This window comes from Novosphingobium sp. Chol11 (assembly GCF_900218065.1).
In the GTDB taxonomy this organism is placed as follows: Bacteria; Pseudomonadota; Alphaproteobacteria; order Sphingomonadales; family Sphingomonadaceae; genus Sphingobium; species Sphingobium agri.
In genome coordinates, this window is record NZ_OBMU01000001.1 from 1837797 (window position 1) to 1879272 (window position 41476).

The window sequence follows — 41476 nt, forward strand, 5'->3', positions numbered from 1 at the left end:
CGGCCAAGGGGCATAGCATGATCGCTGGGGATTCGTGGCGGCCCATGTAACCATTAACCAGCGGAACGACCAGACCTTAGGCGCATTTTCTTGCTGGGCGTCTCACCGTACAGAGAAACTGCACGTTCAGGATTTGTCGGCTGCAGGCACGAGACGATCGAGCCATGCCTGCGCCTGCTTCGGTTCTCCCACGGCCTGCGAACTAACAGGGCCGCGTGATGCCAGAAACTCCTGTTGCAACGCGAACGGCGGCATCAACAGCTGCTCTCGCGCCTTGTCTATGGCTTCCCCAATTTCAGCCAGTCCTTCGATCACGGGCGCTATCGCCGCGCGACTGGCCCGATCATCCTTATAGCCGAACAAACCCCATTTCCCTGAAGCCGTGACACGTAAGGCGTCCACCAGCTTCTCCGTATATTCCGCCTCCAGTTCCAGGCGGCGGGCATCCAGACGTTCCAATCGATCAGCTTTTGCCATGCGCGCCCTATCTCACCGTGATTGGGGAGCGGCAAAGGAAAAGGGGCGCCGCCCAATGGCAGCGCCCCTTTTAAACCCTTGACCGCCGCTCAAATCCCCGCAGGCGAAGGCTCCCCAAAGGGGCCCTTGCGCTTGCGCGTCTTGGGGATGGACGATCCTGCCGCAGGCACCGTCGAAGGCTTGATCGTCGTGCCATCGTCGCGGGTAATCTCACCCTTGTCGAGCAGCGTCTTGATCTCTTCGCCGGTCAGCGTCTCATATTCGAGCAAGGCGTTGGCCAGCAGGTGCAGCTGATCTTCATGTCCCGTCAGCACATCCTTGGCCCGATCATAACCACCCTCGACGATCGTGCGGATTTCAAGATCGATCGCCTTCGCGGTCTCGTTCGACATATGGACGCGCTGGCTCTGCGAATAGCCGAGGAAGGTCTCTCCCTGCTGCTCTTCATATTGCAGCGGACCCAGCTTGTCCGACATGCCCCACTGGGTGACCATGTCGCGCGCCAGCTTGGTTGCGTACTGAATGTCGCCCGAAGCACCCGAGGACACCTTGTCATGGCCGAAGATGATCTCTTCCGCCACGCGCCCGCCCATGGCGACTGCCAGGTTCGCATGCATTTTGTCGCGATGATAGCTGTAGCTGTCCCGCTCCGGCAGACGCATCACCATGCCCAGCGCACGGCCCCGCGGGATGATCGTTGCCTTGTGGATCGGGTCGGACGCCGGTTCATGGACGGCGACGATGGCATGGCCCGCCTCATGATAGGCGGTCATCTTCTTCTCATCGTCGGTCATGACCATGGAGCGGCGCTCGCTACCCATCATGACCTTGTCCTTGGCCGCCTCGAACTCGTCCATAGCGACCAGGCGCTTACCCCGCCGCGCTGCCATCAGCGCGGCTTCGTTGACGAGGTTGGCGAGATCAGCACCCGAGAACCCCGGCGTGCCGCGCGCGATTGTGCGCGGGTTGACGTCCGGCGCCAGCGGCACCTTCTTCATGTGCACAGCCAGGATCTTCTCGCGGCCCTCAATATCCGGGCGCGGGACCACGACCTGACGGTCGAAACGGCCCGGACGCAGCAGAGCGGGGTCGAGAACGTCGGGGCGGTTGGTCGCCGCGACGATGATGATGCCCTCGTTCGCCTCGAAACCGTCCATCTCGACCAGCAGCTGGTTCAGCGTCTGCTCGCGCTCGTCATTGCCGTTGCCGAGGCCTGCGCCACGATGACGGCCGACCGCGTCGATTTCGTCGATGAAGACGATGCAGGGCGCGTTCTTCTTGGCCTGCTCGAACATGTCGCGCACGCGGCTCGCGCCGACGCCGACGAACATCTCCACGAAGTCGGAACCCGAAATCGTGAAGAAAGGCACGCCCGCCTCGCCCGCGATCGCGCGAGCCAGCAGCGTCTTGCCGGTGCCGGGCGAACCGACCAGCAGAGCGCCCTTGGGGATCTTGCCGCCCAGCCGCGCAAACTTGCTCGGGTCCTTCAGGAACTCGACGATCTCCTGCAATTCCTCGCGAGCCTCATCAATGCCCGCCACATCGTCAAAGGTCACCTTGCCGTGCTTTTCGGTCAGCAGCTTGGCCTTGGACTTGCCAAAACCCATCGCGCCGCCCGCGCCGCCGCCCTTCTGCATCTGGCGCAGCACGAAGAAGGCAATGCCCAGGATCAGCAGGAACGGCAGCGACTGGTAGAGCATGATCTGCCAGAAGCTCGGCTGCTCTTCGCTTTGGCCGGAATATTTGACGTTATAATCGTCAAGCAGACCGGTCAGAGCCGGATCATTGACGGGAACGGTGTTGAACCGCTGCCCACTGGTCAGCGTGCCGGTAATCTTGTCCGTGGCGATCGCGACGTCCTTGACCTGACCTTCCTGAACCTTCGAACGGAATTCGGAATAGGCGATGCCGCTGCCTGCTTGGCTAGCGGAGCGGCTGTCGAACATCGAAACGAAAAGCAGCAGGGCGATAATCACCCCCGCCCAAATCATCGCGCTTTTGATCCAGGGATTGCCCTGCGGGTCCTTCTCGTCGTTCATCATCACTCTCTTTCACCGGGCAAGATAGGGTGCTCCGGCAAAATCGCAAGTTGGGCGATTTGCCCGCCGGACGTTCAGCCCCCAGCGAATTGCGACAGGGCGATATAGGCCAGGATCACCGCCACGCCCGCCGACAGCCCGCACAGCAGATAGCCGACATATAGCAGCATCGGCGGATGCGGGCGCGCCAGTTTCCGGTTACGTTGCGCTGCCGAAAGGATGATGCTGGCGAGCACGCCATAGGTCAGCGCCGCAAATTCGAACATAATCAGCTTTCCATGCTTTGAGGGGCAGGCTCATTAAGCATGGAGGCTATTAAGGAAAGGTCATTGCGCTGCAACATTTCGACGGGCCGAGCCACAGATAAGTTAGATCGTGGAACCTTTCCGTAACGACCAACCCGCGCGATCCTGTTTATCATCTTCGGGCTGGCGCAACGCTGATTTTCCAGAAAGCCCCGCCTTTGATCAAGAGCGCCCCCAGACTCGTCTGCCCGCCTTTAGCAGCGACAAGAATCGCGCGATCAATCCCGTCTCCACGCGGCAGCGCACCCGGCTGCGCCTCCGCGACAATGCGCATTAGGAGCCGCCGCAGCAGTTCGCGGGGCAGATCGGTCCTGGTCAGCAGCCAGGCGCCGCCCTCCCGCCGAACATGTGCCGCTGCAAGATCGTCGACCATCCAATCCAGCGCTTCGGCACATTCCGCCAGCGCAGCGGCGCTGCGTGCAGCCGCCCGCGCATCGAGCCAGCTGACATTTTCCAGATGTTGGCGGATCGCCGCGCGATCGAAACGCGGATCGGCATTGGAAGGATCATTGACGAACGGCAGGCCTGCCGAGCGGACATGGCCCAGAAGATCCGCGCGTCTCGCATTCAGCAAAGGCCGAAGCACATGTCCTTGCCGAGCACGGATGCCCGAAAGCCCATTCACCCCCGAACCACGGTTGAGCCGCATCAGCACCGTCTCAAGCTGGTCATCGGCATGGTGCGCGGTACACAGCCAGTCGATCCGCCGTTCGACCCTCCAGTCCTCAAGCGCGGCATAGCGTTGGGCGCGGGCCCATTGCTGAACGTTACCGGTCAAAGGAGCCGCAGGGTGAAGCACCGCATGGGGGATGCCGCGCCCGCTGCACCACTGCGCCACCATCGCCGCCTCGTCCGCGGATCCGGGTCTTAGACCATGATCAACAGTCGCAGCCTCGACCCGGCCAGCGAAACAGCGGTGGGCAAGGTCAAGCAGCGTCATGCTGTCGGGGCCGCCCGACACTGCCACGCCAAAGCGCAGGCCTACTGCCTCGCCCACCAGATTGCCGACCGCTTGGATCAGCAAGGCTTCCAGGTCAGATTGTGCCGAAGAGGGTTCGGCCATGGTTTTGCCTTAGCTGCACTTCGCCCGGGTGCGACCCTTCTCCATCATGCCGCGCAAGCTGGCCGACATGCTGGAGCCATAGACCTGCTCCAGCTCTGCATAAACCTTGCACGCATCGGCCGGCTTTTTAAGCTGGATCAATGCCTCGCCCAGATAGGCAAGACTATCGGCGGCCCGGTCGCCCTTGGGCCGCTTCTGATAATTGTCGTAGAATGTCACCGACGCAAGAGCGGGCTTGCCATCGTCCAGATAGGCCCGGCCCAACAGGTTGGCGGAGCGGCTCGCGACCGGCGACGCACCATATTTTTCGACGGTCGCTTTCAGCTGAGCCTGCGCTTCGGGATAGAATTTTGCGTCCCACAGCCGAAAACCATAGCTATAGGCATCCGCCGCAGCATCTCCCGTCGATGGCCGCTCGATGGCAGCCACCGCAAGTTTGCGTGCTTCCGTCGCGCCACCATTGGTCCCTGGCTGAGGCTTCGCCTCGGCCGGAGCCGCATCGGTGGACGGCACCGCCGGACGTACCGGCGGCGGCGTGACGACTTCGGCGCGGCTCTGTGCTTCGGCCTTATATTTGTTGAACGCCTCCTCCAGTTGGCGAATCTTGAAGCTGTTCTCTTCGACCTGCCCCGTCATCGACGCAAGCTGGGACTCCAGCGCAGCCACCCGCGCGGTCAGATCGGCAACGGGCGACGAGGACGGTGTGCCGGGCGGCACTGCGGGTGTAGATGGGCGGGTGATCTCCGCCTCCAGCGGAGTGCCTGCGGGAAAAACCTTCCGCTGAACCGCCCGCATTTCCTTTTCCAGCCGGTCGATGCGCACATCGATCGCCACATTCTGGGCAGCCGCCGCTGGCACAAGCGCAACCATGGCGGGCGCTCCCAACAACAGGGCGGTTGTCGCAAATAAGGCGTAACGCATGATGATCCCCGACTAAACTATCTAACCGACGACACGGCTAAAAAGCCGCATTCCCCGCTTTTAACCATAAGGCCATATTCGCCGCCGTAAAGCGCGACGTGCGGCTGCTCAAGCGAGGATGCGCGCGATCTTAGTTCGCTGCCGGCGGGGCAGCCGGTGCTGGCGCAGGTGCCGCCGGTATCGCAGGCGCGACACTTCCGGTGACGGGCCGAACCGGCGGCAGCTGCGCTGCCGAGGGGGCGGAGGGTGGAGCCGCACCCGCTGAAGCAGGCGCCGCCCGCGCCAGCAAGGCGGCCGCCGATACAGGCACGTCGGAAATGGTCCGATCCGGCGCGCCCAGCGGCGCAATCGGCTTGCCGCCAACCGTCACCGACAAGGCTTGCGGGCGGCCGGTGAGGATCATGGGATTGCGAGCGTTGGCAGGCAGAGTGAAACTCTCACCCTTCTTCATCAGCCCGTCCTTCAACCGCTCGCCAGCCTCGTCATAGATGCGCAACCACACATCATCATTGGCGGTGAACACCACCGTCTGTACGACCGGCGCTGCGGGACGAGCGCCAGCGGCTGGCTTCGCAGCAGTGACGGGCTTGGCCTGCTCGGCAGCAATCTCTTGCCCTGTAGGGGGCGTTAACATCTGCGTGCGCCAGATCGTGAAACCGGCGACGAGCAGGATCACGATAGCCGCAGCTGTCCATGCAAGGACGCGCGACGGCACCCGCGCCGGGTCGGCCGGTTCGAACGCTTCGTACCGGTTCGTCCCAAGTTCCGAATTATGAACGGCATGGCGTACATCAGCGGCAATCGCCACTTCGTCCAGATCCACCGCGCGGGCATAAGCACGAGCGAAACCCACGGCATAGGGAATGCCTGGCAGTGCGGAATAGTCGTCGCGCTCGATCGCTTCCAACTGGCGCTGGGCGATGCGGGTGCGTGTCGCCACGTCCTGCATCGACAGGCCTTGCGCCTCGCGCGCGGCGCGCAGCTTTGCGCCGGGAGTGCTGGATTGCACGTCCGGCGATGTTGCGCCGTTTTCCAGTTCGGGTTGTTCTGCCATGCTGCTCCGCGATCTTAGAGGCTGGTCTTGTCTCATTCCGGTACAGGGATTGTCAACGCCGGGGCGGGCATGACCGACCCATTTTCCCTGTTCAATTCAGTTCGATGCCGCGCTCGGTCGCCCACTCGGTCAACGCCCCGCGAACGTCCACGACGCCATCATTCAGCAGGTCGCGCATCATAGCCTGCAATTCGGCGGCGTCGATCGCGCGGATCATCGCCTTGACCGGCCCCACCGATGCAGGCGTGATCGACAGACGCCGCACGCCCAGGCCCACCAGCGCCATTGCCTCCAGCGTCCGCCCGCCCATCTCTCCGCAAACGCCGACGGGCACCTGATATTCACCGCAGGTACGCACTACCCGGTCCAGGAAGCGCAGGATAGCGATGCTCAGCCAATCGTAGCGCTCGGCGAGCTTGGGATGCGCCCGGTCGGCCGCGAATAGGAACTGCGTCAGGTCATTGGTGCCGATCGACAGGAAATCGAGCTTGGGCAACAGCAGGTCCAGCACTTCGGCCAGCGCAGGCACCTCCAGCATCGCGCCATAGCGTACCGCCGTCGGCACCTTCTTGCGCTGGGACAGCAGCCATTCGCGCTGATGCTCGACAAGAGCGCGTGCCTTCTCATATTCCCACGGCTCCGACACCATCGGGAACATGATGTTCAGCACCTTGCCCGCGGACGCTTCCAGCAGCGCCCGCGCCTGCGCCTTCATCAGCCCGTCTCGGTCGAGCGCCAGCCGCAGCGCGCGCCAGCCCATCGCCGGATTGTCCTCCAGCTCCTCGTCCTCGTCGCGCTGCATGTACGGCAGCGCCTTGTCACCGCCGATATCGACCGTGCGGAAGATAACCGGGCGGTCCCCGGCCGCGTCCAGCACGTCCTTGTAAAGGCGTTGCTGCTTCTCCCGTTGCGGCAGCGTAGCGGATACGAGAAACTGGAACTCCGTGCGGAACAAGCCGATGCCGTCCGCGCCGACCAGATCCAGAGCCTGCGCATCCTCCCGCAGGCCCGCATTCACCATCAGCTCGATCCGCTGCCCGTCCGCCGTCACCGACGGCAGATCACGCATCGCGGCGAACTCCGCCCGCCGCTTCTGCGTAACGTGCAGCCTGTTCTCGAACGCTTCGTCCATGTCCGGCGTCGGACGGACCAGCAGGCTGTTCGACACGACATCCATGAGGATCAGGTCGCCCTCATTCACCTTTTGCCGGATCTCGCGGACGCGCCCCAGCACCGGCACACCCATGGCGCGCGCGACGATGGTAACGTGCGCCGTGAGCGAACCTTCTTCCAGGATCACGCCCTTCAGTCGCCGCCGGTCATATTCCAGCAATTCCGCCGGGCCCAGGTTACGCGCGATCAGGATGGCATCCTGCCTCAGCCCCAATTGCGCCGCCGTGCCCAACTGCCCCGACACGATCCGCAACAGCCGATTGGCCATGTCCTCCAGATCATGCATCCGGTCCTGCAACAGGGCATCGTCGATTTGCCGCATACGCATCCGCGTGCGCTGCTGTACGCGCTCGATCGCCGCTTCGGCGGTCAGGCCGCTATCAATCGCCTCATTGATCCGCCGAATCCAGCCTTCGTCATAGGCGAACATCTTGTAGGTTTCGAGCACCTCCTGATGCTCGCCCTCCATCCCGAACTCGACCGCGCCGGTCATCCGGTCGATCTGCTCGCGCATCTTGGTAAAAGCGGAAATGACGCGCTGCCGCTCGGCCTCGGTATCCTCGGCCACCGTATGTTCGACATGGACGCGCGGCTGGTGAAACACCGCATGCCCCCGCGCCATGCCCATCACCAGCTGCAATCCCTGCAGCATGATCGTGCCCGTATCCTGCACCCGCAGATCTGCCGGGCCATCATCCGCCAGCTCGGCGTTGGCGATCAGCTCCGACAGCACCATCGCCACGGTCTGCAGCGCCTCGATCTCGACCTCTTCATAGCGGCGCGGCTCGACATGCTGGACGCACAGCACCCCGATCGCCCGTTCCCGCCGCACGATCGGCACGCCCGCAAAACTGTGGAACAGCTCTTCGCCCGTTTCCGGCCGATAACTATAGTCGGGATGCGCCGCCGCCTCGTCCAGGTTCAGCGTCTCGACATTGGTCGCGATCAGGCCGACCAGACCTTCGCCCATCGCCATCCGCGTGACATGGACGGCCTCCTGCTTGAGGCCCCGCGTCGCGAACAGTTCCAGCAGCCCTTCGCGCACCAGATATATGGAGCAAACCTCGCTCGACAGCGCCTGCCCGATAATATCCACGACCTTGTTGAGCTTAGCCTGCGCACTCGTTCGCGCGGCCATCACCTCCTGCAAGCTGGTGAGGATTTGGCGGGCGGCGGCGGCGGGCGTCGTGGGCATGTCAATGCGCTAACAGATCGCGGGGGGCCTTTCCAAGGGGAAGTCAATTCAATCGGCAGGGAAACCGATCAAAATCGTCAAAAAACTTGGGCGACATATTGCGGAAACAAGCGACCGCTTCGTCTCCTCGATCGGAACACCATGCGGTTGGTTCGAACAAGGGGACAGATGACATGACCTTGATACTGGAAAAGGATGCCCGCGAAGACCTGCTGGATCGCGGCTATTCCCGTCGCAACATCGGCAAGATTGCCGCCCTGCTCGGTGCAGGCGCTGCGGCACATTCCCTGCTGATCCAACCCGCCCATGCGCAGCAGCAGGCCGCGCGCGGGATCAAGGGCGCGGTGCGCATCGGGTCGAACGAATGCTGGGCAGGCCCCTTCCCCTCCGGCGTGGAAGCGGCGGCAAGGGCGTCGTCCTTCGGCAACTGGTATGATCCCGACAACTACCGGGGCGACCTTATCTCCACCGTGGCGAAGGTGGAGGGGCTGACGGAGTCGCAAGTCATGCTGTGGCCGGGCTCCGGCGGGCCGCTGGTCAGCATCGTCGCTGCCTATTGTTCACCTACCAAAGGGCTTGTGAGCGCCGATCCAACATTCGAATCCGCCTGGCGCACCGCCGATTATATGAAGGCGCCGATCGCTAAGGCGGCCCAGGCGCCCGGCAAGGGCCATGACGTCAAAGCGATGCTCGCCGCCAATCCCAATGCCGGCCTTTATTATATCTGCACGCCCAACAATCCCACGGGCACCATCACGCCGCTTTCAGACATCAAATGGCTGCTGGACAACAAGCCCGCCGACGCGATGCTGCTGGTAGACGAAGCCTATATCCACTTCTCCGAAGCGCCGAGCGCCGTCAGCCTGATCGCGGGCCGCAAGGACATCATCGTCATGCGGACCTTCTCGAAGCTGTTCGGCATGGCAGGCATGCGCCTCGGCCTCACCTTCGCCGATCCTGAGGTGCAGAAGCGCATCATGCTGTTCGGCCCCAGCGCGGGTGGCCTGTCAATCACCGCCATGGCGTGCGGCAATGCCGTCTACACCGAAAGCGGCCTCATCAAGGCCCGGCGCGAGGAATGCGCCGCTAACCGGGCCGAAACCATCGCCTGGCTCACGAAGAAGGGCGTCGCCGTGCATCCCGGCAGCCAGGCGAACATGTTCATGATGGACTGGAAGAAACCAGCCAAGGACATGCAGGCAGCCCTGCTTGCAACACCCGAAAAAGTTCAGATCGGCCGCAACTGGCCCATCTGGCCCACAGTCTCCCGCGTCACTGTCGGTTCGGCCGAGGATATGGCGAAGTTCCGCTCGGCTGTGGAACGAGTGCTGAAAGCCTGACCCCAAATTCCTCCCCATCACCTGATGGGGAGGAATTATCTCATGCGATCGCCGCCGAAGTCTCGCACAAATCCTTGAACTGCTGCGCCATCTGGTCCCATCCGGGATGGAACCCCATCGCCTCATGCCGCTTCAGCGCCTCATCGCTCCAATGCCGGGCCGTCGCGGTAAAGCGCGTTCCCTCGCCTTCTTCGACGAAACTCCAGATCGAGGTCAGGAACGGCTCCTGCGGTATCCACCCTGAGGCGTAGGCATCGGTCGATACCACCCGCTCGCCGGGGACCACCTCAAGGAAGATGCCCTCCATCGGCCCGGTATCTTCGCCATCGGGGCCGAACATGCGCACGGCGCTACGGCCACCGGGGCGCAAATCTTCCTCGATCACCTCGGCGCGCCACGGCTTGGGGCAGAACCATTGGTCCTTCAGGTCAGTCCAAACCTTCCACACGATCTCGCGTGGAGCCGCGATGTGGCAGCTGACCGACAGCTCATGTTGCCCGCTGCTCATACCGTCGCTCCCTCATAGGCCGCCTTCATGCGGGCAAGGTCCAGTTTCTGCATCGTCATCATCTCGGCCATCATCGGCTGAATGCCGGGGCCGCCCTTGCGGTGCATCTCCATGACCTCTTCCGGCACGATCTGCCAGGACAGGCCGAATTTGTCCTTCACCCAGCCACATGGGCCGGGCGCGCCGCCGTCGGCCGTCAGCGCATCGAAATAGCGGTCGACTTCAGCCTGGTCCTTGCATGAGATCGACAAGGACACCGCTTCGGTAAAGCCGAATTCCGGCCCCCCGTTCAGTCCCTGATAGCTCTGGCCGAACAGCGTGAATTCCACCAGCAGCACGTCGCCTTCCTTGAATGGCGCGGGGCCGGGAACATCATGCGGATAACGGCTGATCGAATCGACCGACCCGCCAAAGACAGAGACATAGAAGCGCGCAGCTTCCTCCGCCTGTCCGTTGAACCACAGACAGGGTGAAATCTTCGACATCCTTTCTCTCCTCTTATGCTGCGGCCGAACGCATGCCGACCAGCGCGAACATCGCGCCTTGCGGGTCCGTCGCCTGGATGATCCACGCGCCGCCCGGCACTTCGGCGGGGCCATTCAGCACGGTGCCGCCGCCTGCCTTCACCTTCTCCACGCCCTCATCGATGTCCGGCACCACGAAGTAGAACAGCCATTGCGGCTCCGCCATCTGCTCGGGCCTGGGCATCATGCCGCCTTCCATGCTGTTGAAGTCGGTCCCGCCGGACATGGAGAAAAGCTGGTAGCTGCCCATTGGCCCCATATCCATCGCCTCGCCCTTCCCCCAGCCGAACTGGGACGTGTAGAAAGCGAGGTCCGCGTCGAAACTGCCGCTGTAAAGCTCGTGCCAGCCGACATGGCCTCTCGCCATCGGCGGCGCGGCGTCCATGCCGTCCGGGCTCGATCCCTTGAGCAGCATGAAGATCGCGCCACCCGGATCGCTCATCACGGCAAAGCGCCCGACGCCCGGAATATCTTCCGGCGGCCGCTTCACGCTCGCTCCCGCGCCGCTCAGTCGCTGGGCATCGGCATCGACATCGGCCGATCCGACATAGCCGCCCCACCAGGGCGACATGCCGCAATCCTTCGCTTCCGCCGGAATGCGCATGATGCCGCCCAGCGGCCCCGCGCTTCCAGACACGACATGATAGGGATCGTCCGTCCGCTCGCCGCCAAAGGGCTGCGCCGTCCATCCCACCACATCGCCATAGAAGGCGATCGCGCCCTCCGGATCGCTGGTCATCAGTTCATACCAGAAGAATTTGCCGGTCAGGTCGCTCATCATCCGCCTCCTTGTCGCATGCTGTTGGTCAGGCCTTCTGGTCGATCATTACGTCGAACCCGCCATAAATCATTCGCTTGCCTGAAAAGGGTATCTCGCCATCTTCCTGCATGCGGGGATCGTTCATCACCTTCTCTTGCCCCGCGTCGCGCGTTGCCTTGTCGGGCCATTCGATCCAGGAAAAGACGACGTCCTCGCCTTCTTCGGCGATTACGGACGTGCGGAAGTCATTGACCTTCCCAACAGGAACATCAGTGCCCCAGCATTCCACCATGCGCAGCGCGCCATGCTCCAGGAAGATCGGAGCGGCCCGGGTCGCGAACTCCTTGTACCGCTCCTTGTTGCCCTTCGGCACGGGAACCACGAAACCGTCGATATAGCTCATCATCTCTCTCCTTGTTCGGATTGATCAGGCGGGAACTTCCCGCTGATGGGTCGCCAGCGCCGCTTCAACGTCCATCCAGGTGACTTCCCAGATATGACCGTCCAGATCAGCAAAGCTGCGACCATACATGAAGCCATGATCCTGGCTCGGATTGGGCTCCGTCCCGCCCGCGGCGAGTGCCTTTTCGGTAGTCACATCCACCGCAGCCCGGCTTTCCTCGCTGATTGCCAGCAGCACCTGCGCCGTTTCATGCGCATTGGGTATGCGGCGCGGCGTGAAGCTCGCGAAGCGCTCGTGCGTCAGCAGCATCACATGAATGGCGTCGGACAGGCTCATCATCTGGCTGTCCTCGCTGCAAAAATCCTTGTTCCGCACCGCACCTACCGCCTCGTAAAAGGCGATGGAGGCGGACAGGTCCTTTACCGGCAGGTTGATGAAAATCATCTTGGGAGTGGGGGCATCGGGCATCACGCATCTCCTTGAACATCGCGGCAAGGAGCTATGGCACTCGACTCACCGCCTTGAACTTTTTGGACCCAATGATTATGTTATGCAACATCAAAGTTAGAAAAGATAACCAATGACTCGCAATTCCAAAAAGCGCGCCTATCAGGATGGCTGTGCAACTGCCCATGCGCTTGACCTCATCGGCGACCGCTGGGCCATGCCGATCATGCGGGAATTGATGCTGGGTCCCAAGCGTTTCACCGATCTGCGCGCCAGCCTGCCCGGAATCAGCGCCAATGTGCTGACGCAGCGTCTGGAGGAACTGGAAGCCGCGAGCGTCCTCATCCGCCGCCGCCTCCCCCCGCCCGCCGCCAGCCAGATCTACGAACTGACCGAATGGGGCCGCGAGTCGGAAATCCTGTTCCAGGTGCTCGGCCGCTGGGCCTGCCGCTCGCCCACGATGCAGCCCGGCCAGCCGATGAGCAATGTCTCGGTCGTCCTGTCCATGCGCACCATGATCGACCGCAGCCGCATCGCTGACTTAGACGCGGTGATAGGCTTCCGTTTCGGCGAAGAAGAATTTCGCGCGCAGTTCAAGGACGGCGCCTTCACCATGGATCGCGGGCCTGTCGAGGGCGCGGACGCGGTGATCAGCGGTGATCAGAATGCGCTCGCCGCCGTGGTATATGGCGGGGCAAGCTTCGAAGATGTCGGCGGCGCGCTGAAGATCGAGGGGAACCGCGATTTGGCAGAACGCTTCGTCCGCCTCTTCCCGCTGCCCTCAAAAGCTCCGGTCACTTTCATGCCAGCAGGCGACTGAAATCCTCTTACCGCCTGATCGGGAAAGTCGGCACGTTGACGCGCGGCGCCGATGTCGCGCCAGGCACCAGCGCCTGTCCGCTCTCCTCCCGCAGCGGCGGCAGCGCAGGCGGCGGCACGAAGCCAGGGCTGATCTCGGCCGGTGGCTTGGGCGGCGGCGGCAGGGGCGTGGGCGACACGATCACCGTCACCGTGCCGCCAAAGCGGGACTGCCACTCCGCCAGCCGCCGCAGATAGTCGGCATAGGCTTCGTAAAATTCCTGAAACGGCTTCTCCAGCGCCGTCAGTGCTTCGGGCGCATAGGCCAGCAACTGGTTCGACGGCATGGCAAGTATCTTCGCGCCTACATCCACCGCCACGGGACAGAAGCTCTTGGTCACAGGCGGCAGCGAAAAGAAGTTATAGACGACCGTGTTCAGCAACTCGCGCGACTGAAGCCCCGCGCTGCCATAAGCGGCGGTATAGTTGCGATCGACCGCCGCGTTGGCTTCCCGCAATATGTCCTTATGGACATGCAGCATCTTGTTGTACTGAATCCGCGCAGGCTCGCCCGCACCATGGCAGGAGAGCGCCGCGACGTTCAGCGCCATGCGGACATGCCACAGCGCCGTATTGGCCGTGACCCCGCGATTGGGCGTCAGATATTTCCCTTCGGCATCAACCTCCGGAATGCTCATATCCTCGACCGCACCCATCGGCGGCAGCGGCTTGATCGTGCGGACGACCGGCGGCGGAGGGGTCGGCGCCTGTTTGGGTGTGGAACAGCCTGCGACCAGCGCCAATGCGGCCACCGAAGCGATTGTCCAGACGCGACATGAAGCAGCACGCAACGGCAACCCATTATCCCCTATGATTAATTGTCAGCGCCAAAGCTCATGGCCCAAACTCATGGCAAAGCTGCGCGTTCCTGGCGATGATCGCCCGGATCACTTCGTCCCTTCAGGGATTCGGTTCGTCCCGATAATCAGGACGCCTCAGGCGCTACGCCGCTCCAGCGCGACAACCGCCTCGTCCATCAACTGCGTGATGATGTCGGTGACCGGCTCTTCCTTCGTCACCATGCCGACCGACTGCCCCGCCATCACCGATCCGCCCTCGACATCGCCGTCGATCACGGCCCGGCGGAGCGCTCCCGCCCAATAATGCTCGATCTGCAACTGCGCTTCCATCATGTCGACAGAGCCGCCATCGAGCAGATTGGCGACTTCCCGTTGCTTGGCGGTAAAGGCTTCGGTCCCCGCATTTTTCAGCGCCCGCACCGGAATCACCGGCAAACGCGGGTCGATCTGCACGCTGGCGATCGCGTCGCGCGCCGAAGCACGGAAGAAAGCCTTCTTGAAGTTCGGATGCGCGATGCTCTCGCTCGCACAGGCAAAGCGGGTGCCCAGTTGCACGCCCGCCGCGCCCATTTCCAGATAGCCCGCAATCAACTCGCCGCGCCCGATCCCGCCAGCGACGAACACCGGCAGCTGCGACGCCATTTCCGGCAGGATTTCCTGCGCCAGCACGCTGGTCGACACCGGTCCGATATGGCCGCCAGCTTCCATCCCCTCGATCACCAGCGCATCGACGCCCGAGCGCGCCAGCTTCTTGGCCAGGCTCAGCGCCGGAGCGAAGCAGATGAGCTTGGCGCCCTTCTCCTTGATCGCCTCGATGCTGCCCTTGGGCGGCAAGCCGCCTGCCAGCACCACATGGCCCACCTCATGACGCGCACAAACCTCGATCAGGTCGAACAGTTGCGGATGCATGGTGATCAGGTTGACGCCGAAGGGCTTGGAGGTCAGCGCCTTCGTCGCCGCGATTTCCTTGTCGAGCAGTTCCGGCGTCATCGCGCCGCAGGCGATCACGCCAAAGCCGCCCGCGTTGGAAATGGCCGCGACCAGGTTCCGCTCCGACACCCAACTCATCGCCCCGCACATGATCGCGACGTCGCAGCCCAGAAATTCGGTGCCGCGAGCCATCAAGGAAGTGAGTTTGGCGTTGGTCATCAGTCTAATCCTAGAAGCACAAAGCCCCTCCCCTTCAGGGGAGGGGTTGGGGTGGGGGCCCTCCCCACGCGCTGTTCAGTGGGGCCAGGCCCCACCCCCGGCCCCTCCCCTCAAGGGGAGGGGTAATCATTTGAATTATGCGACCGGCGCGTCCAGCCCATAGGCCGTGTGCAGCACGCGCACCGCCAGTTCCGTCTCATCCTCATCGATCAGCACCGAAACCTTGATCTCGCTGGTCGAGATGGCGAGGATATTGATCCCGCGATCGGCCAGGCTCTTGAACATGGTCGAAGCAACCCCGGCATGGCTCTTCATGCCGACGCCAACGACCGACACCTTCGCGACCTTCGTGTCCGGGATCACGCGGTTGAAGCCGATCTCTTCCTTCTGGCTTTCCAGCACGTCCAGCGCGCGGGCAAGGTCGGCGCCCGGCACGGTGAAGGTCACGTCCGTCTCGCCCTTGTCGCGGCCGACATTCTGGATGATCATGTCGACGTTGATCGCGGCATCGGCCAGCGGGCCAAAGATGTGCGCCACGGCGCCCGGACGATCGGGCACGCGGGTGACGGTGATCTTCGCCTCATTCTTGTCATGGGCGATGCCGGTGATGAGCTGACGTTCCATCTTGTCTTCCTTGAGCTTGGCTTCCAGTTCCTCCTCGCTGACGATCAGGGTGCCGGGGAGGTCGGTCTGGGTGGGATCATCGAAGGAGGAAAGCACCTGCACGACCACGCCTTCCTTCATGGCAAGGCCGACGGAGCGGGTCTGGAGCACCTTGGCCCCGACCGAGGCCAGTTCCAGCATTTCCTCATAGGTGACGAGGTCGAGCTTGCGCGCGCGCGCCACGATGCGCGGGTCGGTCGTGTAGACGCCATCGACGTCCGTATAGATGTCGCAGCGGTCTGCCTTCACCGCCGCCGCGACGGCGACCGCCGAAGTGTCCGAGCCGCCACGACCCAGGGTCGAAATGCGGCCGTCTTCCATCATGCCCTGGAATCCGGGGATCACCGCGACGGTGCCGGACCGCATCGATGCAAGCAGATCGATCGTATCGATGTCGCCGATGCGCGCCTTCGCATGGGCTTCGTTGGTGCGGATCGGCAGCTGCCAGCCAAGCCAGCTGCGCGCGTCCACGCCCATGGCTTTGAGCGTCATGGCGAGCAGGCCGCTCGTCACCTGTTCGCCGCTGGCGACCACCACGTCATACTCCGCCGGATCGTAAAGCGCGGACGCTTCCTTGCAGAAGCCGACCAGCCGGTCCGTCTCCCCTGCCATGGCGGATACGACGACGGCGACCTCATGACCCTGCTCGACGACATGTTTGACACGCGCGGCCACGTTGCGAATTCGCTCCATCCCCGCCATCGAGGTGCCGCCGAATTTCATCACGATGCGCGCCATTTTCTTGTCGAACCTGTCTGCTGATCTGGAAAGATGATCCCCCTCCGGGGAAAAACGGCGCCGCTATAGCAGCAGCGGCAGATATGGCAAGCAAGGCCATATGGAACCCCATGGCGTCATCGCTCATTCCTTGAGTGGAAGATTTAGAAGGAGGAAGCCATGGACGGAGTCCTTTACGGGCTTTTCACGATCGGAGGGCCGATCCTGCTCGCGGCGGTGCTCATTTATGTGATCATGAGCAACCGGCGGCACAGGAGTCCCGAAGAATTGGCGCGGACGGAAGCGGCCACGCGCGAACTGCATCGGCAGTTGGATGCGGAGGACAAATATCTAGACGGCGATGGGCCGCCCCCGCGCAAGAAATAAATGCCCGTGGCGCACCATCGCGGAGCTTGATAGGCAGGGTGCATGGCCAACTCAGTTTCCAGCACCATAGACCCCCGCGAAGCCGCGCATTTCGGCGCGATGGCAGCCGACTGGTGGGATCCTTCCGGCAGCAGCGCCATGCTGCACAAGCTCAATCCTGTAAGACTGCGCTATATTCGCAGCGCGATCGATAGGCACTGGCTGGATGAGGAAAGCAGCTTCCGTCCCTTGACGGGCAAGCGCGCCTTGGACGTTGGCTGCGGCGCTGGCCTTCTATCAGAACCCTTGGCACGCCTCGGCGCCACGGTGACAGCCCTCGACGCCGCGCAGGAAAATATCGCCATCGCCCGCGCCCATGCCGAACGCCAGGGCCTGTTGATCGACTATCGCGCCACACCGGTCGAGCAACTGGACAGCGAAGGGTTCGACCTCGTCACGTCGATGGAAGTCATCGAGCATGTCAGCGATCCTGCCGCCTTCATAGGCGCGCTGGCGGCGAAACTGGCCCTCGGCGGCTTGCTCATCCTGTCCACTCCCAACCGCACGCCTCTGTCACGCCTCGCAATGATCAGCATCGGCGAAAGCATCGGCGGCATTCCCAAAGGCACGCATGATTGGGACAAGTTCCTGACACCAGAGGAACTGACCGACATGCTGGTGAAGGCCGGACTGGAGGTCACCGATGTCACCGGCCTTTCCTTCGACCCGCGCAAGGGCTTCACGCTCTCTTCGAACAAGGCAATCAACTATCTGCTGACCGCTCGCCATCCTCATCGCTGAATAACTGAGAGGCAAGTCCCATGCGCCGGTTTGGAACCCGCCGCCAACAAGCTTGATCAGTGCGCGCTTGCTCCTCATCATGCCAGGAATGAGGAGGAACATGAGCAATGGATGATCCAACAGGCGTGAGAATAAGCGGCAGAACCGTGCCCTTCCCTCAATCGGTAAGTTTGCAGGCTCGCGCCTTCCTCGCAACCATGACTGGGCCCGACGGCCTGCCACTGAACGCCATGCCGCAGCCAGCGCCTGACGACCTGGAAGGCTGGACCCGGTCCAAGAATGCAGTCGGCAAGTTCATGGCCGATTTCTCCTCCGCCCTGTCGCCTAGCCTGAAATCGACCGTCGAAACCATCGAGATGGCAGGCGTCCGCGTGCACCTCGCGACGCCGGCAGATCACGTTCCAGACGGCCGCGCCTATCTCGACTTCCACGGCGGCGGGCTGGTCCATGGTGAAGGCGAATTTTGCCGAACAGGCGCGCGCCGCATCGCCGACCAGCACGGCGCGTCATGCTATTCGGTGGACTATCGCATGCCACCCGAACATCCCTATCCGGCTGCGCTCGATGATTGCGTCGCTGTCTATCGCGCTCTTTTGGACAGCCATGCGCCTGAAAAGATCATCATCGGCGGCGCTTCTGCGGGCGGTAATCTGGCGGCCGCGACGGTGCTGCGCGGCCGTGACGAGGGCTTGCCCTTGCCCGCTGCCTTGATCCTTTTGACGCCAGAGCTAGACCTCACCGAATCCGGCGACAGCTTCGAAACAAACCAGCTGGTGGACGTGATGCTCCCGCGACCGCTGATGAACGCTAATCTGCTTTACGCTGGGGGGCACGACCTCGCGCACCCTTATCTTTCACCTTTGTTCGGTGACTTTTCAGCAGGCTTTCCGCCTGCCTTCATTCAGGCAGGAACGCGAGACTTGTTCCTTTCCAATGCGGTGAGGATGCATCGGGCACTGCGCCGGGCAGCCTTGCCTGTCGAACTCCACATATTTGAAGGCATGCCGCATGGCGGGTTTGGCGGCAACGCGCCTGAAGATATCGAACTGCTGATCGAGCTTCAGCGGTTTGCACGGCAGCATTGGGGGCTCCCGCAACACGGTGGCTAAATCAAGAAGCGGCCGCCACCGGGCCTGGGGGCGACCGCTTCCCAACCCCCCGCTCGGGGTTGTCTCTTCAGGCTGCTTCGGCTGTTTCCGCGGAAGCGGGCAGACGAATGAGATAGTCGAAGGCAGAAAGCGCCGCTGTCGATCCTGCCCCCATGGCGATCACGATCTGCTTGTAAGGCACGGTCGTGCAGTCGCCCGCAGCGAATATACCTGGCTGACTCGTTTCGCCCCTGGCGTCAATCTCGATTTCGCCGCGTGGCGAGAGCGCGATCGCGTCCTTCAGCCATTCTGTGTTCGGGACCAACCCGATCTGGACGAAGATGCCTTCCAGTTCGACATCATGCTCGGTGCCATGGTTGCGGTCCTTGTAGCTAAGGCCCGTGACCCTGTTCCCGTCACCCTCGACCTTGGTCGTAAGCGCGGAAGTGATGATCCGCACATTGGGCAGGCTGGCAAGCTTGCGCTGCAACACCGCGTCGGCGCGCAGCTGGCTGTCGAACTCGATCAGCGTCACATGAGCAACGATGCCGGCCAGATCGATAGCCGCTTCAACGCCGCTATTGCCGCCGCCGATCACCGCCACGCGCTTGCCCTTGAACAGGGGGCCATCGCAGTGCGGGCAATAAGCCACGCCCTTGTTCCGATATTCCTCTTCGCCCGGCACGCCCATCTGCCGCCACCTGGCGCCCGTGGACAGGATGACGGTGCGGCCTTTCAGCGATGCACCATTTTCCAGCACGACTTCATGATATCCGCCCTCGGTCTTCGCCGGGATCAGCTTGGCCGCCTTTTGCAGGTTCATGATCTCGACATCATAATCTTTCACATGCGCTTCCAGCTGCGCGGCGAGCTTGGGGCCCTCCGTCCGGCTGACCGAAATGAAGTTCTCGATGTCCATCGTGTCGAGCACTTGCCCACCGAAGCGTTCCGCCGCGACACCCGTGCGGATGCCCTTGCGCGCTGCATAGATCGCCGCCGCCGCGCCAGCAGGACCGCCGCCGACCACAAGCACTTCGAACGGGTCCTGCTTCTTGATCTTCTCCGCCGCGCGGGTTTCCGCGCCGCTGTCGATCTTTGCGACGATCTGTTCCAGCTCCATGCGGCCGGAAGCGAATGGCTCTCCATTCAGGAACACGGTCGGCACAGCCATCACCTGGCGCGCGTCCACCTCTTCCTTGAACAGCGCGCCATCGATGGCGACATGCTTGATCCGGGGATTGAGCACGCTCATCAGGTTCAGCGCCTGCACCACATCGGGGCAGTTTTGGCACGACAGCGAGAAATAGGTTTCGAAGCTGAAGTCGCCGTCCAGTTCCTTGATCTGCTCGATCAACTCTTGCGCTGCCTTTGACGGATGGCCGCCCACCTGCAGCAGGGCAAGCACCAGCGAGGTGAACTCATGCCCCATCGGAATGCCCGCGAAGGTCACGCCGATATCGGTGCCCGCCCGCCGGATCATGAAGCTCGGCTTGCGCTTGTCATTGCCGGCGGTGACCGTCACCTTGTCCGACAGCTCGGCGATCTCGCTCAGCAGCCCTTCCAGTTCGCGCGACTTCGCGCCTTCGTCCAGCGACGCCACCAGCTCGATCGGCTGCGTGATGTTCGCCATATAGGCCTTCAGCTGGCCTTTCAGATTTGCGTCTAACATCTTCGTAGCTCCATTGAATTGGCGCACCGCCCGTGGGCGCGCAGGTCCGCTTGCCGGGAGGTGCGACCCAAAGGCCGGCATGACAGCGTTCAAAATGTCTTGGTAAACCCCCGCCGGGCCGGGGAGTTGCTCGACCCGACCCGGCGAAAGGGCAGGTGTTGCTTAGATCTTGCCCACGAGGTCGAGCGAGGGAGCCAGGGTTTCTTCACCCTCTTCCCACTTGGCCGGGCACACTTCGCCGGGGTGAGCGGCGACGTATTGCGCAGCCTTGACCTTGCGGAGCAGTTCGGTCGCGTTGCGGCCGACGCCTTCCGAAGTGATCTCCATGAACTGGATCACGCCTTCGGGATCGACGAGGAAGGTCGCGCGGTCGGCCAGGCCCACGCCCGGACGCATCACGTCGAAATTGTTGGTGATCTGGCCCGACTGGTCGCCTAGCATATAATAGTTGATCTTGCCGATCGCGGGCGAGGTGTCGTGCCAGGCCTTGTGGCTGAAGTGCGTGTCGGTCGAAACCGAGTAGACTTCGACGTTCAGCGACTGTAGCGTCGGGTAGATACCGGCCAGGTCTTCCAGTTCGGTCGGACACACGAAGGTGAAGTCGGCGGGATAGAAAAAGAAGATCGCCCACTTGCCCTTCACGTCCTCGTCGGTGACGTCGACGAACTTGCCTTCCTTGAAAGCGGTTGCCTTGAACGGCTTGATGCTGGTGTTGATGAGAGCCATGGGCTTTCCAGTTCCTTCTTAGGGTTGCTGTTGCCTGGCCTATGTAGGGAGGGAGCAGGGTGAGGGGAAATTGCTTTTATTCACACCTGTCATTGAGAAAAGCGATCAACGGAGCGATTATTGATCGACCAGCTCATCCCTTGGTTTCTGGAGCACATAGGTCATGGCTTCCTTGGCCATCTCCAGCGCCTCTTCGATCGTGAAGGTCGAGGAGTCGAGGCACAGCTCCAACCACAAGCCGTCCAGCATGGCGGTCAAGCCGATCGCAGCGATCCGCGCCGCCGGACGCGGAATCTGCGGCGCGGCTTCCCTCAGCAGCACCTCCAGCCGTTCGCGCGATCCGCCATAGGTCTCCGCATGCGTGGCGGCGATTTCCGGACTGGTCTTCACCAGGCTCCAAAAGGAAATCCAGGTCGCCAGCAAATTGGGGTCCAGCACAGGCGGCTGCAAATTCGCCCTGATATAAGCCCATAGCCGGTCAAGCGGATCAGGCCCCGCTTCGGCAACGGCCTGCTCCAGCGCCGCCGCCACCTTCTCCCCAACATCGCGATAGGTGGCGAGGATCAGCGCGTCGACCCCATCGAAATAATGGGTAAGCAATCCCGCAGACACACCAGCCCGTGCACAGATCGCCCGCACGGATGTCGCCGCGACACCCTTTTCGGCAAGACATTGCGCCGTCGCTTCGATCAGAGCCTGGCGCCTGACATCGGGCGACTCTCTGACAAAGCGCGCCCGCCCCTGTCTCCCGTCAAGGCGGCCTGCAATCTTCTGCTCCACGTCTTTTTTCCCGTCACCATGCCGCACCCCTTCAGGGCGGCCCACCCCGCCCCCTTCCCGCAACATGGATCACCGCGCTTTCGATCATCATTTAGGCCCGCAATGCAAGGGGAAAAGATCGGCGAAAACCGCGTCAGGCCGGTTCGTTCAATTCTTCCAACGCGGTAAAGCGCTGCGACCAGAGCGCGCCGTAAATCGCCATCCACTGCACCACCGGCGCCAGCCCCTTCACGCGGGCTGCATAATAGGTCTCCCGGCCTGCCCGGCGAGCCGTGACGAGTCGAGCGCGCTTCAACTTCCCCAGATGCCGCGACACCATCGGCTGCGACACGTCCGACACTGCCGTCAGGGCGTGCACGCTCTGCTCCCCTTCCTTCACAAGATATTCGAGCAGGGCGCGCCGCGTCCCGTCGGACAGCGCCTTGAAAAGTTCGTCACATGCCGCCGAGCGGTCGCCGCCTGAAAGAGGATCATTCATTGCGAAGTCATAACCAAATGATTATGAGAAGATCAAGCGAAGACCGTTTTTGAAGGGTCGAAGCGACGTTAACCAAAAAAAGTTGGCGGGGTCCAGCAGCTGAGTCTTTTGAGTCACACCACCTGATATTGAGTCCCCTGGCGACATCCGGACTCAACATGTCGTGTCTACCTCTTTCGTTCTCCTGCTGTTAACTTTTGTCTGAGGCTCAGCGGCTAAGCCGTTGATCTTGACGCCGGACTCCCGACGACTCAACGCTGGTCCTCGAAACGAATGGGGGTCACATAATGGGTGTCATGGAACGCGTCGCGCCGCGGCGTAAAAGGGCGGTTGCGCCGGTTGAAAGAGAGGCCGTCGCCATCCCGGCGAACAGCCTCCTGCGCGGCGACTGCATCGCCGAAATGGCGAAGCTTCCCGACGCCTGCATCGACATGATCTTCGCCGATCCGCCCTATAATCTCCAGCTCGGCGGCGACCTGTTCCGTCCCGAAGGCGGCCGGGTCGATGCCGTCGACAATGACTGGGACAAATTCGATACGCTCAGCAGCTATGACCGCTTTACCAAGGCATGGCTGGCGCAGGCCCGTCGCATCCTGAAGCCCAACGGCACCATCTGGGTCATCGGCAGCTATCACAATATCTTCCGCGTCGGCACGGCACTCCAGGACGAAGGCTTCTGGATCCTCAACGACATCATCTGGCGCAAGTCCAACCCCATGCCCAATTTCAAGGGCACCCGCTTCACCAACGCGCATGAAACGCTGATCTGGGCCAGCCAGGGCGAGGACGCCAAATATACCTTCAACTACAAGGCGATGAAGACGCTCAATGACGAGCTTCAGATGCGCTCCGACTGGGTGCTGCCGATCTGCGGCGGACAGGAACGGCTGAAGCGCAACGGGACGAAGGCGCACCCGACGCAAAAGCCCGAATCCCTGCTCTACCGCGTGCTGCTGGCGTGCACGAAGCCCGGCGATGTCGTGCTCGATCCCTTTTTCGGCACCGGCACCACCGGTGCAGTCGCCAAGCGGCTTGGCCGCCAGTGGATCGGCATCGAACGCGAAGACAGCTATATCGAAGTCGCGATGGAGCGCATCGAAGCCGCCCTGCCGCTGGACGAATCCGCACTCACCATCATGCAAAGCGCGAAGAGCCAGCCCAAGGTCGCCTTCGGCACGCTTGTCGAAACCGGCTATCTCCAGCCCGGCTCGATCCTGACCGACGCCAAGCGCCGCTGGCAGGCCACCGTGCGCGCCGATGGCTCGCTTTGCATCGGCGCGGATACCGGATCGATCCACAAGATCGGCGCAACCCTGCAAAATGCGCCCAGCTGCAATGGCTGGACCTTCTGGCACCATGAAGTCGACGGCACCCTCAAGCCCATCGATACGCTGCGCCAGACTTATCTGCTCGCAAACGAGCCCTGACGCCCTCACCTGCATTTCCGTTCGGGCTGAGCCTGTCGAAGCCCCTTCTTTTTCTTTAACAAGGAAAAGCTTTCGACAGGCGCAGCGTGAACGAGACCAGCAATGATCCTATCCACCCTCCCCCACGACGCTCGGCTTTACCTGAAGCCCACATGGTTCGTCCCCTCCCCCATCGGCCTGCCCGATGGGTCAGCGGCACGCATGGCCAATGGCCTGATCTGGTTCCAGGCCTATGAGCTGACCGCACTACAGGGCGCGCACCGCCTGACGCGGATCACGATCCCGGTGGCGCAGTTCGACGAAACCATCGCCTCGCTTCCCGCCCCGCTCGCGGAACGCGCCACGCGTCTCGCAGCCAATATCTCGGCGCAGCGCCATCCGCTGGCGCTGGGCGATCGCACCATCCGCTTCGATGCGCCGCAAGTCATGGCGATCCTCAACGTCACGCCCGACAGCTTCTCCGACGGCGGGAAGCATATGGGCGACCCCCAGGCGGCGGCGGACGCTGGCTTCGCCATGGCGGCGGCCGGCGCGGCCCTTATCGACATCGGCGGCGAATCCACGCGCCCCAAAGCTCCCAAAGTGTGGGAAGGCGACGAAATCGCCCGCGTCGTGCCGGTCATCGAAAGTCTCGCCGCCGCAGGCGTCCCGGTATCGATCGACACGCGCAAGGCGGCCGTCATGGAAGCGGCGCTCGCGGCAGGAGCAAAGGTCATCAACGATGTCAGCGCCCTTGCCCATGATCCCCGCGCGCTGGAAGTCGCGGCGCGCGCGTCCTGCCCCGTCATCCTGATGCATGCGCCGTCCTCCGGCGATGACCCGCATGACAATCCGGGCGGCTATGGCGATGTCGTCGCCGATGTGTTCGACATGCTCGAAAGCCGCATCGAAAGCTGCGTCAGTGCAGGCATTGCGCGCGACCGGATCATGGTCGATCCAGGCCTTGGCTTCGGCAAGTCGCTCGCCGACAATCTGGCGCTGGTCAATGGCCTTGCCACTTTCCAGGGCCTCGGCGTGCCATTGCTCTTTGCCGGAAGCCGCAAGCGCTTGATCGGCGCCCTCTCCAACGAAGCCCCCGCCGCCGACCGCCTCGGCGGCTCCATCGCCCTCGCCTTTCGCGCTGCCCAATCGGGCGCGCAAATGGTCCGCGTCCATGATGTGAAGGAAAGCGTCCAGGCCCTGCACCTGTGGCGCGGCCTGGCCGACGCAGGGCTCAGCGCGGTTTAGAGCATGTTCATGTTTGAGTGATCGTCACCCCGGACTTGATCCGGGGTCCCGCTTCTTATCTGACGCTACCGAGGCAGCGGGACCCCGGGTCGAGCCCAGGGTGACGGAAAATCAGCCTTAATGCCGATGCTTCCGTGTAAGACGATCACCTTCTAAGGATCGCAAGCACTCTTAACCCGGTCGCCCTGAGCCTCAGGCCAACAACCCACACCCGTTCGGGCTGAGCTTGTCGAATCCCTCATCTGTTCAAAACGAAGACGTCAGACCTCTGGAAAAACAGGCACCAACCCTACCACCGCCGCAACCTCGGCCGGAACACACTGGGATCAACCGCCAGCACAGGCACATCCCGCGATGCCAACTCAACCTTGGCCTGCTCCACCACCGGCGGCGTGGCATCGGGCGTGAATGTCACCACCGCCGTCCCCGGATCATTCATGACCAGTTGATCCAGCATCAAGGCCGGTCCCAAGGCATCCGCATTGACCCGAACCAAAGTGCCAAGCTGCGTCATCCCGAACAATGTCCGCGCAAAGGCGGTCGGCAGCCTGATGCAGCCATGGCTCGCCGGATAACCGGGATTATGCCCCGCATGCAGCGCCACGCCATCCCAGGTAAGCCTTTGCATGAACGGCATGGGTGCGTTGCTGTAGAGGTTGGACCGATGCCATTCCCGCTTCTGCAGGATCGTGAACTCGCCGGTCGGCGTCCGGTGCCCCGGCGTGCCCGTGGATACGCTCGCCATCCCCACCAGCCGGTCGCCATTATAGACATGCACCATCTGCCGCTGAAGGCTGATGATCAGGTAGAGCGGCCCGTCGAACGGCCCCTCCTCCAGCCAACGATAACCGCCCGGCTGCATGACCTGTCCTTCCGAGCCTGCGACCTCAGCGGCCGCTTGGCTCATCGATGACACAGGCGTTATGGCGGCAAGCGCCAGCAGGAACGGCATCACGCGCATAAAGTCTTTCTTAACTATTGTGCACGGATTCGCCAGCCGGAAGCGGCTTGTGGCTCACTATTCTTAATCCCGCCATGGCACAGAGTAAGAAGCCTTTGTCGCATCCAGAGGCACGCGGCGAACTCCGCTCGGCGTGCTGATCCGCTGAGAATTGACGGAGGGCTAGAGCTTGCCCCTTTCTCGATACGTAGTCGACAAGCTGGAACGCGTCTCGAAACTAGCCCGGTGGCTCCATCATCTCACCCCTCCCGCAGGCGGGAGGGGCCGGGGGTGGGCAGGGAGCGACGTCCGACGAACGTGCAACCCCGCTGAACAAGCCGCCCGCCTCACCAAAGACTGCTGCATGGCGTGCTGCTGCAAAGGCACGCGAACACCCTCAGACCTGTGGGCTGTTCAAACCTAAAAACTGATCTCGCATGGATTGAGCCCCATCAGTCGGGAAATCAGTTACCGAAGTCTCTCACCCTGCTCGAATATGATGCGGATCAAGCAAGAGCGGCTCAGCTCAACTCAATTGGCCTTGGGACATGGTCCAATCACACTGGATCGGGTTACGCTACATTTATGTCGAGTTTTTCCGCCTGCCAGCAGATGACGCCATCTGCTGCTGCGAAAGCGCTCCAGTTTCTACAACAGCACCAACTGCGCGACCGGGGCAAAGCTGCGCCGGTGCAGCGGCGTTGGGCCATGTTCCCTGAGCGCCGCCAGATGCATCGGGCTGCCATAGCCCTTGTTGCTTTCCCAGCCATAATGGGGGTGCACCGCCGCCGCCTCTATCATCATGCGGTCGCGCGCCTCCTTGGCCAATATCGACGCGGCGGCGATCGACAGGCATTTGGCGTCGCCCTCGACCACGGCGGTCGAGGCCCACCGCCATTTGGGGCAGCGATTGCCGTCCACCAGCACATGTGCGCAATCTTTGCTGAGCGCCTCGACCGCTCGCGTCATCGCCAGCATCGTCGCCCAAAGGATGTTGATCTCGTCAATCTCCTCGACTGACGCCACCCCGATCCCCCAACACAGCGCCCGCGCCTTGATCTCGCCCTCCAGCACCGCGCGGCGGGCGGCGGTCAGTTGCTTGCTGTCATTCAGGCCATCCGGGCAATCCTCCTGCCGCAGGATGACGGCAGCAGCCACCACCGGCCCCGCCAGCGGCCCCCTGCCCGCTTCGTCCACTCCAGCGACCAGCCCGGGATGATGCAATCGCTCATGCGCGAAATCAGGCATGTTGATGAAACCCGAACGGCGCGCCCATCGGCCCGTGCCCCTGCCCCAGACCCGGCGCCAACACCAGCGCTTCCCGAACATATTTCCTAGCAAATTCAATAGCTTCTACTAATCCCTCACCCTGACCCAACCGCGTAGCCACAGCACTGGCCAGGGTACACCCCGTCCCATGCGTGTGAATCGTTTCAATTCGCGCATTGCTCCATGACTTCACCAACCCTCCCGGCCCGATCAGCCGATCGGTCAGCATCGCCCCTTCACCATGCCCACCCTTCGCCAGCACATGCGTATCGAAGCGGATCGCAATCTGTTCACCGCCCAGCGCCTCCAACTCCGGTATATTCGGGGTCACCAAAGTCGCCAACGCCATCAGCCGCTCAAATGCCGCGACCGTCGCATGATCCGCCAGCACCGATCCGCTCGTCGCGACCATCACCGGATCGAATATGATCGGCACATCGGTCAACTGCGCGAGCCGGTCAGCGACCGCCTCGGCAGTCATAGCGGACCCAATCATCCCGATCTTGACAGCATCAACACCGATATCGCTGATGACGCTGTCCATCTGCTTGACCACCATATCCGCTGGCACCGCATGCACGGCCTGCACACCGATCGTATTCTGGGCCGTAATGGCAGTGATCGCGGTCATTGCATGACCGCCCAGCAGCGTAACAGTGCGGATGTCGGCCTGAATGCCAGCCCCTCCGCCGCTGTCCGAACCCGCGACGATCAAAATGCGCGCGGGTTTCATCCCTTGTAGTGACGCCGGATAGAGGCTGGATGGCGGACGAGCGCATCGCCTGTCCGCGTTGGGCGATCCATCAACTCCCCACCGCAATTGGGGCAACGGTCGTCCAGCGCCTCTGCGCAGCCAGCGCAAAAGGTGCATTCGAAAGAACAGATGAACGCCCCAGGGTCTGCCGCTGGCAAGTCCATGCCACACCGTTCGCAATCTGGACGCATGTCAAGCATCAGGCCGCGACCCTGGCGACAGCGTCGCAGATCCGCTCGACGACATCCTTGACCTGATCCTCCCGATCCCCTTCCGCCATGACGCGGATCACCGGCTCAGTCCCGGACGGGCGAATGACCAATCTGCCACAGCCATTGAGTTCGCCCTCTACCTGCGCGATCACCCGCTTGACCTCTTCATGCTCCAGCGGCTTGCCCCCGGAAAAGCGGACATTCTTGAGGAGTTGTGGCACGGGATCAAACCGATGCAAGACCTCGCTGGCAGGCTTGCCCGAGCGAACGAGCGCCGCGAGCACCTGCAGCGCCGCTACGGTGCCGTCGCCAGTGGTCGCGTAATCGGACAGGATCATGTGCCCGGACTGTTCTCCGCCAACATTGAAGCCGCCCTCTCGCATGCGCTCCAGAACATAGCGATCGCCGACCTTGGTACGCTCCAGGCTGATCCCGTGTCCGGCAAGATGCCGTTCCAGGCCAAGGTTGGACATCACCGTCGCTACCAGGCCGCCCCCGCGCAGCGATCCGTCACGTGCGAAATTGGTAGCGATCAGCGCCATGATCTGGTCACCATCGACAATCTGGCCTTTCTCATCCACGACGATCAGCCGATCCGCGTCTCCGTCGAGGGCAATGCCGATGTCCGCCCCGGAAGACACGACAGTCTCCTGACACAAAAGTGGAGAGGTCGATCCACAGCCATCGTTGATATTGATGCCGTTCGGCGTCACGCCGATCGCGATCACCTCGGCTCCCAGTTCCCAGAAGGCCGATGGCGCGACCTGGTAAGCTGCACCGTTCGCGCAATCGACGACGATCTTGAGGCCGTCCAAGCGAAGATCAGCAGGAAAGCTGGACTTCACCGCGTGGATATAGCGGCCTCTTGCGTCCTCAACCCGGCGCGCACGGCCGATTTCGGAGGGCGCTGCTAGCGGGATATCCTGCTCCAGCATCGCCTCTATCTTCAGCTCATCTTCGTCGGACAGCTTGTAGCCGTCAGGCCCGAACAGCTTGATGCCGTTGTCAGCATAGGGATTGTGACTGGCCGAAATCATGACGCCCAGATCAGCACGCATCGAATGGGCAAGCAGCGCAACTGCAGGCGTAGGGATTGGGCCGAACTGGACAACATCCATGCCCACCGCCGTGAAACCAGCCACCAGAGCATTTTCAACCATATAGCCGGATAGGCGCGTGTCCTTGCCGATCACGACCCGATGCCGGTGGCTGCCGCGCTGGAAATGCTTCCCTGCGGCCATGCCGACTTTCATCGCGAGTTCGGCGGTCATCGGCCATTGGTTCGTCCGCCCCCTGATCCCGTCCGTGCCGAAATAACGCCTGCTCATAATTCCCGTCCTGCCACGAGGCTAACCTATGACCCCCATAGCAATCTTTGTTCGACTTTCCACCGCCGACCCTTCATTCCCTAGCAGGTGGACGGCTTCAATGCAGCAGTAGACGCGCTCTCCAGCGCGGTCTTCTTCAAGGTTCCCTTGCTGGGCACCGAGATCGAATTGATCGTCCTCTACCTTGCCGCGCCGATGTTGTTCTTCACCATCTGGCTCGGGTTTCCCAATGTTCGGGCGGTTGGACGTGCAGTGCGCATCTTGCGGACACAGCCAGACGCGGATCAAGCCAAAGGTGATGTCAGCCAGTGGGGAGCCCTGACCACCGCCCTTGCCGGTACGATCGGCCTTGGCAACATCGCGGGTGTTGCAGTTGCGCTCACAATGGGCGGACCGGGCGCGATTTTCTGGATGTTCGTGATCGGCTGGTTCGCCATGACCGTGAAGTTGGCCGAGGTGACGCTTGGCCTGAAATACCGGACCTTCGATCAGCGTGGTCATGTCCATGGTGGACCCATGTATGTGCTGAGAGCCATCGGCGCTGCGCGTGGCTGGCCGCGGCTGGGGCTGGTACTGGGTGGGCTTTACGCCTTCTTCGCGCTGTTCGGGGCGATCCCGATGGTGCAAGTGAACCAGAGCTTTGCGCAGGTCAAGGTGGTGACCGGTCTGTCGAACGGCTGGGCCTATGGCGTGCTGTTGGCAGCCGCCGTCGCTTTGGTCACCCTAGGGGGTGCCGCATGGCTGGGTGAGGTTGCGAAGCGTCTTACCCCGCTCAAGGTCGCCGTCTACCTGGCAGGCGTCGCCGCCGTCCTTATCATCCATGCTACAGCAATCCCGGCTGCCCTGGCACAAATATGGCATGGCGCCTGGACCGGCAGTGCAGCTACCGGGGGCGCCGTTGGCGCCTTCGTCTCGGGCATGAGGCGTGCCGTTTTCGCCAGCGAGGCAGGCGTCGGCTCGGCTGTGATGGCGCATAGCCTGGCGCGGGTACGCCATCCTGTATCGGAGGGGCTGGTCGCGCTGCTTGAGCCGCTGCTCGGCACGATGATCGTCTGTTCCGTTGGCGGGTTGGCGCTCGTCGTTGCAGGTACATGGACATCCGGGCTCGAAGGCGTCGCCATCACTTCGGCCGCGTTCGCGCAGGTGTCGCCCTGGTTTCCGTGGCTGCTGGCAGTGGTCGTCGTTCTGTTCGCCTACTCGACGCTCGTCGCGTGGGGATTTTATGGACTTCAGGCCTGGGGATATCTTTTTGGCCATGGCCCCAAGGCGCAGTGGAGTTACAAAATCCTCTATATTCTGGCGCTACCGCCCGCCGCGGCGATCGACCTGGGACGAGTGGTGGATATTGTCGACAGCAGCTTCTTCCTAATGGCTATTCCTAACGTCATCGCACTCTATCTGTGCGCTGGAGAACTGCGGCGGGACGTACGCGCTTATCTACGCTCGTCCAATGATGCCTCCGCCACTATAGAGCCGACCCATTAAGAAAAAGGCCCCGCGTCGTGCGAGGCCTTTCTCCTGATGCGATGATGGCTATCAGATCTTGTCGCCAAGCGCGCCCTTCACAGAGCCCTTGACGTCCTGAGCAGTGCCCTTTGCCTTCTGCGCTTTTCCTTCTGCGGCGAGATCGGCGTTATTTTGATGTTGGCCTACCGCTTCCTTGACGGCCCCTGCAGCCTTGTTGCCTGCGGCCTTCAGCTTGTCAGTCGCTTCACCCATATTGTCCTCCTGTCGTGATCTACGGCAGGTCAACAACCTGGATTAGCGAAAGGTTGCCACTGATACGCGTCCGCAACGGACTGCCATAGAAAAAGGGGCCGGAAAACCGGCCCCTTCCAAAATGCTTTGTACCTGACGCTTAGCGCTTCGAGAACTGGAAGCTCCGGCGGGCCTTGGCCTTACCATACTTCTTACGCTCAACGGTGCGGCTGTCGCGGGTGAGGAAGCCCTCAGCCTTGACCGCGCTGCGCAGTGCCGGTTCGTACTTCGACAGCGCCTGGGCAATGCCATGCTTCACGGCGCCAGCCTGACCCGACAGACCGCCGCCCTTGACGGTGGCGATCACGTCATACTGACCTTCACGCTCGGTCACGCCGAAGGGCTGGTTGATGACGAGACGCAGGGTCGGACGAGCGAAATAGACTTCCTGATCGCGGCCGTTGACCGTGATCTTGCCGGTGCCGGGCTTCACCCAGACGCGTGCGACGGCATCCTTGCGGCGGCCGGTGGCATAGGCGCGGCCGAGGCTGTCGATTTCCTGCGCACGCAGGGGAGCCGAAGGCTGAACCGGCGCGATAGGCGCGTCGGCAGCGGTGGTCTCACCAGCAGCAGCAGGAGCAGCGGCGGGCGCATTGGCGGTCAGCGACGCGAGGTCGGACAGGGACTGGCGGTTATCGGACATTATGCACCCACCTTGTTCTTGCGGTTGCGCGATGCGAAATCGAGCACTTCGGGGTTCTGCGCTTCGTGCGGATGTTCAGCACCGGCGAAGATGCGCAGGTTGCGCATCTGCTGACGGCCGAGCGGGCCACGGGGGATCATGCGTTCAACGGCCTTTTCGAGGACGCGCTCGGGGAAGCGGCCTTCCAGGATTTTGGCAGGCGTGGTTTCCTTGATGCCGCCGGCGTAACCGGTGTGCTTGTAGTACACCTTGTCGGTCAGCTTGCGGCCGGTGAACTTCACCTTGCCTGCGTTGATGATGATGACATTGTCACCGCAATCGACGTGGGGCGTGAAGCTGGTCTTGTGCTTGCCGCGAAGGATGTTCGCGACGGTCGAGGCGAGGCGGCCGACGACGAGACCTTCCGCGTCGATCAGGATCCACTTCTTTTCGACCGTTGCCGGGGTTGCCGGCTTGGTGGTCTTCATCAGCGCCTTCATGGTGCCAATCTCCAGAATGAAATAGTGAACTGAAAGCGTTCTGGGCTTTCAGAAGATGGGGGCTAATGACGTTGAGGGGTTCAGAAGTCAAGAGATTCGGCGGGTTTCCTGACGGGTAAAATAATACCCGTCACCTCGCGATCTGCTCTGCGACCCATTTTGCATAGGCCAGATCAGCCGATTCCACCGGCAAAGCGAGGATTGCGGGCACCTCATAGTCGTGAAGTGCGGCGATGCGCGCCATAAGGGCGTCGCGGCGGGAGGGCGTGGTCTTGAAGAGGACCGGCACTTCGGCGCTGCTTTCCATGACGCCGTTCCATTCATAAAGCGAAGTCGCGGCGCCGAGCATGTTGGCACAAGCGGCCAGCCTTTCCGCGATCAGCTGGCGCGCCACGCGATCAGCAGCCTCCGCCGAGCCGAAGAGCGTGTAGACAAGCGCGACGCCGCTCATGCCCGGCGTTCCCCAACGGCGTGCGCGCCCCAGGCTGCGGCAGCGACGACGAGGGCGCCGACCGCCTGATGCAGCACAGCGAGCGACAGAGCGATGCCGCTGATAACGGTGGCGATGCCAAGCACGATCTGCGTGCCGACCACAGCGTTGATCGCGATCGAGGCGCCGCGCCACCCTGCCCCCTTCGCCTTGCGGGCAAGGAGGATCAGCATGGCGGCGGCAACCCAGGCCCACCAGCGGTGGATGAAATGGACGAGATAAGGATCGCTGGACAAGGTGGCCCAGAGCGATCCCAGCCAGGAAATCCCCTCCGGCACGAAATGGTCGTTCATGAGCGGCCAGGTGTTGGAGACATAGCCAGCGTCGAGCCCGGCGGTGAAGGCCCCGAACATCAGTTGGACCAGCAGTACCAGCAGGACGACAAGGGCAAAGGGACGCAGCGCGGCTGGACGGGCAGCCGGGTTCCGCGCGAGGGCAAGCAGATCAAGTGCGGTCCAGACGAGGCCGCCGATGATGAAGAGCGCAGTCAGCAAATGGACGGCGAGCCGGTAATGGCTGACATCGGTGCGCACCGACAGGCCGGACGTGACCATCCACCAGCCGATCGCACCCTGAAGCCCGCCAAGCGCCAGCAGCGCGACCAGCCGCCACCCATAGCCGCACGGGATCGCGCGCCGCCAGGCGAACCAGATCAGCGGAACGGCGAAGGCGACGCCGATCAACCGCCCAAGCAGCCGGTGCACCCATTCCCAGAAGAAGATGAACTGGAAGTCGGAGAGGGTCATGCCCTGCCGCAGCTGCTGATATTCGGGAATTTGCTGATAGAGCCGAAACGCGTCCTCCCACTGCGCATGGGTGAGCGGCGGAATCGCGCCGGTGATCGGCTTCCATTCCGTAATCGACAGGCCCGATTCGGTGAGGCGCGTAATGCCGCCGACCACCACCATGCAGAAAACCAGCGCCGCCACGGCAAGCAGCCAGCGAGCGATCGAGAGCGGACGGGATGCAGCCGTAGCCGGGCCAAGGGCAAGTTCGGTCATGGCGCCGATCCATGCGCCGATGCCCCTATTGTTGCAAGAGGGCGACCATGGGACAAAAGGTCGCAACGTTCCGTAACGAGCGGATACAAATCATCGGACAGGCGTATCCCGCCTATGCACTTCTTAACAGAGGATAATCGATGATTGCGCCGGCGGACACTATCGCCGGAATGATCGCCACGCAGGGTCCCCTGGGGGATTTGACGGCGCACATCGGCGACGGGTCGCCGCTGGGCCCGGTTGAGCGATGGTCGCCCGCGCTGATCTCAACGGTTCGGCTGATGCTGTCATCCAAGGCGGAAATCGTGCTGTTCTGGGGGCCGGAACTCTGCGCGCTCTATAATGAAGCCTATGCACCGACGATCGGCGACAAGCATCCAGCCGCGCTTGGCCGCCCGGCGCGGGAGAATTGGGCTGAACTGTGGGACGATTTGGAGCCGCTGCTGCTGTCCGTGGTCCAGAAGGGCGAGACGGTGCATGCCAAGGACCGTCCCTTTTACATCGAACGGGACGGTGGACGGGGCGAGCAAGTCTATTTCGACATCAGCTATTCCCCCGTGTTCGAAGCGGACGGGTCGATCGGCGGAGCATTGTGCATCGTCAACGAGACGACGCAGCGGGTCAAAGCCGAACGGGAGATGGTGGCTGACCGCAACCGCCTGTGGACGCTGGCCCGCGATCCGTTCCTGATTGCCGACATGGACGGAAAATGGCTGTCGGCGAGTCCTGCATGGACGGACATATTGGGATGGAGCCAGGAGGAACTGATCGGCCGCACATCGGAATGGATGGAACATCCCGATGATAGCGCGCGCACCAGGGAGGAAGTTCAAACCCTGCAACAGGGGGTGTTGACGATCCGGTTCGAGAACAGGTTCCGGACCAAGGATGGCGATTATCGCAGTTTCAGCTGGACGGCGGTGCCCGACAATGGGCTGGTCTATTGCGTGGCGCGGGACGTCACGGAACAGCGCGCCCATGCTCGCGCCCTTGCCGAAACGGAAGCCGCGTTGCGACAGGCGCAGAAGATGGAGACGCTGGGCCAGCTGACCGGCGGCGTTGCCCATGATTTCAACAATCTGTTGCAGGTCGTCACCGGCAATCTCGAACTGCTCCAGCGCGGCCTCAACGATAATGAGCGGATGCGCCGCGCGGCGGACAATGCGATGGCAGGTGCCGAGCGTGCGGCGATGCTGACGCAGCGGCTGCTCGCCTTTTCGCGCCGCCAGCCTTTGGCGCCCGAACGCGTCGACCCCAACCGGCTGGTGAGCCGCATGTCGGACCTGCTGAACCGCACCTTGGGCGAGAGGATCGAGGTGGAGACGATCCAGGCCGCGCGCGCATGGCCGATCGAGGTCGACCTCAACCAGATGGAAAATGCGCTGCTGAACCTGGCGGTCAATGCGCGGGACGCGATGCCGGACGGCGGCAAGCTGACCATCGAAGTCGCCAACACGCATATCGATGACCATTATGCGGCGCAGGAAGATGATGTGCAGCCCGGACAATATGTACTGATCTGCCTGTCCGACACGGGCGAAGGCATGGACGCCGAGACGCTGAGCCACGCGATCGAGCCCTTCTTCACCACCAAGGAGGTGGGACGCGGCACCGGGCTGGGGCTGTCCATGGTCTATGGCTTCATCAAGCAGTCAGGTGGGCATATCCGGGTTTATTCGGAGGTAGGTGAAGGGACGAGCGTCAAGATCTACCTGCCCCGCTATCATGGCCTGGTTCCTGCCAACGACCAGTTGGAGGAGGTCCCCCGCCCCGCCGTCAGCGGCGGCGACGAGACGGTGCTGGTGTGCGAGGATGACGAGAAGGTGCGCGCCTACGCCGTCGAGGTGCTGAACGAGCTGGGCTATCATGTGATCGAAGCGGGGAATGGACCGGCGGCGCTGGAAGCGCTGGAGCAGCCGGGCGAGCATATCGACCTGCTGTTCACCGATGTGGTTCTGCCCGGCGGGATGACGGGAGCGGACGTGGCGCGGGAGGCGGCGGCGCGCAGGCCGGACATCAAGATCCTGTTCGCGACCGGCTATGCGCGTAACGCCATTTTCCACCATGGGCGGTTGGACCCGGGAGTGGAATTGCTGACCAAGCCTTTCACCTATGCCGATCTGGCGGGGAAGGTGCGGGAGGTGTTGGACCGGCGGGTCGAGCAGCGGGTGGGATAGTGTTCGGGGTTTGGGGTTGATGCGCTTAGCTTGGCTTAGCTTGAACGGGATGGGAGGCCTTGCCTGTTCAAACTCTCGCCTTTCATACGGATCACTCTGAATCCGTTCGGGCTGAGCTTGTCGAAGCCTCTTCCCTTCTAAAGGAAGTAGAGCCCTTCGACAGGCTCAAGGCGAACGGATGATGGGTAGCGTGGCGCTCTTTAGCGGAGCGCGCGCCACGCTTCGACCAAGGCTTTCGCCCGGTCCGCCACTGTCGCGGCAGTGTCGCCAGCGCGGTATAGGGCTCCACCGACGCCGATGCCTTCGCATCCTGCGCCGAGCCATTGGCCGATCGTGTCCGCGCCGGTGCCGCCCACTGCCCAAAGGCCGACATGGCGGGGCAGCACTTCCTTGATCGCCTTGATATAGGCGGGGCCGAGGCTGGCGGCGGGGAACAGTTTCAGGCGGCGGGCGCCTGCGCGGACGGCGGCGAAGCCTTCGCTGGGGGTCATGAAGCCGGGCAGCATGTCGAAGCCATATTGCGCGCCGCGCGCGATGACGGCGGGGTCGGTATTGGGCGTCACCATGATGCGTCCGCCGGTGCGGCGCAGATCGTCCACCGCTTCGACCGACAGCACGGTGCCACCGCCGATCAGCGCGGTCTCGCCGAATGCCTGTTGGAGCGCGGTGATGCTTTCGAAGGGTTCGGGCGAGTTCAATGGCACCTCAATGATGCGGATGCCCGCGTCGACAAGGGCCGTGCCGATCTCCACCGCTTCTTCGGGACGAAGGCCACGGAGGATGGCGCAGACGGGCGGAGCACCTGCGGCAAGAAGGGAATCGAGGGTCATGCGGCATTCTCCGGAAGAGTGAGGCCAGCGAGGACGCAATCATCGCCGCTCAAGGATCGGGAAGAGAGGCCCTGCGCCTCCAGCGCCTCTGCATAGCGGGCGCACAGGCGCTGATCACCGATGAGGGTGATGCCGCTCACGCCGCCGAGCAGGGCGCGCACTTCGGCGATTTCGCAGCCGATGAGAAGGCCGGAAAGATAGCCAGCGGCCCAATCCGGCGAGCGTCCGGCGCGCAGGCGCTTGGCGCGGGCGGCAAAGAGGCTGGTGAGGAGGCGGCCCTCCCTTGCCCGGCCGAGGCCTTCGGCAAAACCTTCCGCTTCCTGGGCGGCATCTGCGGGGGCGGCTTTGGGGCCGAGCGTGGACTGATCACGCAGCAGGGCGAAAAGCTCGCCAGTGGGTACGGTACGAAAGCTGACGACGCGGCCATCCTCCACCAGCGACCATTTGTTGTGCGTGCCGGGCAGGACGATGAGGTGGCGGCCCTGCGCCAGATCGGGATTCCGGTGCATCGCGCCGAAAATCTGCGTTTCCTCGCCGCGCATGACGTCGGGCACGCCGTCCTTGTCCGTGCAGGCAAGGCCCGCGAGGATCGACAGCGGCGCGCCCTGCCAGTCGAAACGCACGGCAGCGGTGCGCCAATCCTGCGCGGTGGCGGGGCAGTCGGCATAGGGCGCCTCCACCCAGCCGTCCCGCGCGCCCGCCATGCCGCACAGGCGGATGGTGCCGGGCGTGCCGTCTTCCAGCCAGGGGGCGATGGTTTGCGCGAAGGCTTGGGCGGCGTTCGCGCCCGCTTCGGCTATGCCCGGGCCTTCGCGGCGGGCGGCGACTTGCCCCTGCTCCATGCGGAAGAGGCGAAGGCGGCTGGTGCCCCAGTCGCCCACCACGTCATAGCTGCTCATGCGCACGTCATTTCCGTTCTTGTCTGCTTATTTGTATGAGTATATGGATCAGCCGATAGCGTCAATGCGTGGCGCGCCTCAATGCTTTTTAGGATCCCTCATGGCCGTTTCGTCTCAGCCCGACCGGAAATTGCGCAGCCGCGCCTGGTTCGACAATCCGGACAATATCGACATGACGGCGCTCTATGTGGAGCGATATCTGAACTTCGGGTTGAGCCTGGAGGAGTTGCGGAGCGGCAAGCCGATCATCGGCATCGCGCAGACCGGCAGCGACCTGTCGCCCTGCAACCGCCACCATCTGGTGCTGGCCGAACGCATTCGCGAGGGTATCCGCGAGATGGGCGGCATAGCGCTCGAATTTCCCGTCCACCCGATCCAGGAAACGGGCAAGCGGCCGACTGCGGGGCTGGACCGGAACCTTGCCTATCTGGGGCTGGTCGAGGCCTTGTACGGCTATCCGATCGATGGCGTGGTGCTGACGACGGGGTGCGACAAGACGACGCCTGCGCTGCTGATGGCGGCGGCGACGGTGAACATTCCGGCGATTGCGCTCTCAGTCGGGCCGATGCTCAATGGCTGGTACAAGGGGCAGCGGACGGGGTCGGGCACGATCGTCTGGCATGCACGGCAGCTGCTGGCGGCCGGGAAGATCGATGATGAGGGCTTCATCAAGCTGGTGGCCTCGTCAGCGCCCTCGACCGGCTATTGCAACACGATGGGCACGGCGACGACGATGAACAGCCTGGCCGAGGCGCTGGGGATGATGCTGCCGGGATCGGCCGCCATCCCCGCGCCCTATCGCGACCGGCAGGAGGCCGCGTGGCGCACCGGCAAGCGCATCGTGGAAATGGTGGCGGAGGATCTGAAGCCCTCCGACATATTGACGCTGGACGCCTTTCATAATGCGATCATGGTGAATTCGGCGATCGGGGGATCGACCAACGCGCCGATCCATCTGGCGGCGATCGCTCGGCATGTCGGCGTCGAATTGCCGCTGAAGGATTGGGAGACGGTGGGGCATCATGTGCCGTTGCTGGTGAACCTGCAGCCGGCGGGCGAATATCTGGGCGAGGATTATTATCGCGCGGGCGGCGTGCCTGCGGTGGTGGGGCAGCTGATCGCGCAGGGCCTGATCCGCGAGGGCGCGATGACGGTGAACGGTCGGACGATGGGCGAGAATTGCCGGGCGGTGGAGATCGAGGACGAAAATGTCATCCGCCCCTTCACCCAGCCGCTGAAGGAAGAAGCGGGCTTTCTGGTGCTGTCGGGCAATCTGTTCGACGCGGCGATCATGAAGACGAGCGTCATCAGCGAGGAATTCCGCCAGCGCTACCTCTCCAACCCTGCCGATCCGAACGCCTTCGAAGGACCGGCGGTCGTTTTCGACGGGCCGGAGGATTATCATGCGCGGATCGACGATCCGGCGGTCGGCATCACGCCTGACACGCTGATGTTCATGCGCGGCGCCGGACCGATCGGCTATCCGGGCGCGGCGGAGGTGGTGAACATGCGCCCGCCCGCCTATCTGATCACGGAGGGCGTGTCCGCCCTGCCCTGCATCGGTGACGGGCGGCAGTCGGGCACGTCGGGAAGCCCATCCATCCTCAACGCCTCGCCAGAGGCGGCGGCGATGAGCGGGCTGGCGCTGCTGAAAACCGGGGACCGGGTGCGGATGGACCTGGAGGCGCGGACGGTGAACGTGCTGATCCCCGACGAGGAACTGGAAGCGCGGCGCGCGGCGCTGCGGGCGGAGGGTGGCTATGCCTATCCGGCGTCGCAGACCCCGTGGCAGGAAATCCAGCGCGCTCTGGTGGGACAGCTGGACAAGGGCGCGATCCTGGAGGGCGCGGAGAAGTTCCAGCGGATCGCGCAGACCCAGGGTCTGCCGCGCGACAATCATTAAAGAGCAGAGGAACGGCATGAACGGCATCATCAAGGCGGGGCTGGTCGGGCTGGGCAAGATCGCGCGCGACCAGCATTTGCCCGCGATCGAACAAACCGGCGGCATCGACCTGGTGGCAGTCGCCAGCCGCAATGCGCAGGCGGATGGCGTGAACAACTATCCCACGCTGGACGCGATGCTGGCGGGCGAACCCGACATGGATGCGGTGATCCTGTGCCAACCGCCGCAGGTGCGCTACGAGGCCGCGCGCGAGGCGATCCTGGCGGGCAAGCATGTCTTCCTCGAAAAGCCGCCCGGCGCGACGGTGACGCAAGTCGAGGCGCTGATCACCCTGGCGCGCGCGCAGGGCGTGACGATCTATGCAAGCTGGCACAGCCGCCATGCCGCCGCCGTGGCAGATGCCAAGGCATGGATGGCGAAACGCAAGATCACGCGCGTGTCGATCGAGTGGCGCGAAGATGTGCGGCATTGGCATCCCGGCCAGCCCTGGATTTGGGAAGCAGGTGGTTTTGGCGTGTTCGATCCGGGCATCAACGCGCTGTCGATCCTGACCGAGATCATGCCCGAACCGGTGACGATGCTGGCCGCGAGCCTTGAGGTGCCCGCCAACAAGCAGGCGCCGATCGCCGCCAGCCTGAAGATGGCGAGCGCGTCGGGCGCGCCCATCGAAGCAGCGTTCGACTGGCGGCAGACCGGCAAGCAGACATGGGACATTGCCGTCGAAACGCAGGATGGCAAGCTGCTCCTGTCCGAAGGCGGCAACCAGCTGACCGTGGACGGCGAAGTCATGGTGCAGGCGCCAGAAGGCGAATATCCGGAGATGTACCGGCAGTTCGTCCAGCTGGTGAAGGATCGGGCGATCGGCGCCGACATCAGGCCGCTGCAACTGGTGGCTGACGCCTTCCTTTGCGGCAAGCATTGTCCTACGGCGGCGTTCGAGGATTAAAAGCGGGGGAATAGAGCTTGGGCAAGGAAGACCGGCATCCGGCGGAACGAAAGTTCGGCAGTGAGGAAGGCGGGCTTCGCATCCACCAGGCGATTGCCCGGCAGCTCGGCACCGCGATCGTGGCCGGAATCCACAAGCCGGGCGATGTTTTCGAAGGCGAGATAGAGGCGGCCGAACGGCTGCGCGTGTCCCGCACCGCTTATCGGGAAGCGGTGCGCATACTGGTGGCCAAGGGCATGCTGGAAAGCCGCCCCAAGGCGGGGACGCGCGTCCTGCCGCGCAGCCGCTGGAATGTGCTGGACCCCGAAATGCTTGCCTGGATGTTCGCCGGGGAGCCGGACGCGGCCTTCGTCCGGGACCTGTTCGAACTGCGCGGCGTCATAGAACCGGCAGCGGCGGAATTGGCGGCACGGCGGCGCACCGATGCGCAGCTTTTGGCGATGGAGCAGGCGCTTGGGCAGATGCGCGGCCATGGACTGTCGACGGAAGAAGGACGCGCCGCCGACCAGCGTTTCCACCACGCCATCCTCGCCGCGACGCAGAATGACGCGCTGGCTGCGCTGGCAAGTTCGGTTGGGGCGGCGGTCAGTTGGACCACGACATTCAAGCAGCGCAGGAAGTCGCCCCCGCGTGATCCCTTCGCCGATCATCGGGCGGTGTTCGACGCGATTGCTGCGGGCGATGCGGAGGGTGCGCGAGCGGCGATGAGTGAGCTGTTGCGGCTGGCGCTGGCGGATATGGATATTGCGCTTTTGGAACCGGTGGGGGGTTCTTAATTGGGCCGGTTGGAATAGCGGGCCGAATGTGGATGCAGTCCGAGTGTCCGTATCTACCGTCATCCTGGCGGAAGCTGGGATCTCAGGGGGTGTTGTGCCGTGTGGCCTGAGAT

Annotated in this window: 43 protein-coding genes; 12 read left to right on the plus strand and 31 right to left on the minus strand. The window is 62.9% G+C overall.

The window, feature by feature from the left end; genetic code table 11:
* Nucleotides 1–126: 126 nt before the first annotated feature.
* From NCHOL11_RS09205 to ptsP, 7 genes are all read right to left on the minus strand, one after another.
* Nucleotides 127–477, minus strand: a complete 351-nt coding sequence (locus tag NCHOL11_RS09205) for a hypothetical protein (RefSeq protein WP_097092040.1) — start codon at nt 475–477, stop codon at nt 127–129.
* An 89-nt stretch (nt 478–566) separates the two neighbouring features.
* Nucleotides 567–2516, minus strand: a complete 1950-nt coding sequence (gene ftsH / locus NCHOL11_RS09210; protein WP_097092856.1) for an ATP-dependent zinc metalloprotease FtsH — start codon at nt 2514–2516, stop codon at nt 567–569.
* Nucleotides 2517–2590: 74 nt separating this feature from the next.
* Nucleotides 2591–2782 (minus strand): hypothetical protein, encoded by a 192-nt coding sequence (locus NCHOL11_RS09215; RefSeq protein WP_097092041.1) that lies wholly within the window; start codon nt 2780–2782, stop codon nt 2591–2593.
* A gap of 151 nt (nt 2783–2933) precedes the next feature.
* Nucleotides 2934–3884 (minus strand): tRNA lysidine(34) synthetase TilS, encoded by a 951-nt coding sequence (gene tilS / locus NCHOL11_RS09220; protein WP_097092042.1) that lies wholly within the window; start codon nt 3882–3884, stop codon nt 2934–2936.
* Between the two features lie 9 nt (nt 3885–3893).
* Nucleotides 3894–4805 (minus strand): hypothetical protein, encoded by a 912-nt coding sequence (locus NCHOL11_RS09225; protein WP_097092043.1) that lies wholly within the window; start codon nt 4803–4805, stop codon nt 3894–3896.
* Between the two features lie 130 nt (nt 4806–4935).
* Nucleotides 4936–5859 (minus strand): helix-turn-helix domain-containing protein, encoded by a 924-nt coding sequence (locus NCHOL11_RS09230; protein ID WP_097092044.1) that lies wholly within the window; start codon nt 5857–5859, stop codon nt 4936–4938.
* Nucleotides 5860–5950: 91 nt separating this feature from the next.
* Nucleotides 5951–8227, minus strand: coding sequence for a phosphoenolpyruvate--protein phosphotransferase (gene ptsP / locus NCHOL11_RS09235; RefSeq protein ID WP_097092045.1), 2277 nt, complete (start codon nt 8225–8227; stop codon nt 5951–5953).
* 173 nt (nt 8228–8400) lie between these two features.
* Between ptsP and NCHOL11_RS09240 the strand changes: the two genes are divergently transcribed.
* Entirely contained in the window at nt 8401–9567 is a 1167-nt protein-coding gene (locus NCHOL11_RS09240) for a pyridoxal phosphate-dependent aminotransferase (protein ID WP_097092046.1), read from the plus strand.
* 40 nt (nt 9568–9607) lie between these two features.
* Here the strand turns inward: NCHOL11_RS09240 and NCHOL11_RS09245 are convergent, their stop codons facing one another.
* The 5 genes from NCHOL11_RS09245 to NCHOL11_RS09265 are packed head-to-tail and all read right to left on the minus strand — an operon-like array spanning nt 9608 to nt 12230.
* Nucleotides 9608–10075 carry an SRPBCC family protein gene (locus NCHOL11_RS09245; protein ID WP_097092047.1) on the minus strand — a complete coding sequence of 156 codons (468 nt, stop codon included), beginning with the start codon at nt 10073–10075 and terminating at the stop codon, nt 9608–9610.
* Entirely contained in the window at nt 10072–10560 is a 489-nt protein-coding gene (locus tag NCHOL11_RS09250) for a VOC family protein (RefSeq protein WP_097092048.1), read from the minus strand. The genes NCHOL11_RS09245 and NCHOL11_RS09250 overlap by 4 nt, the downstream gene beginning before the upstream one ends.
* Before the next feature lie 13 nt (nt 10561–10573).
* Nucleotides 10574–11377: a VOC family protein gene (locus NCHOL11_RS09255; protein WP_097092857.1), complete on the minus strand. Its 804-nt coding sequence runs from the start codon at nt 11375–11377 to the stop codon at nt 10574–10576.
* A gap of 28 nt (nt 11378–11405) precedes the next feature.
* Complete coding sequence (locus tag NCHOL11_RS09260; protein ID WP_097092858.1) at nt 11406–11762, minus strand: DUF1428 domain-containing protein; 357 nt, start codon at nt 11760–11762, stop codon at nt 11406–11408.
* A 24-nt stretch (nt 11763–11786) separates the two neighbouring features.
* Complete coding sequence (locus tag NCHOL11_RS09265) at nt 11787–12230, minus strand: VOC family protein (protein ID WP_097092049.1); 444 nt, start codon at nt 12228–12230, stop codon at nt 11787–11789.
* 112 nt (nt 12231–12342) lie between these two features.
* Between NCHOL11_RS09265 and NCHOL11_RS09270 the strand changes: the two genes are divergently transcribed.
* Complete coding sequence (locus NCHOL11_RS09270; RefSeq protein WP_097092050.1) at nt 12343–13029, plus strand: winged helix-turn-helix transcriptional regulator; 687 nt, start codon at nt 12343–12345, stop codon at nt 13027–13029.
* Nucleotides 13030–13036: 7 nt separating this feature from the next.
* Here NCHOL11_RS09270 and NCHOL11_RS09275 read toward each other — a convergent pair whose 3' ends face one another.
* The 3 genes from NCHOL11_RS09275 to NCHOL11_RS09285 form a co-directional block, all read right to left on the minus strand.
* Nucleotides 13037–13819 (minus strand): hypothetical protein, encoded by a 783-nt coding sequence (locus tag NCHOL11_RS09275; RefSeq protein WP_255254752.1) that lies wholly within the window; start codon nt 13817–13819, stop codon nt 13037–13039.
* A gap of 183 nt (nt 13820–14002) precedes the next feature.
* Complete coding sequence (locus NCHOL11_RS09280; RefSeq protein ID WP_097092052.1) at nt 14003–15016, minus strand: NAD(P)H-dependent flavin oxidoreductase; 1014 nt, start codon at nt 15014–15016, stop codon at nt 14003–14005.
* 135 nt (nt 15017–15151) lie between these two features.
* On the minus strand, nt 15152–16417 hold the full coding sequence (locus tag NCHOL11_RS09285; protein ID WP_097092053.1) for an aspartate kinase: 1266 nt from the start codon (nt 16415–16417) through the stop codon (nt 15152–15154).
* A gap of 159 nt (nt 16418–16576) precedes the next feature.
* Here NCHOL11_RS09285 and NCHOL11_RS09290 point away from each other — a divergent pair, with 159 nt between their 5' ends.
* The 3 genes from NCHOL11_RS09290 (at nt 16577) to NCHOL11_RS09300 (ending at nt 18672) form a co-directional block, all read left to right on the plus strand.
* On the plus strand, nt 16577–16783 hold the full coding sequence (locus NCHOL11_RS09290) for a hypothetical protein (RefSeq protein WP_097092054.1): 207 nt from the start codon (nt 16577–16579) through the stop codon (nt 16781–16783).
* Nucleotides 16784–16825: 42 nt separating this feature from the next.
* Entirely contained in the window at nt 16826–17563 is a 738-nt protein-coding gene (gene ubiG, locus NCHOL11_RS09295; protein WP_097092055.1) for a bifunctional 2-polyprenyl-6-hydroxyphenol methylase/3-demethylubiquinol 3-O-methyltransferase UbiG, read from the plus strand.
* Between the two features lie 197 nt (nt 17564–17760).
* The gene (locus NCHOL11_RS09300; RefSeq protein ID WP_255254753.1) at nt 17761–18672 is read left to right on the plus strand and encodes an alpha/beta hydrolase; all 912 of its coding nucleotides are present in this window, start codon (nt 17761–17763) and stop codon (nt 18670–18672) included.
* Between the two features lie 67 nt (nt 18673–18739).
* Here NCHOL11_RS09300 and ahpF read toward each other — a convergent pair whose 3' ends face one another.
* From ahpF to NCHOL11_RS09320, 4 genes are all read right to left on the minus strand, one after another.
* Entirely contained in the window at nt 18740–20320 is a 1581-nt protein-coding gene (gene ahpF / locus NCHOL11_RS09305; protein ID WP_097092859.1) for an alkyl hydroperoxide reductase subunit F, read from the minus strand.
* 162 nt (nt 20321–20482) lie between these two features.
* On the minus strand, nt 20483–21046 hold the full coding sequence (gene ahpC / locus NCHOL11_RS09310; protein WP_097092057.1) for an alkyl hydroperoxide reductase subunit C: 564 nt from the start codon (nt 21044–21046) through the stop codon (nt 20483–20485).
* Nucleotides 21047–21163: 117 nt separating this feature from the next.
* Nucleotides 21164–21826, minus strand: coding sequence for a transcriptional regulator BetI (gene betI / locus NCHOL11_RS09315; protein WP_441339500.1), 663 nt, complete (start codon nt 21824–21826; stop codon nt 21164–21166).
* Nucleotides 21827–21959: 133 nt separating this feature from the next.
* Complete coding sequence (locus NCHOL11_RS09320) at nt 21960–22304, minus strand: ArsR/SmtB family transcription factor (RefSeq protein WP_097092058.1); 345 nt, start codon at nt 22302–22304, stop codon at nt 21960–21962.
* 287 nt (nt 22305–22591) lie between these two features.
* Between NCHOL11_RS09320 and NCHOL11_RS09325 the strand changes: the two genes are divergently transcribed.
* Entirely contained in the window at nt 22592–23731 is a 1140-nt protein-coding gene (locus NCHOL11_RS09325) for a site-specific DNA-methyltransferase (RefSeq protein WP_097092059.1), read from the plus strand.
* 102 nt (nt 23732–23833) lie between these two features.
* Nucleotides 23834–24958: a dihydropteroate synthase gene (gene folP, locus NCHOL11_RS09330; protein ID WP_097092060.1), complete on the plus strand. Its 1125-nt coding sequence runs from the start codon at nt 23834–23836 to the stop codon at nt 24956–24958.
* A 289-nt stretch (nt 24959–25247) separates the two neighbouring features.
* On the opposite strand, the gene NCHOL11_RS09335 is transcribed toward folP, so the two are convergent.
* The 5 genes from NCHOL11_RS09335 to glmM all read right to left on the minus strand — a co-directional run bounded on the left by NCHOL11_RS09335 (nt 25248) and on the right by glmM (nt 29461).
* A complete protein-coding gene (locus NCHOL11_RS09335; RefSeq protein WP_097092861.1) occupies nt 25248–25910 on the minus strand; it encodes a L,D-transpeptidase family protein in 663 nt (220 codons plus the stop codon).
* A gap of 636 nt (nt 25911–26546) precedes the next feature.
* Nucleotides 26547–27146 (minus strand): ribonuclease HII, encoded by a 600-nt coding sequence (locus NCHOL11_RS09340; RefSeq protein WP_097092061.1) that lies wholly within the window; start codon nt 27144–27146, stop codon nt 26547–26549.
* On the minus strand, nt 27139–27900 hold the full coding sequence (gene thiD, locus NCHOL11_RS09345) for a bifunctional hydroxymethylpyrimidine kinase/phosphomethylpyrimidine kinase (RefSeq protein WP_097092062.1): 762 nt from the start codon (nt 27898–27900) through the stop codon (nt 27139–27141). The genes NCHOL11_RS09340 and thiD overlap by 8 nt, the downstream gene beginning before the upstream one ends.
* A complete protein-coding gene (locus tag NCHOL11_RS09350; RefSeq protein ID WP_097092063.1) occupies nt 27897–28121 on the minus strand; it encodes a DUF1272 domain-containing protein in 225 nt (74 codons plus the stop codon). The genes thiD and NCHOL11_RS09350 overlap by 4 nt, the downstream gene beginning before the upstream one ends.
* Nucleotides 28121–29461, minus strand: a complete 1341-nt coding sequence (gene glmM, locus NCHOL11_RS09355) for a phosphoglucosamine mutase (protein ID WP_097092064.1) — start codon at nt 29459–29461, stop codon at nt 28121–28123. The genes NCHOL11_RS09350 and glmM overlap by 1 nt, the downstream gene beginning before the upstream one ends.
* Before the next feature lie 87 nt (nt 29462–29548).
* Here glmM and NCHOL11_RS09360 point away from each other — a divergent pair, with 87 nt between their 5' ends.
* Nucleotides 29549–30946: an alanine/glycine:cation symporter family protein gene (locus tag NCHOL11_RS09360; RefSeq protein ID WP_097092065.1), complete on the plus strand. Its 1398-nt coding sequence runs from the start codon at nt 29549–29551 to the stop codon at nt 30944–30946.
* Nucleotides 30947–30997: 51 nt separating this feature from the next.
* On the opposite strand, the gene NCHOL11_RS09365 is transcribed toward NCHOL11_RS09360, so the two are convergent.
* The 5 genes from NCHOL11_RS09365 to NCHOL11_RS09385 form a co-directional block, all read right to left on the minus strand.
* Nucleotides 30998–31180, minus strand: coding sequence for a CsbD family protein (locus NCHOL11_RS09365; RefSeq protein WP_097092066.1), 183 nt, complete (start codon nt 31178–31180; stop codon nt 30998–31000).
* A 139-nt stretch (nt 31181–31319) separates the two neighbouring features.
* The gene (gene rpsI / locus NCHOL11_RS09370; RefSeq protein WP_097092067.1) at nt 31320–31862 is read right to left on the minus strand and encodes a 30S ribosomal protein S9; all 543 of its coding nucleotides are present in this window, start codon (nt 31860–31862) and stop codon (nt 31320–31322) included.
* A complete protein-coding gene (gene rplM, locus NCHOL11_RS09375) occupies nt 31862–32341 on the minus strand; it encodes a 50S ribosomal protein L13 (protein WP_097092068.1) in 480 nt (159 codons plus the stop codon). The genes rpsI and rplM overlap by 1 nt, the downstream gene beginning before the upstream one ends.
* A 130-nt stretch (nt 32342–32471) precedes the next feature.
* Nucleotides 32472–32792, minus strand: coding sequence for a divalent-cation tolerance protein CutA (gene cutA, locus NCHOL11_RS09380; RefSeq protein ID WP_097092069.1), 321 nt, complete (start codon nt 32790–32792; stop codon nt 32472–32474).
* A complete protein-coding gene (locus tag NCHOL11_RS09385) occupies nt 32789–33832 on the minus strand; it encodes a COX15/CtaA family protein (RefSeq protein ID WP_097092070.1) in 1044 nt (347 codons plus the stop codon). Before NCHOL11_RS09385 ends, cutA begins: the two co-directional genes overlap by 4 nt.
* A 140-nt stretch (nt 33833–33972) precedes the next feature.
* On the opposite strand from NCHOL11_RS09385, the gene NCHOL11_RS09390 reads away from it, so the two are divergent.
* Nucleotides 33973–36009, plus strand: a complete 2037-nt coding sequence (locus NCHOL11_RS09390; RefSeq protein WP_101750251.1) for a hybrid sensor histidine kinase/response regulator — start codon at nt 33973–33975, stop codon at nt 36007–36009.
* A 200-nt stretch (nt 36010–36209) separates the two neighbouring features.
* Here NCHOL11_RS09390 and NCHOL11_RS09395 read toward each other — a convergent pair whose 3' ends face one another.
* Both NCHOL11_RS09395 and NCHOL11_RS09400 read right to left on the minus strand, forming a co-directional pair.
* A complete protein-coding gene (locus NCHOL11_RS09395; RefSeq protein WP_097092071.1) occupies nt 36210–36839 on the minus strand; it encodes a 2-dehydro-3-deoxy-6-phosphogalactonate aldolase in 630 nt (209 codons plus the stop codon).
* Complete coding sequence (locus NCHOL11_RS09400; protein ID WP_097092072.1) at nt 36836–37738, minus strand: 2-dehydro-3-deoxygalactonokinase; 903 nt, start codon at nt 37736–37738, stop codon at nt 36836–36838. The genes NCHOL11_RS09395 and NCHOL11_RS09400 overlap by 4 nt, the downstream gene beginning before the upstream one ends.
* Before the next feature lie 100 nt (nt 37739–37838).
* On the opposite strand from NCHOL11_RS09400, the gene NCHOL11_RS09405 reads away from it, so the two are divergent.
* From NCHOL11_RS09405 to NCHOL11_RS09415, 3 genes are read left to right on the plus strand one after another with little or no spacing between them, the layout of a single operon-like run.
* The gene (locus NCHOL11_RS09405; RefSeq protein ID WP_097092073.1) at nt 37839–39641 is read left to right on the plus strand and encodes an IlvD/Edd family dehydratase; all 1803 of its coding nucleotides are present in this window, start codon (nt 37839–37841) and stop codon (nt 39639–39641) included.
* Nucleotides 39642–39657: 16 nt separating this feature from the next.
* Nucleotides 39658–40587, plus strand: coding sequence for a Gfo/Idh/MocA family protein (locus NCHOL11_RS09410; protein WP_097092074.1), 930 nt, complete (start codon nt 39658–39660; stop codon nt 40585–40587).
* A 17-nt stretch (nt 40588–40604) separates the two neighbouring features.
* Entirely contained in the window at nt 40605–41363 is a 759-nt protein-coding gene (locus tag NCHOL11_RS09415; RefSeq protein WP_097092075.1) for a FadR/GntR family transcriptional regulator, read from the plus strand.
* Nucleotides 41364–41476: the final 113 nt, after the last annotated feature.

Bases quoted from the DNA above. Each gene is read 5' to 3' on its own strand.
- NCHOL11_RS09205 (WP_097092040.1), bottom strand. From the start codon at position 477: ATGGCAAAAGCTGATCGATTGGAACGTCTGGATGCCCGCCGCCTGGAA.
- ftsH (WP_097092856.1), bottom strand. From the start codon at position 2,516: ATGAACGACGAGAAGGACCCGCAGGGCAATCCCTGGATCAAAAGCGCG.
- NCHOL11_RS09215 (WP_097092041.1), bottom strand. From the start codon at position 2,782: ATGTTCGAATTTGCGGCGCTGACCTATGGCGTGCTCGCCAGCATCATC.
- tilS (WP_097092042.1), bottom strand. From the start codon at position 3,884: ATGGCCGAACCCTCTTCGGCACAATCTGACCTGGAAGCCTTGCTGATC.
- NCHOL11_RS09225 (WP_097092043.1), bottom strand. From the start codon at position 4,805: ATGCGTTACGCCTTATTTGCGACAACCGCCCTGTTGTTGGGAGCGCCC.
- NCHOL11_RS09230 (WP_097092044.1), bottom strand. From the start codon at position 5,859: ATGGCAGAACAACCCGAACTGGAAAACGGCGCAACATCGCCGGACGTG.
- ptsP (WP_097092045.1), bottom strand. From the start codon at position 8,227: ATGCCCACGACGCCCGCCGCCGCCGCCCGCCAAATCCTCACCAGCTTG.
- NCHOL11_RS09240 (WP_097092046.1), top strand. From the start codon at position 8,401: ATGACCTTGATACTGGAAAAGGATGCCCGCGAAGACCTGCTGGATCGC.
- NCHOL11_RS09245 (WP_097092047.1), bottom strand. From the start codon at position 10,075: ATGAGCAGCGGGCAACATGAGCTGTCGGTCAGCTGCCACATCGCGGCT.
- NCHOL11_RS09250 (WP_097092048.1), bottom strand. From the start codon at position 10,560: ATGTCGAAGATTTCACCCTGTCTGTGGTTCAACGGACAGGCGGAGGAA.
- NCHOL11_RS09255 (WP_097092857.1), bottom strand. From the start codon at position 11,377: ATGAGCGACCTGACCGGCAAATTCTTCTGGTATGAACTGATGACCAGC.
- NCHOL11_RS09260 (WP_097092858.1), bottom strand. From the start codon at position 11,762: ATGAGCTATATCGACGGTTTCGTGGTTCCCGTGCCGAAGGGCAACAAG.
- NCHOL11_RS09265 (WP_097092049.1), bottom strand. From the start codon at position 12,230: ATGCCCGATGCCCCCACTCCCAAGATGATTTTCATCAACCTGCCGGTA.
- NCHOL11_RS09270 (WP_097092050.1), top strand. From the start codon at position 12,343: ATGACTCGCAATTCCAAAAAGCGCGCCTATCAGGATGGCTGTGCAACT.
- NCHOL11_RS09280 (WP_097092052.1), bottom strand. From the start codon at position 15,016: ATGACCAACGCCAAACTCACTTCCTTGATGGCTCGCGGCACCGAATTT.
- NCHOL11_RS09285 (WP_097092053.1), bottom strand. From the start codon at position 16,417: ATGGCGCGCATCGTGATGAAATTCGGCGGCACCTCGATGGCGGGGATG.
- NCHOL11_RS09290 (WP_097092054.1), top strand. From the start codon at position 16,577: ATGGACGGAGTCCTTTACGGGCTTTTCACGATCGGAGGGCCGATCCTG.
- ubiG (WP_097092055.1), top strand. From the start codon at position 16,826: ATGGCCAACTCAGTTTCCAGCACCATAGACCCCCGCGAAGCCGCGCAT.
- NCHOL11_RS09300 (WP_255254753.1), top strand. From the start codon at position 17,761: ATGACTGGGCCCGACGGCCTGCCACTGAACGCCATGCCGCAGCCAGCG.
- ahpF (WP_097092859.1), bottom strand. From the start codon at position 20,320: ATGTTAGACGCAAATCTGAAAGGCCAGCTGAAGGCCTATATGGCGAAC.
- ahpC (WP_097092057.1), bottom strand. From the start codon at position 21,046: ATGGCTCTCATCAACACCAGCATCAAGCCGTTCAAGGCAACCGCTTTC.
- NCHOL11_RS09320 (WP_097092058.1), bottom strand. From the start codon at position 22,304: ATGAATGATCCTCTTTCAGGCGGCGACCGCTCGGCGGCATGTGACGAA.
- NCHOL11_RS09325 (WP_097092059.1), top strand. From the start codon at position 22,592: ATGGGTGTCATGGAACGCGTCGCGCCGCGGCGTAAAAGGGCGGTTGCG.
- folP (WP_097092060.1), top strand. From the start codon at position 23,834: ATGATCCTATCCACCCTCCCCCACGACGCTCGGCTTTACCTGAAGCCC.
- NCHOL11_RS09335 (WP_097092861.1), bottom strand. From the start codon at position 25,910: ATGCCGTTCCTGCTGGCGCTTGCCGCCATAACGCCTGTGTCATCGATG.
- NCHOL11_RS09340 (WP_097092061.1), bottom strand. From the start codon at position 27,146: ATGCCTGATTTCGCGCATGAGCGATTGCATCATCCCGGGCTGGTCGCT.
- thiD (WP_097092062.1), bottom strand. From the start codon at position 27,900: ATGAAACCCGCGCGCATTTTGATCGTCGCGGGTTCGGACAGCGGCGGA.
- NCHOL11_RS09350 (WP_097092063.1), bottom strand. From the start codon at position 28,121: ATGCTTGACATGCGTCCAGATTGCGAACGGTGTGGCATGGACTTGCCA.
- glmM (WP_097092064.1), bottom strand. From the start codon at position 29,461: ATGAGCAGGCGTTATTTCGGCACGGACGGGATCAGGGGGCGGACGAAC.
- NCHOL11_RS09365 (WP_097092066.1), bottom strand. From the start codon at position 31,180: ATGGGTGAAGCGACTGACAAGCTGAAGGCCGCAGGCAACAAGGCTGCA.
- rpsI (WP_097092067.1), bottom strand. From the start codon at position 31,862: ATGTCCGATAACCGCCAGTCCCTGTCCGACCTCGCGTCGCTGACCGCC.
- rplM (WP_097092068.1), bottom strand. From the start codon at position 32,341: ATGAAGGCGCTGATGAAGACCACCAAGCCGGCAACCCCGGCAACGGTC.
- cutA (WP_097092069.1), bottom strand. From the start codon at position 32,792: ATGAGCGGCGTCGCGCTTGTCTACACGCTCTTCGGCTCGGCGGAGGCT.
- NCHOL11_RS09385 (WP_097092070.1), bottom strand. From the start codon at position 33,832: ATGACCGAACTTGCCCTTGGCCCGGCTACGGCTGCATCCCGTCCGCTC.
- NCHOL11_RS09390 (WP_101750251.1), top strand. From the start codon at position 33,973: ATGATTGCGCCGGCGGACACTATCGCCGGAATGATCGCCACGCAGGGT.
- NCHOL11_RS09395 (WP_097092071.1), bottom strand. From the start codon at position 36,839: ATGACCCTCGATTCCCTTCTTGCCGCAGGTGCTCCGCCCGTCTGCGCC.
- NCHOL11_RS09400 (WP_097092072.1), bottom strand. From the start codon at position 37,738: ATGAGCAGCTATGACGTGGTGGGCGACTGGGGCACCAGCCGCCTTCGC.
- NCHOL11_RS09405 (WP_097092073.1), top strand. From the start codon at position 37,839: ATGGCCGTTTCGTCTCAGCCCGACCGGAAATTGCGCAGCCGCGCCTGG.
- NCHOL11_RS09410 (WP_097092074.1), top strand. From the start codon at position 39,658: ATGAACGGCATCATCAAGGCGGGGCTGGTCGGGCTGGGCAAGATCGCG.